At 73.3% G+C, this 57,671-nt stretch carries 40 protein-coding genes and 1 tRNA gene (1 of these 41 running past the window's edge); 20 read left to right on the forward strand and 21 right to left on the reverse strand.

Annotated elements, in window-relative coordinates; translation table 11 throughout:
* Window positions 1-69: 69 nt before the first annotated feature.
* A complete protein-coding gene (locus ACLZOT_RS43225; RefSeq protein ID WP_416974718.1) occupies window positions 70-1,566 on the forward strand; it encodes a PucR family transcriptional regulator in 1,497 nt (498 codons plus the stop codon).
* Between the two features lie 29 nt (window positions 1,567-1,595).
* On the forward strand, window positions 1,596-2,456 hold the full coding sequence (gene fabD / locus ACLZOT_RS43230) for an ACP S-malonyltransferase (RefSeq protein WP_416974719.1): 861 nt from the start codon (window positions 1,596-1,598) through the stop codon (window positions 2,454-2,456).
* Here fabD and ACLZOT_RS43235 read toward each other — a convergent pair.
* Window positions 2,444-5,146 carry a BTAD domain-containing putative transcriptional regulator gene (locus ACLZOT_RS43235; RefSeq protein WP_416974720.1) on the reverse strand — a complete coding sequence of 901 codons (2,703 nt, stop codon included), beginning with the start codon at window positions 5,144-5,146 and terminating at the stop codon, window positions 2,444-2,446. The two genes, fabD and ACLZOT_RS43235, sit on opposite strands and share 13 nt — an antisense overlap.
* Before the next feature lie 218 nt (window positions 5,147-5,364).
* Window positions 5,365-8,121 carry a LuxR C-terminal-related transcriptional regulator gene (locus ACLZOT_RS43240; protein ID WP_416974721.1) on the reverse strand — a complete coding sequence of 919 codons (2,757 nt, stop codon included), beginning with the start codon at window positions 8,119-8,121 and terminating at the stop codon, window positions 5,365-5,367.
* 240 nt (window positions 8,122-8,361) lie between these two features.
* On the opposite strand from ACLZOT_RS43240, the gene metK reads away from it, so the two are divergent.
* The 5 genes from metK to ACLZOT_RS43265 all read left to right on the forward strand — a co-directional run bounded on the left by metK (window position 8,362) and on the right by ACLZOT_RS43265 (window position 17,096).
* On the forward strand, window positions 8,362-9,576 hold the full coding sequence (metK, locus tag ACLZOT_RS43245; protein WP_416974722.1) for a methionine adenosyltransferase: 1,215 nt from the start codon (window positions 8,362-8,364) through the stop codon (window positions 9,574-9,576).
* 75 nt (window positions 9,577-9,651) lie between these two features.
* Window positions 9,652-12,840, forward strand: a complete 3,189-nt coding sequence (locus ACLZOT_RS43250; protein WP_416974723.1) for a type I polyketide synthase — start codon at window positions 9,652-9,654, stop codon at window positions 12,838-12,840.
* Entirely contained in the window at window positions 12,837-15,587 is a 2,751-nt protein-coding gene (locus ACLZOT_RS43255; RefSeq protein ID WP_416974724.1) for a MupA/Atu3671 family FMN-dependent luciferase-like monooxygenase, read from the forward strand. Before ACLZOT_RS43250 ends, ACLZOT_RS43255 begins: the two co-directional genes overlap by 4 nt.
* 43 nt (window positions 15,588-15,630) lie before the next feature.
* Window positions 15,631-15,873: an acyl carrier protein gene (locus ACLZOT_RS43260; RefSeq protein WP_416974725.1), complete on the forward strand. Its 243-nt coding sequence runs from the start codon at window positions 15,631-15,633 to the stop codon at window positions 15,871-15,873.
* Entirely contained in the window at window positions 15,870-17,096 is a 1,227-nt protein-coding gene (locus tag ACLZOT_RS43265) for a beta-ketoacyl-[acyl-carrier-protein] synthase family protein (protein ID WP_416974726.1), read from the forward strand. Before ACLZOT_RS43260 ends, ACLZOT_RS43265 begins: the two co-directional genes overlap by 4 nt.
* A 64-nt stretch (window positions 17,097-17,160) precedes the next feature.
* On the opposite strand, the gene ACLZOT_RS43270 is transcribed toward ACLZOT_RS43265, so the two are convergent.
* From ACLZOT_RS43270 to ACLZOT_RS43330, 13 genes are all read right to left on the reverse strand, one after another.
* Window positions 17,161-17,976 (reverse strand): ABC transporter permease, encoded by an 816-nt coding sequence (locus tag ACLZOT_RS43270; RefSeq protein WP_416974727.1) that lies wholly within the window; start codon window positions 17,974-17,976, stop codon window positions 17,161-17,163.
* Complete coding sequence (locus ACLZOT_RS43275) at window positions 17,976-18,746, reverse strand: ABC transporter permease (protein WP_416974728.1); 771 nt, start codon at window positions 18,744-18,746, stop codon at window positions 17,976-17,978. The genes ACLZOT_RS43270 and ACLZOT_RS43275 overlap by 1 nt, the downstream gene beginning before the upstream one ends.
* Complete coding sequence (locus ACLZOT_RS43280) at window positions 18,743-19,717, reverse strand: ABC transporter ATP-binding protein (protein WP_416974729.1); 975 nt, start codon at window positions 19,715-19,717, stop codon at window positions 18,743-18,745. The genes ACLZOT_RS43275 and ACLZOT_RS43280 overlap by 4 nt, the downstream gene beginning before the upstream one ends.
* Window positions 19,714-20,814 (reverse strand): hypothetical protein, encoded by a 1,101-nt coding sequence (locus ACLZOT_RS43285; protein ID WP_416974730.1) that lies wholly within the window; start codon window positions 20,812-20,814, stop codon window positions 19,714-19,716. Before ACLZOT_RS43285 ends, ACLZOT_RS43280 begins: the two co-directional genes overlap by 4 nt.
* On the reverse strand, window positions 20,811-21,608 hold the full coding sequence (locus ACLZOT_RS43290) for a hypothetical protein (RefSeq protein ID WP_416974731.1): 798 nt from the start codon (window positions 21,606-21,608) through the stop codon (window positions 20,811-20,813). Before ACLZOT_RS43290 ends, ACLZOT_RS43285 begins: the two co-directional genes overlap by 4 nt.
* Window positions 21,605-22,834, reverse strand: a complete 1,230-nt coding sequence (locus tag ACLZOT_RS43295; RefSeq protein ID WP_416974732.1) for a M16 family metallopeptidase — start codon at window positions 22,832-22,834, stop codon at window positions 21,605-21,607. Before ACLZOT_RS43295 ends, ACLZOT_RS43290 begins: the two co-directional genes overlap by 4 nt.
* Window positions 22,835-23,173: 339 nt before the next feature.
* Window positions 23,174-23,824, reverse strand: coding sequence for a 2OG-Fe(II) oxygenase (locus ACLZOT_RS43300; RefSeq protein ID WP_416974733.1), 651 nt, complete (start codon window positions 23,822-23,824; stop codon window positions 23,174-23,176).
* Window positions 23,825-23,853: 29 nt separating this feature from the next.
* Window positions 23,854-24,672, reverse strand: a complete 819-nt coding sequence (locus ACLZOT_RS43305) for a helix-turn-helix domain-containing protein (RefSeq protein ID WP_416974734.1) — start codon at window positions 24,670-24,672, stop codon at window positions 23,854-23,856.
* A gap of 299 nt (window positions 24,673-24,971) precedes the next feature.
* Window positions 24,972-26,033, reverse strand: coding sequence for a tRNA pseudouridine(13) synthase TruD (gene truD / locus ACLZOT_RS43310; RefSeq protein ID WP_416974735.1), 1,062 nt, complete (start codon window positions 26,031-26,033; stop codon window positions 24,972-24,974).
* A 221-nt stretch (window positions 26,034-26,254) separates the two neighbouring features.
* Window positions 26,255-26,878, reverse strand: coding sequence for a 2OG-Fe(II) oxygenase (locus ACLZOT_RS43315; protein ID WP_416974736.1), 624 nt, complete (start codon window positions 26,876-26,878; stop codon window positions 26,255-26,257).
* Window positions 26,875-27,525 (reverse strand): hypothetical protein, encoded by a 651-nt coding sequence (locus ACLZOT_RS43320; protein ID WP_416974737.1) that lies wholly within the window; start codon window positions 27,523-27,525, stop codon window positions 26,875-26,877. The genes ACLZOT_RS43315 and ACLZOT_RS43320 overlap by 4 nt, the downstream gene beginning before the upstream one ends.
* A complete protein-coding gene (locus ACLZOT_RS43325) occupies window positions 27,522-28,763 on the reverse strand; it encodes an aminotransferase class I/II-fold pyridoxal phosphate-dependent enzyme (protein ID WP_416974738.1) in 1,242 nt (413 codons plus the stop codon). The genes ACLZOT_RS43320 and ACLZOT_RS43325 overlap by 4 nt, the downstream gene beginning before the upstream one ends.
* Window positions 28,750-30,078, reverse strand: a complete 1,329-nt coding sequence (locus tag ACLZOT_RS43330) for a B12-binding domain-containing radical SAM protein (RefSeq protein WP_416974739.1) — start codon at window positions 30,076-30,078, stop codon at window positions 28,750-28,752. The genes ACLZOT_RS43325 and ACLZOT_RS43330 overlap by 14 nt, the downstream gene beginning before the upstream one ends.
* A 205-nt stretch (window positions 30,079-30,283) precedes the next feature.
* Between ACLZOT_RS43330 and ACLZOT_RS43335 the strand changes: the two genes are divergently transcribed.
* The 3 genes from ACLZOT_RS43335 (at window position 30,284) to ACLZOT_RS43345 (ending at window position 33,740) form a co-directional block, all read left to right on the forward strand.
* Window positions 30,284-31,663 carry a hypothetical protein gene (locus ACLZOT_RS43335; RefSeq protein ID WP_416974740.1) on the forward strand — a complete coding sequence of 460 codons (1,380 nt, stop codon included), beginning with the start codon at window positions 30,284-30,286 and terminating at the stop codon, window positions 31,661-31,663.
* A gap of 131 nt (window positions 31,664-31,794) precedes the next feature.
* Entirely contained in the window at window positions 31,795-33,009 is a 1,215-nt protein-coding gene (locus ACLZOT_RS43340; protein ID WP_416974741.1) for a hypothetical protein, read from the forward strand.
* Window positions 33,003-33,740, forward strand: a complete 738-nt coding sequence (locus ACLZOT_RS43345) for a tyrosine-protein phosphatase (RefSeq protein ID WP_416974742.1) — start codon at window positions 33,003-33,005, stop codon at window positions 33,738-33,740. The genes ACLZOT_RS43340 and ACLZOT_RS43345 overlap by 7 nt, the downstream gene beginning before the upstream one ends.
* Window positions 33,741-33,800: 60 nt before the next feature.
* Here ACLZOT_RS43345 and ACLZOT_RS43350 read toward each other — a convergent pair whose 3' ends face one another.
* The 4 genes from ACLZOT_RS43350 to ACLZOT_RS43365 form a co-directional block, all read right to left on the reverse strand.
* Window positions 33,801-34,898: an NmrA family NAD(P)-binding protein gene (locus ACLZOT_RS43350; protein WP_416974743.1), complete on the reverse strand. Its 1,098-nt coding sequence runs from the start codon at window positions 34,896-34,898 to the stop codon at window positions 33,801-33,803.
* 52 nt (window positions 34,899-34,950) lie between these two features.
* Window positions 34,951-35,796 (reverse strand): alpha/beta fold hydrolase, encoded by an 846-nt coding sequence (locus tag ACLZOT_RS43355; protein WP_416974744.1) that lies wholly within the window; start codon window positions 35,794-35,796, stop codon window positions 34,951-34,953.
* Between the two features lie 259 nt (window positions 35,797-36,055).
* Window positions 36,056-36,349, reverse strand: coding sequence for a putative quinol monooxygenase (locus tag ACLZOT_RS43360; RefSeq protein ID WP_416974745.1), 294 nt, complete (start codon window positions 36,347-36,349; stop codon window positions 36,056-36,058).
* A 244-nt stretch (window positions 36,350-36,593) separates the two neighbouring features.
* Window positions 36,594-37,556, reverse strand: a complete 963-nt coding sequence (locus ACLZOT_RS43365; RefSeq protein ID WP_416974804.1) for a carbohydrate kinase family protein — start codon at window positions 37,554-37,556, stop codon at window positions 36,594-36,596.
* 236 nt (window positions 37,557-37,792) lie between these two features.
* Between ACLZOT_RS43365 and ACLZOT_RS43370 the strand changes: the two genes are divergently transcribed.
* From ACLZOT_RS43370 to ACLZOT_RS43385, 4 genes are all read left to right on the forward strand, one after another.
* Complete coding sequence (locus ACLZOT_RS43370; RefSeq protein ID WP_416974746.1) at window positions 37,793-38,809, forward strand: substrate-binding domain-containing protein; 1,017 nt, start codon at window positions 37,793-37,795, stop codon at window positions 38,807-38,809.
* 116 nt (window positions 38,810-38,925) lie between these two features.
* Window positions 38,926-39,939 carry an ABC transporter permease gene (locus ACLZOT_RS43375; RefSeq protein ID WP_416974747.1) on the forward strand — a complete coding sequence of 338 codons (1,014 nt, stop codon included), beginning with the start codon at window positions 38,926-38,928 and terminating at the stop codon, window positions 39,937-39,939.
* Window positions 39,936-40,772 (forward strand): ATP-binding cassette domain-containing protein, encoded by an 837-nt coding sequence (locus ACLZOT_RS43380; protein ID WP_416974748.1) that lies wholly within the window; start codon window positions 39,936-39,938, stop codon window positions 40,770-40,772. The genes ACLZOT_RS43375 and ACLZOT_RS43380 overlap by 4 nt, the downstream gene beginning before the upstream one ends.
* Window positions 40,773-40,848: 76 nt before the next feature.
* On the forward strand, window positions 40,849-41,880 hold the full coding sequence (locus ACLZOT_RS43385) for a LacI family DNA-binding transcriptional regulator (protein ID WP_416974749.1): 1,032 nt from the start codon (window positions 40,849-40,851) through the stop codon (window positions 41,878-41,880).
* Between the two features lie 150 nt (window positions 41,881-42,030).
* On the opposite strand, the gene ACLZOT_RS43390 is transcribed toward ACLZOT_RS43385, so the two are convergent.
* Window positions 42,031-42,104: transfer RNA gene (locus ACLZOT_RS43390), tRNA-Pro, on the reverse strand.
* Window positions 42,105-42,149: 45 nt separating this feature from the next.
* Entirely contained in the window at window positions 42,150-43,571 is a 1,422-nt protein-coding gene (locus tag ACLZOT_RS43395) for an MFS transporter (protein ID WP_416974750.1), read from the reverse strand.
* 142 nt (window positions 43,572-43,713) lie between these two features.
* Here ACLZOT_RS43395 and ACLZOT_RS43400 point away from each other — a divergent pair, with 142 nt between their 5' ends.
* From ACLZOT_RS43400 to ACLZOT_RS43425, 6 genes are all read left to right on the forward strand, one after another.
* A complete protein-coding gene (locus ACLZOT_RS43400; protein WP_416974751.1) occupies window positions 43,714-44,292 on the forward strand; it encodes a TetR/AcrR family transcriptional regulator in 579 nt (192 codons plus the stop codon).
* A 455-nt stretch (window positions 44,293-44,747) separates the two neighbouring features.
* Window positions 44,748-51,398: an SDR family oxidoreductase gene (locus ACLZOT_RS43405; protein ID WP_416974752.1), complete on the forward strand. Its 6,651-nt coding sequence runs from the start codon at window positions 44,748-44,750 to the stop codon at window positions 51,396-51,398.
* A gap of 37 nt (window positions 51,399-51,435) precedes the next feature.
* A complete protein-coding gene (locus tag ACLZOT_RS43410; RefSeq protein ID WP_416974805.1) occupies window positions 51,436-56,046 on the forward strand; it encodes a beta-ketoacyl synthase N-terminal-like domain-containing protein in 4,611 nt (1,536 codons plus the stop codon).
* Window positions 56,043-56,336 carry an acyl carrier protein gene (locus ACLZOT_RS43415; RefSeq protein ID WP_416974753.1) on the forward strand — a complete coding sequence of 98 codons (294 nt, stop codon included), beginning with the start codon at window positions 56,043-56,045 and terminating at the stop codon, window positions 56,334-56,336. Before ACLZOT_RS43410 ends, ACLZOT_RS43415 begins: the two co-directional genes overlap by 4 nt.
* Before the next feature lie 3 nt (window positions 56,337-56,339).
* Window positions 56,340-57,149 carry an alpha/beta fold hydrolase gene (locus ACLZOT_RS43420; protein WP_416974754.1) on the forward strand — a complete coding sequence of 270 codons (810 nt, stop codon included), beginning with the start codon at window positions 56,340-56,342 and terminating at the stop codon, window positions 57,147-57,149.
* Window positions 57,146-57,671 carry the beginning of a glycosyltransferase gene (locus ACLZOT_RS43425; protein WP_416974755.1) on the forward strand. The gene runs 662 nt beyond the window's last position, so the window shows 526 of its 1,188 coding nt (coding positions 1-526); its start codon is at window positions 57,146-57,148; its stop codon lies beyond the right edge, outside the window. Before ACLZOT_RS43420 ends, ACLZOT_RS43425 begins: the two co-directional genes overlap by 4 nt.

A 57,671-nucleotide genomic window follows, 5' to 3' on the forward strand; every position in this document is an offset into this window, starting at 1 on the left:
CCGATGAGCGGACCAATCGAGGTGGGCCGCCGGGTCCAGGCACCGGACGACGGCCGAGGAGGGACACCGATGAGCGGACCAATCGAGGTGGGCCGCCGGGTCCAGGCACCGGACGACGGCCGAGGAGGGACACCGATGAGCGGGCCGACCGGGGTGGGCCGCCGGGTCCAGGCGCCGTCGGACCCGTACGGCGGGATCCGTCACGGGCTGCGCCGTCCGGCCACCGGCCCCGTCCGCGCACCGCTGGACCCGGGCAACTCGTGGATCCTCCAGCTGCGCCCGCGCTCGCCCGGGGCGCTCCGGGACGCGGTCGGTGACCAGGCGCTGGTCCGGGAGGCCCGGCTGCTGGTCGGGGACGGGGCCGTGGGGTGGGCGGTGGAGGTGGCCGCGCGGATGGCCTCGGCGGGGAGCGCCGTCCGGCAGCCGGACGGCCTCGCCGCCGGTGTCCCGCCGCGTGCCCTCGACGAGCTGGGGGCACGCGGCGCGGAGGCGCTCGCCCTGTACGTCCTCACCTCCCTCGCCGGGTACGCCGGCGAGGGCGTCCCGGAGATCGTCGGCGTGCCCGTGCGCGAGTCCGTGCGCCGGGGTCTGCCCGTGAGCGGGACGTTCGACGTCCTCAAGCACCAACTCGACTGTCTGGTGCGGGAGTTGTTCGACGCCTGTGCGGATCTGCTCGACCCGGCGCAGGCCGCCGAGGTGACCCGCGCGCTCTCCGGGGCCCTGGTGGCCGAGGTGCAGCACATCCTGCTGACGCTGGCCGAGCAGGCGGAGCGGGAGCGGCGCGGCTGGTCCGGCAGCGCCGCAGCGCACCACCAGGAGCTGGTCCTCGACATCCTCGACGGCGCGGACGTCGACGCCCCGCAGGCGTTCCTGCGGCTCGGCTACGACCTCAGCCGCACCCACCTCGCACTCGTCGTCTGGCGCGACGACTGGGACGCCCACGGCACCGCCGACCTCGCCTCCGCCGCGACGGCCCTGCTGCGCGGCGCCGGGTGCTCCTCGCTGCTGACCGTGCCCGTCGGGGGGGCGTCGCTGTGGGCGTGGGGCGCGCGCACGCGGGGGCACCCGCAGTCGCCGCGCCGGCTGCGCGACGCCGAGTGGTCGCACCGGCAGGCGCCGGGCGTCCATATCGCCGCCGGTCTGCCGGGCGAGGGCATCGAGGGGTTCAGGACCAGTCACCGGCAGGCCGCGGAGACCGCCGGGATCGTCCGCGCGGCCGGGCCCGGCGCCGGGGGCCTGCGGCCGCCGTACGACTACGCCGACCTCGAACTGGCCGTCCTGCTGCGCTCCCGGCCCGACCTCAGCGCCGGGTTCGTCCGCCGGGAACTCGGGCCGTTGGCCGGCGACGACATGGCGGAGCTGCGGGCCACCGTCAAGTCCTACCTGGACCTGGAGCGCAGCATGTCCGCCGTCGCCGAACGGCTCCACATCGCCAAGAGCAGCGTCGCCTACCGGATCAGGAAGGCGGAACGGCTCCTGGGCCGTCCGGTCCAGGAGGACCGGCTGCGGCTGCACAGCGCGCTGCTGCTGTTCGACATCCTGGGCCGCGCCGCCCTGGACACCTGACCCGCCGACACCCCGTACCGGGAGACACCATGCCGTTCGCAGTCCTCTTCCCCGGCCAAGGGTCGCAGTTCCGGGGTATGGGCACCGGCCTCTTCGACCGCTACCCCGCCCTCACCGAGTTCGCCTGTGACCTGCTGGGCTACGACCTCGCCGCGGTCTGCCGCGACAACCCCGACGACCTCCTCGCCCGCACCGAGTGCACCCAGCCCGCCCTGTTCGTCGTCAACGCCCTGCACACCTTCGAGCGCGAGCGCCGCGAGGAGCGCCGCGCCGACTACTACCTCGGCCACAGCCTGGGCGAGTACAACGCCCTCCTCGCGGCGGGCGCCTTCGACTTCCGCACGGGCCTGCGCCTGGTCAAGAAGCGCGGCGAGCTCATGGCGGCGGCGTCCGACGGGGGCATGACGGCGGTGATGGGCGTGCGGCCCGAGGAGCTGCTCGGCGTCCTGCGGGAGGAGGGCATCGAGTCGGTCGACCTGGCGGGCCTCAACTCCGACACCCAGCTGGTGATCGCCGGCCCGTTCCCCGGCCTGCGCGCCACCCACGCGGCCCTGACCCGGCGCGCGATCCGCTTCGTGCCCCTGCGGGTCGGCGGCCCCTTCCACTCCCGCTACATGGACCCGGCCCGGGTCCTCTTCGAGAAGTACCTGAAGGACGTCACCTTCGAGACCCCCCACACCCCGGTCGTCTCCAACGTCACCGCTCTCCCCCACGACCCCACCGACCTCCCCCGCACCCTGGGCGCCCAGCTCATCCACCCCGTCCGCTGGACGGACAGCGTCCGCTGGCTGCGCGCGCACGACACCCCGCTGGAGTGCGTGGAGCTGGGCGGCACGTCCCTGCTGGGCATGCTGAAGAGGATCGGCGCCCCGGCCGCTCAACAGCCGTGACACAGCAGGCCGTCCACCTCGCCGGCGCCGCCCCCGACCACCGCGGGCGTCCACCGGGCGCGGGCCGGCGTCGTGCGGGAGGCGGACGCGATCCGCTGCCGGAGCCGGTGGCGCTCCTGCTGGCCGAGCCCGTCGGCGAGGGTCTCCCGGACGGCCTCGGACACGAACCGGACCTGGTCGGGGTGGCGGGGGTCCTCGCGCAGCACCTCGGCGCGCAGCAACCGGTCCAGCACCGCGTCGACCGGTTCGTCACCGGCGACGAGCCGCAGCAGACCGGGGTCGACGCGGTCGCCGGCGACCGCGCACAGGTGCACGACCCCGCGCTCCCGCTCCGACATCCGCGCGAGCACGGCCCGCAGGCTCTCCAGTGCCCGTGCCCGCCCCTGCGCGCAGCACCTTCCCTCGCCGCGCCCGTCCCGGTCCCGCTCGGCCCCGCACCACATCAGCATGCGGTGGGCGAAGTAGGGGTTGCCCCGGCTCTCCTGGTACACCCGCTCGACGTGCTCCTCCCGCGTCCTGGGTCCGAGCCGCGCCCGCACCAGTTCGGCGACGGCCTGCCGGGGCAGCTCGCCGAGGCGCAGCACCCCGGCCCTGGGCCCCCGTAGGATGTCGCCGAGGACCCGCCGCAGCCGGCCGTCGACGGTGATCTTCCAGTCCCACACGGACAGGACGACCCCGATCCGCCATCCTCCGCGCCGCCGGGCGAGCATCTCCAGGAGGCCCAGCGACGCGGGGTCGGCCCAGTGCAGGTCGTCCACGCACAGCAGCAGGGCCCGCTGCGCGGCCAGCGCGCGCAGCACCTCGCACACCGCGTCCTGGGTGAGGAACCGCGTCCGCTCGCCCTCGGCACCCGCGCCCGTGCCCTGCTCCCCGGCGAGCAGGGGCGCGAGCAGCGCCTCGTACGGCGCCACCGCGTCGTGGAACGCCCCCGCGCGGGTCACCGAGAGCCGCCGCAGCACCTGGGTCCACAGCCAGTGCGGCGGCACCCCCTGGTCCCGCAGGGCGTGCACCCCGACGACCTCCAGCTGCGGGTGCGCCGCCCCCATGCGCGCGGTGAACTCCGTGAGCAGGTGTGTCTTGCCGATCCCGAGCGGCCCGGTCACACAGCTCACCTGATCGTGTCCGCCGAGCGCGCCGACCGCCTCGGCCTCCAGCCGCCCGAGCTCCGCGGCCCGCCCGATGAAGGACGAGGCGGACGCGGCGGGCGGGGGCACCGGCGCGGCGGCGGAAGCGTGGGCCGCTCCGGTGCCGGGCACCGGGGCCATCGGGCCTGCCGGGGTCGTCGGGCCTGCCGGGATCGTCGGGGCCACAGAGCCCACCATGCCTGTCGGCCCCACTGAGCCCGCCAGGGCCGCCGGGGCCGCCGGGGCCACCGGGGGGAGCGTCGGGATGGCGGAAGCCTGCGCTTGGCCGGCGTCCGGCGCCGGAGCCACGGAGGCCGCCTGGCCCACCGCGCCCACCGGGTCCGGGCCTGACGGCGGCGTCCCCACCGGCCTCCCCCACTCCCGCAGAACCTCGCCCGCCTCCGCGGGACCGGGGCCGCCGCCCGGCCCGTTCACCGCCACCGGCACTCCCAGCCGGACCCCGCCCGCGTCCGAGGGACCAGCGCCGCCCCCTGGCCCGTCCGGCGCCACCGGCACCCCCGGCCGGACCCCGCCCGCGTCCGAGGGACCGCCGCCACCTCCCGGCCCGTTCACCGCCACCGGCACCCCCGGCCGGACCCCACCCGCACCCGAGAGACCAGCACCGCCCCCCGGCCCATTCACCGCCACCGACTCCCCCAGCCAGACCCCACCCGCACCCGAGAGACCAGCACCCCCTCCCGGCCCATTCACCGCCACCGACTCCCCCGACCAGACCCCGCCCGCACCCGAGAGACCAGCACCCCCTCCCGGCCCGTCCGGCGCCGCCGGCTCCCCCGGCCGGACCGCCCCCCGCATCCCCACCTCCTGCCGCAGGATCGCCAGGTGCACCCGGCGCAGCTCGCTCCCGGTCTCCACCCCCAGTTCCTCCGCCAGGTACCGCCGGGTACGTTCGTGCACCGCGAGCGCCTCCGCCTGCCGCCCGAGTGTGAACAGCGCGGTCATCAGATGCCCCACCAGCCGCTCGCGCGCGGGGTGCCGCCGGGCCTCGGCGTCCAGCTCGAACACCACCTGTTCCGCGTCCCCGAGCCGTAGCCGCGCGTCGGCGCGGTGCTCCAGCGCGGTGAGCCGGAGCTGTTCGAGCCGGGCGACTTCGTGGGCGAGCGACAGGGAGGAGTCGAACTCGGTGTAGGGCGCCCCGCGCCACAGCGCCAGCGCCTGGGTGAGGCTCGTGCACGCGCCGCCCGCGTCCCCGTCCTTCAGCCGGAGCTGCCCGGCCCGGACCAGTTCCTCGAAGCGGTGGACGTCGATCTCTCCCGGCGGCAGCCGCAGGACGTAGCCGGGCGCCCGGTGCCGCAGCGCCGACCCGTCGCCGCGGGCGCCCGGCGGGTCGAGCAGACCGCGCAGCTGCGAGACGTGGCTCTGCAGCGTGGCGAGCGCCTTCTTCGGCGGCCGGCCCGTCCACATCTCCTCGATGAGCAGTTCGGTGGGGACGACCTGCCCTCGTCCGACGACCAGCAGAGCCAGCAGGAGCCGGCGCAGGGGTGGGCCGACGGACAGCTCACGGCCTTCGGCCCGGACCGCCATGGGCCCGAGGACACGCAGCATGGGAGGTGTGTCGATTCGCATTTTCATGACCACCCGGGTGAATTCGGGAACTCCGATGGGGCAGATTCGTTCCACCCTATCGACCGTAATTGCCGCCCTTGTCCACAGTCACCCCCTAGGCCACCCCACCCACCCCCTGAAGTGGGGTGTGACCTGCGACCGGCATGAAAAAACAAGGTGCCGCCCAGGTTTATGGACGGCACCTTGAGAAAAGCCCGCTAGTCGAGCGTTTCGTCCAGTGGCGGAGAATACGCGGCGAGTTCTTCACGGTGTTTGACCTTGAGCTTGCGGTAGATACGGGTGAGATGCTGTTCGACCGTACTCACGGTAACGAATAGTTTGGCGGCTATTTCACGGTTGCTGTACCCGACACCGACCAGCCAGGCGACCCGCCGTTCGGCCGGACTGAGCCGGGCGGCCCCGGCCCCGGTGCCGGCCCCGGCCCCGTCCTCGGGTACCGGCTCCGGAGCGCCGTCCTCCTCCAGCCACCGCTGGAGCACGTCCTCGAACCCGGCCCCGCGGGCGACGCGGGCGGCCCGCTGGACGAGCGAGCGGGCGATCCGCGCGTTGCCGAGCGCGTAGTGCGTCCGCCCCAGTTCGACCATGCACGCGGCGAGTTCGGTCCGGTCCCCGGCGTCCTCCAGCAGGCTCATCGCCTCCCGCAGCAGCGCCCCGCGCCCCTCGACGGGCCGGGCCAGCGCGAGGACCCGCAGCGCGACGGCCCTGGCGGGTCCCGACCCGCTGTCGGCGGCCTCGCGGGCGAGCCGTACGGCCTCGTCGCGCTGCCCGAGCCGCAGGTGCGCCTCGGCGGCGTGGACCTGCCACAGGCAGGCCGGGGTGGGTTCGAACCCGCCCTGCCGCTCGGCCTCCCCGCAGCCGAGGAAGTCGCTGAGGGCGACGCCGTAGCTCTCGGCGGCGAGGTGGTGCTGTCCCCGGGCGTCGAGGTGGAGCAGCCCGAAGTACGACGTGAACAGCGCGGCCGGCACCGGGGTGTGCAGCGCCTCGGCCGCCTCCTCGGCCTTGCCGCGCCGGGCCAGCGCGATGACGAGGACGCTCAGCGGCAGCCCGACGGCCACCCCCCAGGCCCGGGGCCGTACGAGCGCGGCCCGCGCGGCCTTCTCGGCGCGCGGCAGGTCGCCCCGGGAGAGGGCGCTGACGGCCTGGAGGCAGTGCAGGAGCGACTGGTGGAAAGGGGAGAGCCGTTCGGCGGCCGTCGCGGACACGGCGTCGATCCGCGGCAGCGCCGCCCGGTCCGCGCCGGCCCGGCGCAGCAGCCTCAGGTGCCAGTGGACGATGTCGGTGCTCCGCGCCTCGGGGTCGCCGGGCGTGGACAGGGCCTGCTGGGTGAGGCCGACGAGGGCGAGGAGGGAGTTGTCCGCGCCGGTGCGCCCGAGGGCGGGTGAGGAGAGGAGCGCTTCGCGCCAGGGCGGGACGTCCAGCGGTGGCCGGGGCCGCGTTTCGCGCCGGTAGCGGGTGAAGACGAGGCTCAGCATCGCGTCGAGCAGGCCCAGTTCGACGGCCGCCTGTTCGTCGTCCGCGGCCCGTGCCCGCAGCAGCGCGAGCACGGCGTCGACCTCGTCGAGGCGTCCGTGCCAGGCCAGCAGCTGGGCGACGAGGGTGAGTTCACGCGCCGGCAGGCGGCCCTCGTGCCCCAGGGCCACGAGGTCGGCGAGGTGCCGGGAGGCCGTGTAGGGGTCCAGTTGCCAGCGGGCGAGGACCAGTTGGACGAGCAGGCCGGGACCGTCGTCCGTCTCGCCCCGGCAGCTCCGGGCGAGTTCCAGCAGGTCGACGGCCTCCTCCCAGGCCCCCTCGGACTGTGCCTGCCGGGCCGCTTCGCGCAGCGCCGACACCTCCCAGGCGGCGCCGATCCCCCCGGCGGCCGTCAGACACCGGGCGACCCTGAGCGGGGCGGCGCCGGCCCGGTACAGCAGCCGGGCCGCGCCGCGGCTCAGCTCGGCCCGCCCGGTGAAGGCGCTGTCCGCGAGGACGGCCGCCCGCGCCGCCGGATGCCTGAACCGGCCCTCGGCGACCAGCCCGGCCGCCTCCAGCAGGCCGAGGCAGGCCGTGGCCCGGACCGGGTCCACGCCGGCCAGCCGGGCGACCAGGCCGGGCGAGCGGGCGTCACCGAGGACGGCGAGGGCGCGGGCGACCTTCTCGACGGTCTCGGAGCGCTGCGCGGACACCGTGAGCGCGACCGCCTTGCAGAACGCCGTCCCCGGCACGGGCGCCCACCGCGCGGCCGGCGCGTCCTGGAACGCGTACCGCGTGTCCCGCGCGAGCGCGCACAGCAGCCGGGGGTTCCCGGCGGTCACCTCCAGCACGTCGCGTACGTACGCCGGTGTCGGCGGGTGTCCCAGCACCTCGCGCACCAGCCGTGCGGTGTCCTGCGGGTCGAGCGGGGCGAGTTCGGCGACGCACAGGCGGGTGCTGCGCAGCAGGGCGGCCTGGAAGGCGCGGTACTCGCCGCCGGGGTCCGGCCCGTCGGCGAGCACCCCGTCGGCGAGCACGAGGAAGAGCCGCAGGCGTACGAGGCGTTTGGCCAGGAATCGCAGGACCCGGGTGGAGGCGGTGTCGGTGTGGTGCGCGTCGTCCACGACGGCCACCACCGAGCCCCGTCCGGCGAGGTCGCGCAGGGCGCTCTCGACCAGCGTCCGCGTGCGCAGCAACAGCTGCTCGGCGTCCCGGGTGTCGCCGCTCAGGACGGCCGCGCGGTACGCCTGGACGGCGGCGGTCAGCCGGGGTGGCGCCTCGGCGCCGCCGTGCGCGTCGGCGAACCACTGCTCGACGACCCCGAGCGGCACGCTCTGCTCGTCCGTGCTGCCGGTGGCGTACAGGGTCACCGTCCCGGACGCGCGGGTCCGTTCGGCGAACCGGCCCAGCAGTGTCGTCTTCCCGGAGCCGGGAAATCCCTTGAGGACGGCCGCCCCACCGCCGTGCCGGCGCGTTTTCTGAATGTTCTCCCAGAGCTTCGTCATTACTCTTTCGCGGCTGTCGAGCACTGTCCGACGCTCCCCTCGATCACCCCTCCTGCATTCCACGGAACGTGTTCTCCCGGGACTTCGTCAACAGACGTTCCGTCAGACGGGACGCCGCCCCACCCCCTGTTCACCCCTAGATCCGGACCGCCTCATCAGGGGTTGGCCGCTCTCCGCCCGCCCGGTTCAATTCCAGGGGACCGATGTCCCGGAAACCGAAGGAGACAAGAGGTAGATGAAATGACCGGTACCCATTCGGCCGGAAACGGCGTTCGCCGTCTGTTCACCTCGGAGTCCGTGACCGAAGGTCACCCCGACAAGATCGCCGACCAGATCAGCGACACGATTCTCGACGCGCTGCTGCGCGAGGACCCCACGTCCCGCGTCGCCGTCGAGACGCTGATCACCACCGGCCTGGTGCATGTCGCCGGTGAGGTCACCACCCAGGCGTACGCGCCGATCCCGCAGCTGGTGCGGGAGAAGATCCTGGAGATCGGCTACGACTCGTCGAAGAAGGGCTTCGACGGCGCGTCCTGCGGCGTCTCGGTATCGATCGGCGCCCAGTCCCCGGACATCGCGCAGGGCGTCGACGCCGACGCCGAAGACGTTCTGGCCACCCAGGGTGCCGGTGACCAGGGTCTGATGTTCGGCTACGCGTCCGACGAGACGCCGACGCTGATGCCGCTGCCGATCTTCCTCGCGCACCGCCTCTCGAAGCGTCTGTCGGACGTCCGCAAGAACGGGACCATCCCCTACCTGCGCCCCGACGGGAAGACCCAGGTCACCATCGAGTACGACGGCGACAAGGCCGTCCGCCTCGACACGGTCGTGGTCTCCTCGCAGCACGCCTCCGACATCGACCTGGAGTCCCTCCTCGCGCCCGACATCCGCGAGTTCGTCGTGGAGGTCGAGCTGAAGGCGCTGCTCGACGAGGGCATCAAGCTCGACACGGAGAACTACCGTCTGCTGGTCAACCCGACCGGGCGTTTCGAGATCGGCGGCCCGATGGGCGACGCGGGTCTGACCGGCCGGAAGATCATCATCGACACGTACGGCGGGTTCGCCCGTCACGGCGGCGGCGCCTTCTCGGGCAAGGACCCGTCCAAGGTCGACCGCTCGGCGGCGTACGCGATGCGGTGGGTCGCGAAGAACGTCGTGGCGGCGGGGCTCGCCTCGCGCTGCGAGGTCCAGGTCGCGTACGCGATCGGCAAGGCCGAGCCGGTGGGTCTGTTCGTGGAGACGTTCGGTACGCACAAGGTCGACACCGACCGGATCGAGAAGGCCATCGACGAGGTCTTCGACCTGCGTCCGGCCGCGATCATCCGTGACCTCGACCTGCTGCGGCCGATCTACGCGCAGACCGCGGCGTACGGTCACTTCGGCCGGGAGCTGCCCGACTTCACGTGGGAGCGGACGGACCGGGTGGAGGCGCTGAAGAAGGCCGCGGGCCTGTAGCCGGCACCATGGTCCCTTGTTTCGCGGCGTGAAACCTTCGTTGGTGCCGGGAATCCGGAGTCCTAATGTCGAGCCATGCCGGACCTGGATGACGAATCACCCGAGAAACGTGTCGCGATCATCGGAATGGCGTTCCGATTTCCGGGCGCCGATTCCGAGGACGAATTCTGGCGGCTGATCCTCTCCGGACGCTCGGCCGTACGCCGGTTCACGGAAGAGGAACTGGACGCGGCCGGTGTCCCGAAAGAGGAGCGGGAGTCCAAGGAATTCGTCGCCGCGGCGGGAGCCCTGGGCGACGTGTCCGGCTTCGACGCCGCCTTCTTCACCGTCAACGGCCGGGCCGCCGCGGCGATGGACCCCCAGCAGCGCCTGTTCCTGGAGTGCGCCCACCACGCCCTGGAGAACGCCGGCTACGGCGCTCCGGGCCCCGGTGACCGGATCGGCGTGTTCGCCGCCGCCGGGTACCAACTCCAGCCGCTCAGCACCTACCTGCTGAACAACCTCGCCCCGGAGGGCTGGGACCCGCGGGACTGGGCCTCGGCGGCGCGGCCGGCGCTCGGCACGTCGGCCGACTTCCTCGCCACCCGCGTCGCGTATCTGCTGGACCTGACGGGACCGGCGGTCACGGTGCAGACGGCGTGCTCCAGCGGCCTGGTGGCGGTGCACCAGGCGAGCCAGGCCGTCCTGTCCGGGGACGCGGACCTGGCCCTCGCCGGAGCCGCCGCGATCGCCGTACCGCAGATCTCCGGATACCGGAGGGTCCACGGCTCGGTGCTCTCGGGCAGCGGCACCTGCCGGGCCTTCGACGCGGGCGCCGACGGCACCGTGGGCGGCAGCGGGGTGGCCGCCGTGCTGCTCAAGCGCCTCGACCGCGCGCTCGCCGACGGCGACCACATCCACGCGGTCGTGCGCGGCGTCGGGATCACCAACGACGGTGCCCGCAAGGACAGTTACCTGGCGCCGAGCGCCGACGGCCAGCGGGACGCGGTGCTGCGCGCGCTGGAGACGGCCGGGGTCGGCGCGGACAGCGTCGGCTACCTGGAGGCGCACGGCACCGGCACCTTCAAGGGCGACCCGATCGAGTTCGACGGCCTGTCCTCGGCGTTCCGCCGGCACACGGACCGGACGGGGTTCTGCGCGCTCGGCGCCGTGAAGTCCACCATCGGCCACCTGGACGTGTGCGCGGGCCTGGCCGGACTCGTGAAGGCCGTCCTGGTCCTCAGGCACGGGGTCGTCCCGCCCCTGGCCGGCTTCACCCGCGCCAACCCCCTGCTGGACGTCGCGGCCAGCCCGTTCCTGCTGCCCGACCGCGCCCGGCCCTGGCCTGCGGGCGCCCACCCCCGGCGGGCGGGTGTCCACGCGCTCGCCGTCGGCGGCACCAACGTGCACATCGTCCTGGAAGAGGCACCCCGCCCGGCGCCCCGGCCGCCGTCCGTACCGCCGCCGGGACTGCTGACCGTGTCCGCGCGCACGGGCGAGGCCCTGGCGAAGTACGCGCGGTCCTGGCGCGACCGGCTGCGGTCCGGCGAGCCGGCGCACCTGGCGGACGTGGTCACCACCGCCGTCGCCGGACGCCGCCACCTGCGCCACCGCCTGGTGGCGCTCGGCGACAGCCCGCAGGAGCTCGCCGACTCCCTGGACGCCTTCCTCCGCCGGGCGGACGGCGCCTACGCCACCGGCGAGGCCCGCCGCGCACCGGGCACCCTCGCCCTCCTCTTCGGCGGGCAGGGCACCGGATACCCCGGCATGGCCCGTGCCCTGTACGACCGCTTCCCCGTCGTCCGCGACCACCTCGACACCTGCGAGCAGGCCCACCGGGACGCGGGCGGCAACTCCCTGCTCGGGCCGCTGCTCGGTACGGACCCGGGCCCGCCGGACGGGATCTGGCCGACCGGGACGGCGCAACCGGCCCTGTTCGCCTGGCAGACGGCGCTGGCCGGGCTGTGGGAGCACTTCGGCGTCACCCCCGCCGTGACGGCGGGACACAGCGTCGGCGAGTACGCGGCCCTGTGCGCCGCGGGCGCCCTCTCCCCGGCCGACGGCGTACGGCTGGCCTCGCTGCGGGGCGAGGTGATGCAGCGGCGTATGCGCCCGGGCGGCATGCTGGCGCTGACGGCCGGCCGCGACCGCGCCGACGAGTTGCTCGCGGCCGTACCCGGGCTCGAACTCGCCGCCGTCAACGGCGCCCGCAACCACGTGCTGGCCGGTTCGCCGGACGTCGTCGACGCGGCGGAGCGGCTGGCGCGGGAGCGCGGGTACGGCGTGCGCCGCCTCGCCGTGGACCGCGCCTTCCACACGAGCGCCGTCGACCCGGCCCTGGCCGAACTGCGCGAGGCGCTGGAGAGCGTGGCCTTCACCCCGGTGCGGACCGCGTTCGTGAGCAGTGTCGACGGTGTCCTGCGCCCCGCGGGCTGGTCGCCTGACGTCGGTTACCTGCTGCGTGAGGCCCGCGAGCCGGTCAGGTTCGACGCCGTGGCCGACCGCCTGGGACAGCTGGCGGACCCCCTCGTGCTGGAGGCCGGCCCGGGCGGCGCGCTGAGCGGACTGGTGCGCGGCGCGCTGCCGGACGTCGGGACGGTGGTGACCCAGCGCCGGGGCCGGGAGCTGCGGACCCTGTGGGCCGCGGTCGCGGCGCTGCACTGCGCGGGGCTTCCCGTCGACTGGGCGCGCGTGCGGGCGGGCACCGGGGGCCGCCGCATCCCCCTCCCCGTCTACCCGTTCCAGCGCGTCAGGTACTGGACGGGCCCCGGCCCTGCGGTGCCGCTCCCGTACGACCCCCTGGGTGACGTCCCTGGCGACAGCACCGGACCGAAGAAGGAACGAAGGAAAGAAGACGACATGCGCGACACGGCGGAATCCCTGCTGAACCGGGTCACCGAGCTGACCGCCCGCCATCTGGGCTGCGCGGCGGCGGAGGTGGCGCCCGACCGGGAGTTCGTGGAACTGGGCGCGGACTCCTTCCAGATGGTGGGCCTGCTGCGTGATCTGGAGGAGCAGCTCGGCGCCCGGGTCTCGATGCGCGAGCTGTTCGAGGAGGCACCGACGCCCGCCTCGCTGGCGGCCCTGCTGGCCGGGCCGGCCGCGCCCGCCGCTGTGCGGCCCGCCCCGTTCCCGGCTCCCGAACCCGCTCCGCCGCGCTTCCCCCAGGAGACCGCGGACCTGCTCGCCCAGCGGATCGAGGTGATCGCCGAGGGGCAGTTGCGCATCCTCGAACAGCTCGCCCGGCTGGAGCGGCGCGTCGACCGGACGGGAGTGGCGGCATGACCGAACCGGCCCGCACCCTCCCGGCGGCGGGCGGCACGGCCGTCGACCGGCTCGCCCGCCGACTGGACCTCGCGGCGCCCGGACAGCGCCCGCACCCCTCGGTCGAACCCGCACCCGGACAACGCCCCCACCTCTCGACCGAACCCGCACCCGGACAACGCCCCCACCGCACGGCCGAACACGTACCCGTACCCGCACCGGCCCGCTCCGGGCGCCGCACCCCGGACTTCAGCCTCTCCTTCTTCGGCGACTACCCCGAAGACGACCACCCCGGCCACGCCGACCACGCCGACCACGCCGACCGCTACGGGCTGCTCGTGGAGGCCGCCCGGTACGCCGACACCCACGGATTCCACGGCGTGTGGCTGCCCGAACGGCACTTCCACTCCTTCGGCGGCCTCTTCCCGAACCCCGTCGTCCTGGCCGCCGCCCTGGCCCGCGAGACGGAGCGGATCCGCATCAACACCGGTTCGGTGGTGCTGCCGCTGCACGACCCCGTCCGGGTCGCCGAGGAGTGGTCGATGGCGGACAACCTGTCCGGGGGCCGGGTCGGGATCGGCTGCGCGAGCGGCTGGAACCCGCGGGACTTCGTCCTCGCCCCGGACGCGTTCGCCCGCCGCAAGGAGCTGACCGCCGAACGCCTCGGCCAGATCAGGACCCTGTGGCGCGGCGAACCGCTGCGCAGGCGCTCCGGTGACGGCGGCGAGGCCGAGGTACGGCTCTTCCCTCGGCCCGTCCAGCAGGACCCGCCGATGTTCCTGGCGGTCGTCGGCCGCAGGGCGGGCTACGAGGAGGCGGCCCGCAGCAACCTGGGCGTCCTCACGAACATGATGTACCAGTCGGTGGAGCAGTTCGCCGAGAACGTCGCGCACTACCGGGCGACGCGCGAGCGGCACGGGCTCGACCCGGACACCGGCCGGGTCGTGGTGATGCTGCACACCTACCTCGGCACCGACCTCGCCACCGTGCGCGGCGAGGCCCTCGAACCGTTCTGCCGGTACACGCGCTCGTCGCTGTCCCTGGCCGGACAGGTGGTGGACACCCTCGGGCTCGGCGTCGACGTCTCCGAGCTCGGCGAGGAGGATCTCGACTACCTGCTGCGGCGTGCCTATCGCGGCTACTGCGACGAACGCGCCCTGATCGGCACCCCCGACAGCTGTGCCGGCGTCGTGGACGCCCTCGCCGGGGCGGGCGCCGACGAACTCGCCGCGCTCGTCGACTTCGGCGTACCGCCCGGCCTGCTGCGCACCGGCCTGACCCACCTGGACGCCCTCCGCCGCCGCTACCACGAGGAGGCTCCCGCCGCGCCGGCGCGCGAGATCCTGTACGCCGGCCGGGCCCGCCCGGTGCCGTGCTCGGCTCAGCCCCCGGACGGCCTCACCCTGCGGCCGGGCGTCCCGAGGTCGCTCACCCCGGTCTCCACCGGCCTCGTCCCGCGACACGACACCGCGCTCTACGGCGAGACCACACCCCGCGCCCTGGCCGAGCACCCGCTCCAGGTGCCCACCGCTGTCGCCGGCGACCTGCCGGCCCCGAGCCGTACCCCCGCCGACACCCCCGTGACCCTGTTCTGTCTGCCGCACGCGGGCGGTTCGCCGCTGGCCTTCCGGTCCTTGCTGGCCGCGCTGTCCCCGCGGATCGACGCCGTACCGCTCGACCGGCGCGGCGACGGGCCGGGGAGGACCTTCGACGAGGCCGTCGCCGGCCTGGCCGGCCGGATCGCGGACCGGGCCGGTGAGGGGCCGTACGCGCTGTACGGCCACAGTCTGGGCGGCCTGTTCGCCTACGAGGTCGCCCGGCGGCTCGTCCGCGACGGGCACGAGCCGCCCCGGCACCTGTTCGTCTCCGCCTGCCGGCCCCCGCAGCGCCGGGGCGAGAGCGACGACAGGGCGCTCGTCCACACCTATCCCGACCAGGCGTTCCTGGGTGCCCTGGCGTCGACCGGCGGGGTGCCCGAGGAGATCCTGCGGGATCCGGACGCCGTCGCGTACTTCGCCTCCCGGATCCGCCCCGAGTACGCGTCGCTCGCCGGGTACCGCCATGCCGGCCCCGAGCCCCGGCTCACGTGCCCGGTCACGGTCGTCACCGGCGACGAGGACCCCGCGACCTCGCCCCGGGATCTCGATCTGTGGGCCGGACTCACCACGGGCCCGGTCACGCACCTCGAACTCGCCGGCGCGGGCCACTTCTTCCTGGACAGCCACGCGGAGGCGGTCGCCGCGCGGATCGACCGCACCCTGCGCGCGAAGCCACGGACCCGGCAGGCCGCCCCGTTGCCCCCGGAGCCGTTCCGGGAGGCCATGGCGCGGCTCGCGGCGCCCGTCACCGTGGTGACCGCCTGGGACGCCGAGGGGCGGGCCCGCGCCTTCACCGCGAGCGCGGTGTGCAGCCTCTCCGCCGACCCGCCGCTGCTCCTGGTCTGCGTCGACCGGTCCTCCCGCGCCCACGAGGTGTTCACCGGGGCCGACCGTTTCCTCGTCAACGTCCTCGGCCACGAACAGGCCGCCGCCGCCCGGGAGTTCGCCGGCCGCGACCGTACGGCCGCCGAGGCGTCGCTCGTCCCGCTGGAGCTCGGGCTGCCCGGGCTGCCCGAGGCGTCGGCGCGGTTCGCCTGCACCGGCCGCCAGGTGCTGCCGGGCGGCGACCACAGCATCCTCACCGGCCGCCTGGAGGCCGTCGCGGTCTCCGACACGCCGCCGCTGATCCATCACCGGCGCGGCTGGCACCGGCCTACCCCCCTGTCCTGACAGCCCTCACCCCGACCCACTCCCACTCACTCACGGAGCAGCCATGACCACGTACACCGCCCTCGCGAAGATCCTCGTCGACGAGATCAAGGTCCCCGCCGACCTAGTCTCCCCGGACGCCTCCTTCCAGGAGCTGGAACTCGACTCCCTGGCCCTGGTGGAGCTGAGTGTCCTCATCGAACGCGAACTGGGGGTGGAGATCCCCGAGGACGAGTTGCAGGACGTCTCCTCCCTCTCCGGCCTGACGCGCCTGGTGGAGCGGCGGACGGCCGGGATCCAGGCGTGAGGGACCGTTTCGACACGGCCGTCACCGGTCTCGGCCTGGTCACCCCGGCCGGGATCGGTGTCGAGCGGAACTGGGCCGCCGTCCGGGCGGCGGCGGGCACCGCCGCCGCCCCCGATCCCGGGCTGGCGGACCTGCCGGTGGCGATCTCCTGCCGGGTGCCGGGCTTCGACGCGGAGGCTCTGCTCGGCGCCCGGCGGGCCCACCGCCTCGACCCCTTCGTCCGGTTCGCCCTGGTGGCGGCGTACGAGGCGGTGGCGGACGCCGGGCTCGACCCCGGCACCTGGGACGGCGCACGCGTCGGGGTGGTGCTGGGCAACGCCTCGGGCGGTACCCGGACCTTCGAACGGGAGCACCGGGTCCTGCTGGAGGAGAGACCGCAGCGGGTGACGCCGTTGCTGCACGCCCTGTACCTGCCGAACATGCTCGCCGGGCAGGTGGCGATCGAACTGGGGGTCACCGGCCCCAACCTGGTCGTGGCCACCGCTTGCGCGTCCGGTGCCACGGCCGTCGCGACCGCCCGTGACCTGCTCGCCCTGGACCGCTGCGACATCGTCCTGACCGGCGGCAGCGAGGCCCTGCTCACCCCGCTGGTCATGGCCGGGTTCGCCCGGATGGGCGCGCTGTCGCGGCGCTGCGACGACCCGGCGGGCGCGTCCCGTCCCTTCGACGCCGGCCGGGACGGCTTCGTCGCCGGGGAGGGCGCCGGCCTGCTCGTCCTGGAGCGGACGGCCGACGCCAGGGCCCGCGGCGCCCGGGTCCGCGCCCGGATCACCGGGTCCGGCACGACCGCCGACGCCCACCATGTGACCGCGCCGCACCCCGGCGGGGCGGGTCTGGAGCAGGCCGTCCGGCTGGCCCTCGCCGAGGCCGGTGCCGGCGCGCGCGACGTCGGGTACGTCAACGCGCACGGCACCTCGACGCCGCTCAACGACCGTGTCGAGGCCCGGACGCTGCGCCGGGTCCTGCCTTACGCGCCGCCGGTCAGCTCGACCAAGGGGGTCACCGGCCATCTGCTGGGCGCCGCCGGCGCCGTCGAGGCCGCCTACACGGTCCTCGCCGTGCAGTACGGCGTCGTCCCGCCCACCGCCAACCTCGTCACCCCGGACCCGGAGATCGACCTCCGGCTGCCGACCGCGCAGACGTCCGGCGCCATCGGGCTGGCGCTGAGCACGTCCATGGGGTTCGGCGGGCAGAACACCGTGCTGGCGGTGGCCCCCGGGTGATCCGAGAGAGGGACGGCCGGTTCGCGTGTCGTGCGAGCCGGCCGTCCCTCTCGGGTGTGCGGTGTCAGGCCGCGTAGTCGAAGGACCCTGTCCTCCTCCCCCGTGCCTGGACCACTCGGATCGCCAGCGACGCGAGGTACAGCCACAGGGCTCCGGTCAGGAGGGCGAGGGCGAGGGGGCGGGCGACGGAGGCCGCGGAGTGGCCGGCGATGATCTCGCGGATGGCGGCGAGGGAGTGGGTGAGGGGGAGCAGTCCGGCGGCCCACTGGACCCAGGCGGGCCAGAAGGTGACGGGGACCTGGACGCCGCAGACGGCCATCATGAGGAGGTAGGTGGTGTTGGAGACGACGTTGCGGGCGCCGGGCACGCCGATGACGACGGCGGAGAGAAAGAGGCCGACGCCGTAGGTGGTGAGGGCGGTGACGAGGACGAGGAGGATCAGCGCGGGGACCTGGGACCAGGTGGGGCGGACCCCGAAGGCGGGGGCCAGGGCGAAGAGGGTGACGAGGGCCGTGACGGCGCCGCTGACGGGTTGCTGGAGGCCGCGGCCGAACAGGACGGTGCCGAGGGAGGCGGGGGAGGCGGCCAGGAGGGGGAACGTGCCCTCCTGGCGTTCGCGGACGCCGTTCGTCGTGACCGTCATCGTCTCGATGACGCAGGCCATGACCGCGTTGCCGACGACGAGGTAGCGCGTGTGCTCGGGGGAGCCGATCAGGACGCCGATCAGGGCGAAGAACGTGACCTGGGAGAGCATGCGGCCGAGCCAGCCGATGGTCCAGGAGCGCCAGGTGTAGGTCTGGCGGAACTCGGCCGCCGAGGTGACGGCCGCGTACCGCACGACGTGCAGGTGGCCGGCGAGGTTTCGGGTCAGGGTACTCATCACACCTCGGAGAGGGTTCCGGCGGCGCGGGCCTGCCGCAGCGCGCGGTTGACGGCGAGCAGTCCGGCGAGGGTGCCGGCCAGTCCCAGGAGGGCGATGACGGCGAGGCTGAGCGCGGCGTCCGGGACGGGGGCCGGGGACAGGGACTGGCGCAGGAGTTCGGCGCTCCAGGAGAGGAAGACGGCCGAGGACAGCGGGCGCAGCCACTCCGGCAGCATCGAGACCGGCACCAGGACGCCGGCCAGCAGGTAGAAGGGGTAGGTGAGGGTGTTCTGCATGAGGCGGGCGCTGGGGGCGAGGACGAACAGCGCGGACATGAGGGTCGCGGTGCCGGCCATGGCGAGCCCGGAGGCGAGGACGCAGAGCACGAAGACGGTGCCGTGGACGACGGTCAGGTGGATCCCGAAGCCGTAGCGGGCCACCAGCCAGGCTTCGGCGAAGGAGACCATGCTGATCGTGGTGACGGCCCCGATCCGGCCGAGGACGACGAGGAAGAACCGGGCGGGCGTGGCGACGAGCGCCTCCAGGGTGCCCCAGGACCGCTCCCGGTTGATGACCTCGCCGGCGATGAGCAGGGTCATGTCCCACAGGGCCATGAGGACGGGTGCCAGGACCACGCCGGCGGCGAGGTCGCGCCGGCCGGAGTACTCGCTGATGGACAGCAGGACCATCGTCATCAGGGGCGCCCGGACGAGGATCAGCAGGACGTCGGGGCTGGTGCGGGCGATGGCGAGCTGGAAGCGGACGGCCCCCCACAGGGTGGTGATCACGCCGATACCCGCATCTTCCGGCCGCCGACGACCCTCAGGTACAGCTCCTCCAGGCCGGGCGGCCCGGTGCGGACGCTGCCGACGCCCGCGTCGACCAGCAGGGCGAGGACGAGGCGGGTGGCCTCGGCGCTCGCGGTGTCGACGCGGAGGTGTCCGCCGCGGGCGGGGCGTACGACGCTCACCTCGGGCAGGGCCTCGATCTCGGCGGCGAGCCTCGGGGGCACGGCGTCGGCCTCGACGCGCTGGCCGGTGAAGAGGCGGCGGGCCAGGTCGCGGGGGTCGCCGGTGGTGAGGACGCGGCCGTGGTCGATGAGGGTGACCTCGTCGCAGATCGCCTCGGCCTGGGCCATGTCGTGGGTGGTGATCAGGACGGTGCGGCCCTCGGCGCGCAGGGCGCGGACGAAGTCGCGGAAGTCGTCGGCGGCGACCGGGTCCATGCCGGTGGTCGGCTCGTCGAGGAGCAGTACCTGAGCGTCGCCGATCAGGCCCCGGGCCAGGTGGAGGCGTTGTTTCATGCCGCGGGAGAAGCCGTTGACCCGTTCGTCGGCGCGGTCGGTCAGGCCGACGCGGTCGAGGAGGTCGGCCATGCGGGTGCGCAGTTCCCGGCCGTGCAACCCGTGCAGGGCGCCCCACAGTTCGAGGTTCTGCCGGGAGGTCAGACGGCCGTACAGTCCCCGGTCGCCGCCGAGGACGAGGCCGATGCGGCGGCGGATCTCGCGGGGCCGGTCGGTGACGCCGAAGCCGAGGACGCGGGCGGTGCCGGAGGTCGGCAGCAGGGTGGTGGAGAGGATCTTGCACAGGGTGCTCTTGCCGGCGCCGTTGGGGCCGAGGAGGCCGTGGACAGTGCCGGGGGCGATCGTCAGGTCCAGGCCGTCCAGGGCCGTCAGGGTGCGCGCGCCCGCACCCCGTCCGACGGTGAACTCCCGGCGCAGGCCGACGGCTTCGACGGCGGGCGGGCTGGTCGTGGTCACCGGGTGGCCTCCAGGCGGTCGAGGGCGGCGAGCGCCGTGGCGTGGTCGGCCCGGCTGACGACCTCGCCGCACACGAGGAGGAAGTCGCCGAGCGGGGTACGCAGGAGACCGACGCCGTCGGTGTCGTGGCGGACGGCTCGGTCCACGGGGCTCTGGCGCCGGTTCAGGCGCAGGCCGGCCACGGGGATTCCGGCGTCCAGGCGGCCGTCGACGGTCGTCGTGTCGTGCGGCCCGGCCGGGCGCGGGGTGGCTTTCCTGCGGGCGAGTTCGGCCGCGGCCGGGGCGCTCAGGGGGGTGCGGTAGCTGTCCAGGGGGGCCTGGGCGCCGTCCTGGACGTAGGTGAGGAGTTCCAGGAGTTCGGGGGCGAGGAGGTGGGCTTCGGCGGCCTCGGCGAGGGTGGCAGGGTCGGGCGGGCGGTGGGTGAGGATCATCAGGACGTCCACCGCGTCCTTGGCGTGGAAGGGGCGCTGGAAGCGTTCCTCGGCCAGGGAGAGGAGGTCGGCGAGGGTCTGGTCGGCGGGGAGGGCGAAGCGTGGGGGGACGGTGCCGTCGAGGTCGCCGGGGAAGGCGACCGTGCTCAGCTCGACGCTGTACGGCCGGTCCAGGAGGGCGTCCTCGGCCGGCCACTTCAGCCCGAGGGTGACGTCGGTGCGGCCCTCGTACCGGGTCAGGGCCAGGTCGACGTCCTCGACCGGGGCCCGGTCGGCCACCGTCCGCGCCGCCCGCCACAGCTCGTCCTCGGTCTCCAGGCCGAGGTCCAGGTCGCCGACGGGGCGCAGCAGGTCCGGCGGGTACCAGCGGGCGACCGAGGGGCCCTTGGCGATCCGGACGCCGGGTACGGCGGCCCGTACCGCGTCGTACAGGTCCGCGTACGTCTCGGCCCGGGTCCGGGCCCGGCTCAGTTCGTCCCGGGTGCCGGTGCCCAGCGGTACGCCTTCCCTGGCCGCCGCCGAGATGAGCAGCTGGGGCAGCCGGGGGGAGACGAGCCGGCCCCGCCGGATCAGTTCCCGGCCGCTCTCGTGGTCCTGGAGGCCGAGCAGCCGGTACAGCATCTCCAGGGTGACGTCGGGGAGGGTGTCCGTGCGGGGTCCGGTCATGGCTGGGTCTCCGGTCGCGGGGCGGGGGCCCACCAGTAGGCGTGGTCGATGCTCCAGCCGGTCTCCAGGAGCCTGGTGACGATGCGCCAGGTGTCCTTGCCGGTCCCCTCGGGGCCGTTCGTCGCGGTGTGGACGACGTTGCCGATGAGCGGGCGGCCGAGGGCGTGGGCGTGGGCGGCGGCGGCCCGGGTCAGCGCGGCCGTCGCGAGCCGGCCGTCGGGGGCGCCGTCCACGAGGATGTCGACGAGTTCGACGAACGCCTCCCCGGTGGTCTCGTCCTCCTGTTCGGTCAGCAGCGTCGCGTGGCCCACGGTCCGGCCCGCGTGCCGGGCCAGCAGGGAGACCCGGCCGGGCAGGGCGTACAGGTTCGCGGCCTCGGTGCGGGCCACGTCCTCGGACACCGGGCGCCGCATGTCCGTGCCGGCGGCGGTGAACGCCTGCGCGAGCCAGAGCCGGACGAGTTCGCCGTCGGTGTCCCCGTCCGCGAGGCCCACCTCGGGTCCGCCCGGCACCGGGGGGAGTTCGCCCGCGCAGCGTACGTACGTCAGGTGGCGGCGCCAGGGCGCGGCGGGTTCCACCGCGGGCGGGGTCCGCAGCAACGTGCTCTCGGCGCCGGGGTGTTCGCGGTGCAGGGCGGCGCACAGGGTCTCCAGGAGCGCGGGGTCCTTGAGGACCCGTTCGCCGGCGTCCTGGATCAGGATGTGCCGCTCGCCGGTGACGGGGTCGGTGTAGGGGCCCGCGGTGACCTCGGCGAGGAGTTCCCCGGTGTCGGCCGGCCCCTCTTCCGTGTTCACGCCGCCTCCGGGCGGACGGCGACGGCGAGGTCGCCGCGGAGGGTGGCGGCGGCGCGGGCGACCTGGGCCGGGGTCACCGCGCGCAGAGCGGCGCGGGCCTGGTCGAGGGACCAGTCGGCGGTGCCGCCGCGGATGCCGAGGGCGGTGAGGCGGGCGCGTTCGATGGGGGTCTCGCCCTGGGTGACGAGGCGCATCTCGGCCTTGCGCCGGGCCACCGCGAACTCCTCGTCGGGTACGCGTCCTTCGGCCAGGTCCGCGAGGAGGCCGTCGACGATCTCCACCAGTCGGCCCACCGCCTCGGGCTCGACGCCGACGAGCAGCCGCCAGACGCCGGCCTCGGTGTAGAAGCGGCTCCAGGACTCGAAGGCGTACGACAGGGCCTCCTCCACGCGCAGTTTCCGGTAGAGGAGGGAGGAGGGGCTGGAGCCGAGCAGCATCGACAGGACGGTGTACGCCTCCTTGCCGGCGCCGTCGAGGGCCGGGGAGCGGCCGGCGAAGCAGGTCCAGGCGAAGTCGGGTCCGGGGGTGCCCGGCGGGGTGAGGTCGGGGGCGGGGAGGGGGAGCGTGGGCGCGAAGGGGGAGGCGGTGCCGGGGTCGGGGAAGGTGGCGAGGAGGTCGTCGATGCCGTCGACGGGCCGCGGGCCCACGACGACGAGGGCCATCGGCCCGGTCAGGAAGCGGGTCCGGTACTCCTCCTCGACGTCGGCGGAGGTGAGGGCCCGCAGTTCGTCGATCCGGCCGCCGATCGGGCGGCCGATGGGGTGGCCGGGGAACAGCTTCTCGAAGACGACGTCCTGGACGAGGTCGGCGGGGTCGGCGGCGGCGGTCACCATCTCCTTGACGACGACCTCGCGCTCCAGGTCGAAGACCTGCTCGTCGAAGACGGGGTCCAGGACGGAGTCGAGCATCATCGCCGTGGTCTCCCGCGCGTCCTCGGCGGCGACCTGGGCGTGGAAGAGCATGGTCTCCAGGCCGGTTTCGGCGTTGGTGGTGCCGCCGCGGCGTTCGACCCATTCGGCGAAGGAGGGGCGGCCCGCCTTCGGCAGCGAGAAGAGCAGGTGTTCCAGGAGGTGGGCGACGCCGCAGCGGCCCTGGGGGTCGAGCCGGGCGCCGTAGCCGACGGACAGGCAGACGCTGGTGGTCTCCAGGTTCGGGTCGAGCAGGCTGACCACCTGAGGGCGGACGCGCTCCGCGGTGGTCGGCGGTTTCTCTCCGGCGGTGAGCATCCGGATTCCTTCCTCTCGAGTATCTCGAATATGTCGAAAAAAGAGGGCCATAAAAACCAAGCGGTGCCGCCACGGTTACCTCGTGGCGGCACCGCTAGCCCCTAGGGGCTGTCAGGCCGTGGTTCAGGCCTTCTTCGTGACGACCTTCTCCAGGCGGGGGGAGACGAGGGTGACGGCGTTGCGAGTCATGTTTTTCTTCCTTTCATCGTTGGTTTTCGTCGCCGGGGTTTTCGGTTTTTCCTCCGCCCCGTTGCGGCGACAAGTAATTTCTATCAGCGTCCGGAGAGCCCCCTCAAGGGACAAGGCCCGAACATTCCATGGCACGGAACGAATTCGTTCTCAGGCGGCCGTGAGGTGCAGGAGAAGTACCTTTCGGTCCTCTTTTGCGGCCTCGGAGACGGGCGTGACGGAGTGCCAGGAGTTCTCCGAGGGGCACAGGACGATGGACTCGCCGGCCAGGGGAAGGATCCGCCGGGTGACGTCGTCGGGGGCGGCGGAGCCGAGGACCTGGAACTGGCCCTGGTTCGCCACGGGCCAGTCGGCGTTGAAGTACCAGGTCTGGGTGACGAGTTTGTCGGCGCGGTCGGTGTGGGGGTCGATCCAGGCGCCCGTCGAGTAGCGCACGGCCCTGATCTCCAGCCGGGCGCGGGAGACGTCCTTGCCGATCAGTTCGCCGAGGGTCCTGCGGTAGTCGGCGGACATGAGGGTGCGGACGAGGTCCCGCCACAGGGGTGTGAGCTGCCGGAACCCCTCTTCGACGGCCTCGTCCTCGTCGACGAGGGTGAGGTTGTCCGTGCGGTACCCCTTCTCCCCCGGCCGGCCTGCGGTGCGTTCGGTGCGGGTGAAGCCGGTGTCGGGGAACTCCTCGACGAGCCGGCCGAGGGCGGGCTGGGGCAGCGTGCCGTGCACGGTGCCCCAGACGAAGGGCGAGGAGTGGAGGGTGGCGCCGCGCAGGGCGTCCAGGTCGACGGGTGGGGCCGGGGTGTTCATGGGGGGATGTCCTTTCGGTTCCGGTGGTTCTAGGCGGCGCCGCTGACGCCCGCGGGGGCGGTGCGGAAGTCCGGCAGGGCCGCGATCTGTGCCGCCAGTTCCTGCGCCGTACGGTGCAGTTCACGGGCGAGGAGGGTCCGGTTGCCCTGGTCGGCGGCGCTCAGCGCGGACAGTGCGAGGACCACCCCCGCGCCGGGCAGCCGTACGGGGCAGGCGAGTGCGGCGCAGGCGTGGACGGCGTCGTCGAGCCGCATGACGGGGCCGGCGGCGGGCGGAGTGCCCGCCGGGCCGAGCGCCCGGAGGGCGGGGTTCTCGGGAGCGGCGGCGGGCCCTTGGCCGAGGGGGTGGGCGAGCACTCTGCGGGCGCTGAGGTCGACGATCTTCTCCCGTCCGTCGGACGCCCTGGAGGTGCCCACGCGCAGCAGATGGACGATGTCGCGGCCCCGGGCGACGGAGAGGCAGACCAGGGAGGTTCCGGTGACGCGGCGCAGGTTCTGCAGGTGGGGCTGGGCCAGGACGCGGATCTTCTGGTCGCGCTGGAGCCTGCCGCCGAGGACGAACATCTGCCGGCCCAGGACCAGCCCGCGCTGGCCTCGTTCGAGGAAGCCGGAGTCCAGCAGTTCGGCGATGAGCCGGTGGGCGGTGGGTTTGGGCAGGCCGACGCGGCGGGCGATCTCGGCGAGCGTGAGTTCCACGTCGTTCGCGCCGAACGCGCTGAGGATGGCGAGCCCCCGCGTCAGCATGGAGTCGCGTTTGCGGTGGCCCCGCAGTCCGTGCGCCCGGTCGAGCAGTACGGTCCGCTCGGGCTCGGAGCCGGTCACCGCCCGCTCACCTCTCGCCCTGCCCATGCGGGCGAAGAAAAGTGATGAAGCGCGATATGTGCCGAGGTGGGGCGGCCGTTTTCTGGCATGGGGGGACTCCTGGAATTCGGCGGAGTTGAAGGAAGAGCGAGCACCGGTGCGGGCGGTGCGGGAGACGTCCGGTCTGCCGGGGCGTCTCGTTCCCTTTCGAGTCTGCCGTCGGCGAAGGCCCGCCCGGAAGGCCGCTGGAACGGCGGAACCGGCCTGGCCGTTTCCGGCCGGGACAACCGAAAGCGGCCCCTTTCCTCCCGTACTTCGGGGGGAAAGGGGCCGCGGCCCGGCGGAGTTCAGCTCGCGGTGAGCACGGCCCGCTGCGCGTGGGCGAGGCGGAGCAGGAACTGCGAGACGGCGTTGGTGGCGTAGGCGCCCGAGGGGAGCATGAAGGAGACCGCGCACTTCCACAGCCCGCCGAACATGTCGTCGGGTTCGACGTCCCGCACGGTGACGACCGTCTGCAGGACCGTCGGCCGGCGCGAGACCGTGCGGCGCAGCGCGCCGTCGGACCAGCGCCACTTGTCGTACTCCAGCTCGGGCAGTTCGTCGAGCAGGCCGAGCAGGGGCCGGGCGGTGGTGGGGTAGGTGTAGCCGAGCCCTTCGCGTTCGGTCCGCACGACCTCGGGGCCGTGCTGTTCGAGGAGCCGGCCGAGCCGGTGGTTCCACAGGTACGAGGAGTGCGCCGTCCGGTAGAAGGCGGCCACCCGCTGGTCGAGCCCGGCGAAGAACTCCTCGGCGGAGCCGGTGTGTTCGAGCGCGAGGCCGCCCTCGTGGGACTCGGAGGTGCGCAGCAGTTCGAGGGCGAGCTCCGGGTCGCCGTCGAGGAGGGCCTGACCGATGAGGTGGGTGACCTTGGGGCCGCCCGCGACGCCGAAGCGCTGGGTGTCGTAGTGGTTGGCGAACAGGAGGGGTGCCTCGCCGCGCGGCACCGCCTTGAGCCGGTCCGCCTCGTCGGCCTCCAGACCGCGCAGCGTCAGCAGGAAGGCGTTGCCCAGGAGTTCGCCGATGCCCAGGCGCCGGGCGCCGACTCCGGCGTGGCCCAGGGCGAGCCAGCGGCCCGTGCCGGGGGTCCAGCGCCGGTTGAACGCGTCGAGGAGCGCGGACGGCACCTCGGCCGCGACGGACAGGGTCTGCTCGGTGACGCCGTCCTCGTCCTTGAGGCCGGCGGCGGAGACCGCGTCGGCGGGGAGGGCGAGGTGGCGGGCGATCAGGTCCATCGCCTCGAAGGTGGTGAAGCCCTTCTTGCGCAGGTTCAGATAGGTGTGGCCGGGGTCTGCCGAGGTCCGTTGCGGAAGGGCCATGACCTCCCGCACGACGAAATCCTCGGGCACTGCTTTCACGACAGGGTTTCCCATGGAGATTCCTGGAGTTCGAGGCGGGACCGGGGGAAAACGGACCGGCGAGACCGGTAAGCCGCGGAACCTGGGCGCGCAGCGTTCCCGCGCTCGTTCCGAGGGCAGGGAATAAGGGGTGTTCACGCCGGTTCCGGGCGGCTTTCCGATCTCGCCGGTGTCTTCGACGTTACCGTCGCCCGTATCGGCGCGGCAGCGGCGGTTTCGTACGGTGGAACGGGATATCACTCGGGGCGGTGGAAAATCACCTGGGCGGAGAGCCGTACCGCGTCGGGGTTTCCGGGGCGGGCTTTCTCCACGGCGTGCCAGGACGTCTCGCCGCGCACCAGGACGACGCTGGAGTTGTGGACCGGGGTGATACGCCGGACCACGTCGCCCTCGTCCTGCGAGCCGAGGAGCAGCAGGCTGCCGCCCCAGGACGCGGACCAGGGCTCGTTGAAGTAGAAGACGTGGGTGACGAGCTTGCCCGGCTTGTCGACGTGCGGGTCGAGCCAGCAGTCCGGCGGGTAGCGCCAGAGGTTGACCTCGACGGGGCAGGACTCCACGGGCAGCCCGGTCAGCGCGGCGAGGCCGGCCCGGTAGCGGGCGCCGGTCACCTCGCGGACGAACTCCCGCCAGGGCTGCGGGAGTTCACCGGCCGGCTCCGGGTGCAGGGGACGCGTCCACATCGTGTACGTCTTGTCCGGGTCCTGTCCGGCGACCCGGGTGAACCCGGTGCGCGGGAACGTCTCGCGCAGCCGTGCGGCCGTCTCGGCCGGGAACGTCTCGGGCAGGTGGTGGTAGGGGAAGGGCACGGTCTCACTGCGGGCGTAGGCCAGCAGCACCGGGTCGTGGGTCAGCGGTGTCATCGGTCCTCCTGGGGGCGGGAGGCGGCGGGCCCGTCCGGGCCGCCGCAGGTGCACGGGGTCTGCTCCGGCAGCGGCCCGGCGGCGCCGGGGTGGGCCCGCAGCAGGGCGGTCAGCTCGCGCTGCGCCGTACGTGCCGCGCGCCGCGACCGGCAGACGACGACCCGGCCGTCGAACGCGGCCAGCAGCCGCCGCAGTTCGACGAGTTCGCGGCGCCGGAAGCCCAGGACCTTGCGCAGCAGCGCGGGCAGGTCCCGCACGGGCGGGTCGGCCGCGTGCAGGCCGCGGGGCAGGTACTCGCCGTCGGCGCCGTGGTGGCGGCGCAGGCGGCGGCTGCGCCGTACGACCTGCCAGGCGCAGACGAGGACCGGCAGGTCGAGCAGGACGACGATCTCGGCGCGGGCGAGCCGCTCGGGGACGGTGTCGAGGTGGTTGCCGTCCACGATCCACCGGTCGCCGCTCGCCACCCCGGCGACCGTGCGCCGCCACTCCTCGGGCAGAGGGCGGCGCCAGCCGGCCCGCCAGTACAGGTCGTCGAGGTGGAAGACGGGGATCCCGGCGGCGGCCAGGCCGTGGCAGAACGTCGACTTGCCGCTGCCGGGGCTGCCGAGGACGGCGACCCGGCCGGCCGGCGGCGCCGGCTGCTTCATCGCGCACCCCGTCCGTCGAGCACGTCGACGACCCGGCGCATGACGGGCCGGTCGGCCAGCGAGATCCGCAGGCACTCCCCGAGGCCGGGCAGTCCGGTGAACGCGCGGGTCCTGAACCCGGCGTCCAGCAGGGCCCGTTCGGCGCGCGCGGGCTCGGTGGCGGAGCCGGTGTGGAAGGTGACGAAGTTCCCGCCGGGTTCGAGCCGCCGCCAGCCGGACCTGACCTCCTCGACGGCGCCGGCGAACTCGTCGCGGATGGCGCGTACGTCGTCCCACACCTCGGCGAACTCCGCCGTGCGCTCCAGGAGCCGGGACAGCAGGGCGAGCGCGGGTCCTGAGACCGTGCTGTCCGGGCGGTAGGCGGTGAGGTGGCCCGCGATGTCCTCGCCCGCGAGGACGGCGGCGATGCGGGCGCCGGCCAGGGCGTGGGACTTGGAGTGGGAGCGGACGACGACGAGGTGGGGATGGCCGGCGAGCAGCGGGGCGTGCGTCACGCCCGCGTAGGCGCCGTAGCACTCGTCGATCACCAGCAGATGCCCGTACCGCTCGCACGTCTCGGCGAGGAGGGCGACCTCGGCGGGCGCCAGCGGCAGCCCCGACAGGCCGGCCGGGTTGGTGAGCGCGACGACGGACGGCGGGTGGGTGCGGACGGCGTCGAACAACTCGGCGTTGTCCAGCCGGGGAGGCCGCCCCCGCAGCTGGCGTACGGCGGTCACCGGCACGCCGCGCAGCCGGGCGTAGTGCTCCCACGCCTCGAACGCCGGCTGCGGCACGATCAGCCGCCCCGCGGGCACCGCGAACGCGTCGACCAGCATGCCGATCGCGCTGTCGGAGCCCGCGGTGAGGACGACCTGCCCGGCGTCGACCCCGTACCGGGCACCCACCTGGGCCCGCACCCGGGTGAGGACGGGGTACGACCGCGCGTCGGCCGGGGTGAGCGCCCTCGACGCCTCGGCGACCAGCCGGTCGGCCAGCGGGTGCTGAAGCTCGCAGCTCTTCAGATTGACCCCGGCGAAGCGCTGCCGGGGCGGATGACCGAGGGTCAGGGCACGGGCGTGGACGGGGAAGCGGGGGACGAGGGGGGTGGCGGGGGCAGCGTCCGCGAGGCCGGCCGGCGCGGGCGTCGCCCCGACCGTCCCGACCGTCCCGGCTGCCCCGGCCGTCCTGGCGGCCCCGACTGCCCTGCCCGGCCCGGCCACCCCGGCCGCCCTCGCCGTCACCGTCTCACGCCGCGTCATGGGCCGTGTGCTGCGGGACGGCCTCGTACACCGTCGTCAGCCGGTCCTCGTGGCCGAACATGTACCCGTACCACTCGCGTGCCAGCGGGTCGCCGGGTTCGGCGAGGAGCTGGCGGTTGTAGCGGCTGATCTGCAAGGGGGTCAGGTCGGCGGGGATGCCGTGGTACGGGGTGTACATGGTGGGGCGTACGCGGGCCCCGGTGCGCCGGGCGACGTCGAGGGTGCGGGCGACTCCGGCGGGGGTGGTGCCGGGGAGGCCGACGATGACGAAGGCGTTCAGCTCGATGCCGGCGCGCTCGCACCAGCCGGCGAGCGTGCGGAACTTCTCGTCCTCGATCTGCTTGGCCCGCGGCAGGGTGCCCTGGCTGTCGGGTTCGAGGGTCTCCAGGCCGACCGAGATCCGGACGCAGCCCGAGGCGCCCATCAGCGTGACGAGTTCCTCGTTGAGGTGGTGGATGGTGGTGGCGCATTTCCAGCGCGGTTTCAGTTCGCTCTGCTGGAAGCGGGCGCACAGTTCCTTCACCCAGCGGCGGTCCAGGGTGAACGTGGGCGCGTAGAAGGCGACGTACTCGAAGGGGTGGCGGGCGAAAGCGTCCTCGATGTACTGGACGGTCCTCTCCACCGACAGGCGGCGTTCCTTGAGCCCGAATATCGAGGGCACTTCGCAGAAGTCGCAGCCGATGGGGCAGCCGCGCGCGGCCGGCACGACCAGTTCGCGGCGGAAGGGGATGCCGCAGAACTTGTGGTCGTCGCGGGCGTAGAGCCGGTCGTAGGCGGCGTAGGGGATCTCGTCGACGTCCGGCAAAGTCCACTCCTCGGCCGGCAGCGTCCCGCCGGGCAGGTGCGGGTCGTGCCACTGCCCGGCCGCCCGCACGGCGACGCCCGGCAGCGGTCCCTGGGGCCAGTTCTCCCGCGCGACGGCGTCGACGACCTGGGCGACCCCGCACTCGTAGTCGCCGGACCGGACGATGGCGTCCAGGTCGTAGCGCTTGAAGTAGCCGGGGTTCATGCTGCTCAGGCGGCCGAACGTGACCAGGCGGCTGCGCGGCGACAGCTCCCTCGCGTAGGCGATGAACCGCTCCAGACCGTCGACCGCGTCGAAGTCGTTCATCACGGCGACGACGTCGTAGTCGCCCTGGAAGAGCAGATCGCCGACCGCCTTCCAGTTCATGTTCAGCACCCCGGCGTCGCGCACGTCCACGCGGGTCACCCGGGGATCGCGCCGCAGGTGGCCCGCGGTCATGAACGCGGGCGTGTGATGACCGGCGTTGAAGTAGCTGGGGACATGAGGCGGCCAGATGACCAGTACCTTCATGGATTCACTCCTGCCTCGTACCTTTCCCAGGATGCTGGTGCGGATCGGGGCCGTACGGAATCCGGGGTTTCTCCCGGCGGAACGCCTTGTGCCGCGCTTTCGGGAAAGCGCGTTCCACCGCGCGAAACCCGTTCCGTCCGTAAATGCGCGTGCGCCCTAGGGTTCCCAGGACTCCGGCATCCCCCCGTAGGAAAGGACCCCTTTCATGCGCACTGCAGCGCCTGTGATCACGGCCCCGCGTACGGCCGAGGCCGCGCCCGACAGCTGGGAGCTCTCCCGGACGCGGACCCCGTCCTCGGTGCGCGTGGGCGTCTCCGGGTTCAAGCACCTCCTCGTCCCGGCCCTCGCCGCCGCCTGCCTCGCGGACCGGCCCTGGGTGATCTCCAACGTGCCCGACATCGCCGACACCCGGGTCCTGACCGCGCTGCTCGGCGGGGCGGGGGCCGCCGTCACGCACGACCGGCGGGCGGGCACGGTCCGCGTCCTCGCCGGGGAGCTGAGCGGGCACCGCATCCCGGACGAGCTGTCCGCGCAGGTGCACGGCGGGGTCTACCTGCTGCCCGCGCTGCTCGCCGCGACCGGCAGGGTCGTGTCGGGCCGGCACGGCGGCTGCCGGATCGGCGCAGGCTCGGCGGGCGCGCGCCCGCTGTCCCACATCGCCGCCGTGATGGAACGCTTCGGCGCCCGCACCGACCTGTCGGACGGCGCCTTCAGCGCGACCGCGCCGCTGTCCGGGCTGCGCGGCACCGTCGTCGACCTCGCCGACTTCGCCGTACGGGAGCCGGTGACCGGCACCCTCACCGGGCCGTACTACTCGGGGGCGACGAAGACGGCGCTGCTGCTCGGCGCCGTCGCGTCCGGCACGACCGTGCTGCGCGAGCCGTACCCGAAGGCCGATGTGCTGGAGCTGGCGCGGGCGCTCGGCTCGGCCGGGGTGCCGGTGCGGATCGGGGCGGACGAGATCGAGATCGAGGGGCGGGGCGGACCGGTCGGCGGCACTGAACTGCGGCTGCCGTCCGACCTGATGGAAGTGGTCACGATGATCGCCCTGTCGGTCTGCCTCGACACCGGGTCACAGGTGCGGCTCGACCGCCCCGACGCGGTGCGCGCCGGGCTCGCGCCCGAGCTGGCGGTCCTGGCGGCCATGGGCATCCCGATGGCCTGGGAAGGGGACACGCTGCACGTCGGGCGGGTGCGGCGGATCGAGCCCGTCGAGGTGGTCGCCGCCTCGCACCTCGTCTACAGCGACGCCCTCGCCCTGCTGGTGCCGGTGCTGCTGCGGGCGTCGGGGACGTCCGTGCTGACCGACCTCGTGTGGGGCTCGCGGTTCGGGTACGCCGAGGGCCTGCGCGCGCTCGGCGCCGACCTCACCGTCTCCGGGTCCCGGCTGACCGTGCGGCCCAGCACGCTGAGCCTCGCGGCCGGGGATCTGCGCGGGGGTGACCTGCGGGCCGTGATGGCGCTGGTGATCGGCGCGCTGACGGCCGGCGGGCGCCATGTGGTGCACGGGGTGGGGCATCTGGCGCGCGGCTACGAGAACCTGCCGGCCAAGCTGCGGGCGTTCGGGGCGGACGTGCGGGGATGAGCCCGGTCCGTGTTCCGGGCTGTGGAACGCCCCCTGCCCGCGGCGGACCCGGTGCCCAGGATGAAACGTGGCCGCTTCGGGCCGGGCGGCGGGCGTCCGGCCGTGCGAGAACCGCGAAAGGAAGGCCCCTTGTGACGGGAAACCCGCGCACCACCCTGCTCGACGAACCGGCCGTGTCCCCACCGGGTGAGGTCTTCACCCTGTCGCGGTGGTTCGCCCGGCTGTCCGTCGCGAGCGAGCTGCCGGAACTGAACGCGTTCCTCACGGCGCTGCTCGGACCGTACTTCGTGCCGACCGCCGGCGCGGATCCCGGCGCGGTCACCGTATCGGTGCGCTGCTCGCCGGAGCTGCCCGTCGCCCGCGGCGACCTGGACGCCGTGCCGCGCAGCCCGCAGCTGTGGCTCGACGAGGACGGGCCCCGCATGGTCGTCCTGGAGCATCTGAGCGACACGATGGTGACGCTGCGGGACATGGAGGAGGACAGCGATCCGGTCCTGATCAGCGTCAACCGCGGCGAGCGGGCCGTGCGCCTCGACATCGCCGAGGACACGCCCAGGTCGCGGCGGGCCGTCGTACGGCTGGTGGCGTTCCTGCTCAGCGCGCAGCTGCACTCCGGCGGGGTGCCGGTGCTGCACGGGTCCGCCGTCGCGCGCGGCGGACAGGCCGTCGCCGTGTTCGGGAACAGCGGTTCCGGCAAGTCGACGCTCGCGTTCCTCGCGTCGACGCTGGCCGGCTGGGACTTCGTCTCCGACGACACCCTGCTCGCCTGGGACGAGGGGCCCGGCGGACCGCTCGCGGTGAGCGGGGCACCGCGCCGGCTCGGGATCGGGGTCGGCGCGCTCGCCGGGCATCCGGCGCGGGAGGGGTTCGAGACGCATCCGCTGCGGCGCTACGGCGACGCTCCCGTGGGGCCGCTGCCGATGCCCTCGGCGAACTCGTGGTCGCGCGAGGGGCGGGTGCGGCTGTACTGCGACATCGACGAGTTCACCGCGATCACCGGGACGCGGTGCGCGCAGCACGCCGAGCCGGCCGGGATCGTCCTGCCCGTCGCCGATCCGCACATGAGCGGGTGGACGGTGGCGGCGGACACCTCCGGCGATCCGGTGCCCGAGCTGGAGCCGACCAGCGGGCGTGCCCTGCGGTACTTCGTCGACTACCTCGGCATCCTCGCGCCCCGGCCCTTCGACGCGCGGGCGCGGGCCCGGGTCCTCGACGGGCTGGGCCGGCTGCCCCGGGTCCGCGTGCGGTACGGGCCCGACGTCAACGCCGACTTCCCGCGGTTCTGGGCGGAGGTGACGGAGGCTCTGGGGCTGGCCTCCGCTTCCGGGGAGAGGCGGCCATGCTGATCTGGAACGTGGAGTCCGAGGCCGTCGGCGTCAACTTCCGGGAGGTCCGCGCGCGGGGGCTGCGGCCCGGCCGGCTGTTCCGCTGCGGGTACGTCAGCGCGTGCACCCCCGAGGACGCGGCCGTCCTGCGGGACCGCTACGGCATCCGTACGGTCATCGACCTGCGCAGCGCCCGCGAGACCGCCGCGTACGGGCCCCCGCAGTCCCTCATCGACGCCGGCCTCGACTGGGTCCAGGCCCCCCTGACCGGCTACTCCGGCGCCGCGGTGGCCGCACCCCGCCCGACCACCGCGGACGTCGTCCGCTACTACCACGGCATCCTCACGGACGCGTACGACGCCTGCTGGCCCGGCCTGTTCACGGCGCTGGCCCTGGCGGCCCCGGAGCCGTTCCTCGTCTGCTGCCACTTCGGCAAGGACCGCACCGGGCTCGCCGTCGCCTCCGTCCTCGACCTCCTCGGCTGTCCCCGCGACGACATCGCCCGCGACTACGCCGAGAGCGCCCGCGACCTCGTCGCCCAGGTCGACCGCTTCCAGGACAAGTGGCTGCGCCGGGGTCACACCCGCGACGACTACCTCCACCGGATGCAGGTCCGCGACGAGACGATGCACACGCTGCTCTCCGAGGTACGCGAACGGCACGGGGGCCTCGTGCCGTTCCTCAGCCGCCGAGGCGTGTCACCGACGGCCCTGGCGACGGTGCGCGCCGAACTGTCGGCGCCGGGGGCCTGACCGGAAGCCCCCGGCACCACGACCGGCCGGCTCGCGACTCCCGCGAGCCGGCCGGTCCGTCTACAGCTTGCCCGTCCTGAAGTCCGCGCTGCTCTTGAGGACCGCGGAGTCCATGGTCCAGCTCTCCGGCTGGACCCTTTCCCAGAGGCTCCCCTTGCCGGATTCCCTGCCCGACCGGTCCTCCCTCCGGAACCATTCTTCAGCGGTCCTGATCCTGTCGGGGTGGATCTCGTCGAGCAGGGCGTAGTCCCGGGTGATGATTCCGTGCTTCCACACGTTCCAGAATCCGGTGAAATTGTCCCGGAAGCTCATGGTGCTCTTGTCGTCGGGGTCGGCGTTGTATCCGGCGGGATGATCAGCGATTCCCGTCAGGTCCGGATGGCTCCAATAGGTGTCCAGATCGGTGTCGATGTACCGTGCCGGGTGCCCGGTGACCTTCTCGAAAGCCGCGGCCATATCGGCATAGGTCATGTGCTCGATGGCGACTTCCAGGTCCATGCCGTTGGCCCGTTCCGGGTGGTCGAAGAGCCAGCGGACATAGAATCCGCAGTCCTCAAGAGACACGTGCGGGACGGCCCCCTCACCGAGCGGGACCCGCCAGGTGACGACCCCGTCCTCGACCGAGGGCGTCATGGGCGTGAGCGGCGAGATCACCATCTCGATGTAGGGGCCGGAGGTGAAGACCGCCGCTCCCATCCGGTCCCTGTTCTTCTCGTTCTGGAACAGCACCCATTCGGCCATGCGACCCTTTCCGTCGTAGTGGCCGGTGCGGAACCTGGAGTCGTAGCCCGACTTCTTGAGGGCGTAGTCGAGGTTTCCGTAGACGAAGAACTTGATGCCTTCCTCGATCGCGATCTCATATGTACGGATGGCCCAGTAGGTCTCCGTCTTCTCTCCGGTGTTGAACCCGTCGATGTTGACGAACACCCCGTCACAGCCGCGGAACCCTTCGCGCAGTACGTCCTCGTCGGCGAATGTCCCTTCGAGGAGGGACACATTGCCGAGCGCGAGGAGCTCCTGGGCCCGGGGCGAACCGGCGTCCCGGGTGAGGACCTTGACGGAGTATTTCTTGTCGGCGACGAGAGCGCGGACGATGGGGATCCCTTGTGCCCCGGTTCCGCCGATGACGAAGATGGTGGAAGTGGCATGCGAGGACATGTTCATCGACTCCTGGATTGTCTGTACGAGTTTCAGGACCGTTCGGTCTCTGTCAGGCCACCGCGTTCAGCAGGTCGGCCACCACGGTCGGCCGCTCCAGCGAGATGAAGTGGTCCGCTCCCGGCACCTGCGTGAATTCGGCGGCGGGAAGCAGCCTCTTGTTGGCCTCCCGGTCCGCTGCGCGCGACCAGTCGTTCTCGCCGTAGACGAGGTGGACGGGGGCCTTGACCTGGGGGTAGCGCGAGCGGGCCGCGATGAGGCTGGGCATGTTCCGGTACAGGGCGCGTGCGACGGCCGGGAAGCCGGGACGTCTGCCCGAGCGGAGAAGCTCGTCCAGATAGTCGTCCCGGAAAGCGGCCTTGTCGCCGACGCCGCCCTGAAGGATCCTGCGCAGGACGGGCCTGGGCTCCTGCTCGGCGATCAACCTGCCCACTCCCGGAGCGATGATCCCGCCGATCACCACGCGCGCGAGGACACTGGACCGGGCGATTCCGTCCCGGTAGTCGTACGGGTTCACCGAGACCACGCGCCGTACCCGCTCCGGCATGTCGGCCGCGGCGGTCAGCGCGAGCACTCCGCCGAGGGATTCTCCGGCCAACGTCACATCGCGCAGGTCGAGTTCGGTCAGCAGCCGCTCGACGCCCGTACGCAGCGCCGGCTCTTCGTACGACGCCCCGGGCACGATCTCGGAGTACCCCATCCCCGGCAGGTCGAGGGCGTACACGGTGTACCGCTCCGCGACCAGCGGGATGAGGAGCCGGAAGTGCTCGGCCTGCGTGCGCAGAGTGTGCAGCAGGACCAGGGGGGCACCGGTCCCCGCCTTGAGGTAGCGCAGGGTTCCCTCGCGGGCGTTGCGTGGGGCGAGGGTGTGGGTGGTGGTGCCGGGGATGTGAATCATGGGCCATGGCTCCTGGTCGGGCGGCGGAGGCGGGGCGACGAAGACGTCGGCACCTTCAAAGCGGTCACGGCCCCACAGGGCGGAAACCGATCGGTTTCCACCACCGTAAACCGATCAGTTTCCAAGCGCAAGCCCATGCCGGAGCCCGGTGTTGCCCGCCGACCGCTCAGGCCCCCAGGAACGACCGAGGGCCGGTTTCGGATGCTTCCGAAACCGGCCCTGAACTGCGACTCGTACGAGGTCCCGGGACGGAGAGGCGTCAGGTGACCGCGTCCAGGAAGGTCAGCACCGAGGCGTCCTCCTCGATCAGCGAGGCGAGAGCGGCGTTGAACGGGCCGCCGTACGGAGCCTTCAGGTGCGCCTGGAAGGCGTCCTCGTCCCGGTACACCTCGAAGATCCAGTAGGCGCGCGGGTGGGACGCCTTGGTGTAGACGTCGAAGACGAGGTTGCCCTCTTCCTCGCGCACCTTCTCGGCGTACTCCAGGATCAGGCGGGTGACCTCGTCCTCCGCTCCCTCGCGGGCGGTGAACTCGGCGAGCAGGGTCTTCTTCACGGGCTGTGTCCTTCGGTCGGGGTCAGTCTCGGTAGGAGTCGAGGTGCCGGACGCGGGCCTGGCCGAGCTTCACCGAGCCGTTGTCGATGACGGGGTCGCCCGGGCACTCGGTCCGGAGAACGCCCTCGGTCGTTCATCCGGTCCTTCTCCGGCGTGAAGGGGAACTGGGGCCGCTGATGGGGGAGATCCGGCCGGTGCGTCAACGGTCCGGCCGCGATGCCCTGTTGAGCAGCCCACCCGCCCGTCAGGCGCCGTCGGCCGCGGCGAACGGCCCCAACTGGTGCTGCCACGGCGGGTTGGGGCCGGCGACCGAGCAGGTCAGGGCCGCCACGCGGGCACCGAAGCGGCAGGCTTCCTCGACGTCGTCCAGGCGGAGTTCCGTCAGCCGGCCGCCCAGCAGCCCGCGAGCGCCGAGGTGGTGCAGCAGCCCGGCGGTGAAGGAGTCCCCCGCACCCACCGTGTCGACGACGCGCGTCGCCACGGCCGGCACCTGGACCTGTTCACCGTCGAGCGAAGCCAGGGCGCCCCCGGCACCGCGCGTGATCACGACGAGCCGCGCCCCGGCCGCATGCCAGATGCCGCACGCCCGCTCGGGCGAGGTGCCCGGCAGCAGCAGTTCCAGATCGTCCTCGCTCAGCCGCAGCACATCGGCGAGGTCGCACCAGCGCGCCAGACGGGCGCGATAGACGGCGGGGTCCACCAGCAGCGGCCGGACATTGGGGTCGATGCTGACGGTCGCCCGGGGAGCGGCCGCCGCCAGGAAGTCCTCCACCGCCGCCGCGCCGGGCTGCCGGACCAGGGCCAGGGATCCGGTGTGCACACAGGCGGCCCCGGAGAGGTCGACCCGTGCCAGCTCCTCGGCCGTCCACTGCCAGTCGGCGGTGTTCTGCGCGTGGAAGGAGAACGCGGCCTGCCCCTGGTCGTCCAGCTCCGCCACGGCCAGGGTGCTGGGCTCCGCGGCCGCGACGGCGTACGACAGGTCCACCCCGGACGCCTCCAGGTGGGCCCGGAACAGGCGCCCGAACACGTCGCCGGACAGTCGTGCGAGGAAGCGGGCGGGGGTGCCGAGGCGGGCCAGGGACACCGCCGTGTTCGCGGGTCCGCCGCCCGGCAGTACGCGCAGGGCGAGTTCGTTCGAGGCGCTCGCGGGCTCGGCGAAGGCGTCCGCGACGCACTCCCCCAGGACGGTGATCTGACGCGGGTTCACGGGCTGCTCTTCTCTGCGGACGACGAGGCGGACGACGAGGCGGAAGCGGGCGCGGACCGGGCGGGCCGCGGGGGCGTTACGGACTTGTGTCCCGCGCAAGGCATTGACGTTGCCGGGAGGCGGAGTCCATCATCCTGGCCAGGCAGTGTCAACGATGACATAAGTCAACGATGACACCCCGGGCGGCGTGCTCCGAACCGAACGCCGTGCCGCTCGCGATCTCACAGGAGTCGATCATGCCCCGTACCACTCGCCTGCCCTCCTCCCTCCTCGGAGTCGCCGCTGTCACGGGCGTCGCGGCCCTCACCCTGACGGCCTGCGGTTCCGGCTCCGGAGCGGGCTCGTCCAGCTCCGGGTCGGGCGGCGTCAAGGTCGGTCTGATCACCAAGACCGACACCAACCCGTTCTTCGTGAAGATGAAGGAGGGCGCGGAGAAGGCCGCCAAGGAGAACGGCGCCGAACTGGTCACCGCCGCGGGCAAGTTCGACGGCGACAACGCCGGTCAGATCACCGCCGTCGAGAACATGGTCGCCTCCGGCGTGAAGGGCATCCTGATCACTCCGAGCGACTCCAAGGCCATCGTGCCCGCGATCGAGAAGGCCAAGGCCAAGGGCGTCCTGGTCATCGCCCTGGACACCCCGACCGAGCCTCAGAGCGCGGTCGACGCCCTCTTCGCCACCGACAACGTCAAGGCCGGTGAGCTGATCGGCGCGTACGCCAAGGCCGCCATGAAGGGCAAGGCGGCGAAGATAGCCGCCCTCGACCTCGCGCCGGGCGTCTCCGTCGGCGTCCAGCGGCACGACGGCTTCCTGAAGGGCTTCGGCGCCACCGACAAGGACGTCGCCTGCGCCCAGGACACTGGCGGCGACCAGGCCAAGGGCCAGACGGCGATGGAGAACTGTCTCCAGAAGGAGCCGGACATCAACGTCGTCTACACCATCAACGAGCCCGCCGCCCTGGGCGCGTACACCGCGCTCAAGGCCAAGGGGCGGGAGAAGGACGTACTGATCGTCTCCGTCGACGGCGGCTGCACCGGCACCCAGGCGGTCAAGGACGGCAAGATCGCCGCGACGTCCCAGCAGTACCCGCTGAAGATGGCCGCCGAAGGGGTCAAAGCCGTCGTGGCGTACGCCAAGGACGGCAAGAAGGCGTCCGGTTACACCGACACGGGCGTCACGCTGATCACCGACAAGGCGCAGGCCGGGGTCACGTCCAAGGACACCGTCTACGGCCTGGAGAACTGCTGGGGCTGAGCCGCCCCCTCCCTTCTCCCGCAACCCCTCAGACGGGGCGGCCGGCCCCTCCTCCCCGACCGTGGGGAAGGCCGCCCCTCGTTCCCAGGGACTCTGTCTTCCGACAAGGACTTCGCATGACCGCCACGTCCACGCCTCCGAGCGCGTCCTCGCCGTACGCCGGACTCACAGCGCCGAGCACGGCCCGCAGGCTGCTCACGGCGCCCACCACCGGCCCACTGGCAGCCCTCCTCCTGGCCTGCGCCTTCTTCTCCTTCTCGACCGAGCAGTTCCTCACGGGCGGCAACTTCTCGCTGATCGTGCAGCAGGTCATGGTCGTCGGCACCCTCGCCATCGGCCAGACCCTGATCATCCTGACGGCGGGCATCGACCTGTCGTGCGGTGCCGTCATGGCCTTCGGCAGCATCATGATCGCCAAGATGGCCGCCGAGGGCTCCTTGCCCCCGCTCGCCGCCATCGCCCTGGGTCTGGTCGTCTGCGGCGGCTTCGGGCTGCTGAACGGGCTGCTGGTGCAGAAGATCCCGCTGCCGCCGTTCATCGTCACCCTCGGCATGCTCAACGTGGCGTTCGCGCTGACCCACATCTACTCCGAGGAGCAGACGGTCACCAACCTGCCGGGCCCGCTGACCGCGCTCGGCGAGACCTTCCCGCTGGGCCACACCGACATCACGTACGGCTCGCTGGTCACCATCGGCCTGTTCCTCGCCTTCGCCTACGCGCTGAGCAACACCGGCTGGGGCCGGCACGTCTACGCGCTGGGCAACAGCCAGGAAGCGGCCCGGCTGAACGGCATCCGCACGGGCCGGCTCACCATCGGCATCTACACCGTCGCCGGCGTCCTCTACGGCATCGCGGCCCTGCTGCTGATCTCCCGCACCGGAGTCGGCGACCCGCAGGCCGGGCAGACCGACAACCTCGACAGCATCACGGCCGTGGTCCTCGGCGGCACCAGCCTCTTCGGCGGACGCGGCTCGGTCCTGGGCACCTTCATCGGCGTCCTCATCGTCGGTGTCTTCCGCAACGGGCTCCAGTTGATGGGCGTCGCCTCCATCTACCAGACCCTGATCACCGGTGTTCTCGTGATCCTCGCGGTGACCGTCGACCAGATCTCCCGGAAGAAGGCCCGATGAGCACCACCTCCTCCCCCACACCCGTGCTCCAGGCGCGCGGGCTGGTCAAGCGCTACGGCCATGTCACCGCCATCGACGGCGCCGACTTCGACCTGATGCCCGGCGAGGTCCTCGCGGTCATCGGCGACAACGGCGCCGGGAAGACCAGCCTGATCAAGGCGCTCACCGGCGCGGTGGCCCCCGACGAGGGCGAGATACGCCTCAACGGGAGGCCCATCACCTTCTCCGGTCCGCAGAGCGCCCGCACCCACGGCATCGAAACGGTCTATCAGGACCTCGCCGTGGCCGCCTCCATGGACATCGCCTCGAACATGTTCCTCGGGCGCGAACTGCGCCGCCCCGGCGTCCTCGGCAGCGTCTTCCGCATGCTGGACAAGAAGCGCATGCGCCAGGAGGCCGCCGAGCACATGGCTGATCTGAAGATCGGGCTGCGCTCGCTGACGCAGTCGGTCGAGACACTCTCCGGCGGCCAGCGCCAGGCGGTCGCGGTCGCCCGTTCCGTGGCCTGGGCGCGCAGCGTCGTCGTCATGGACGAGCCCACCGCCGCGCTCGGCGTCAAGGAGTCGGGGCAGGTCCTGGATCTCATCCGCCGCGTCCGGGACAAGGGCATGCCGGTCGTCCTGATCAGCCACAACATGCCGCACGTCTTCGAGATCGCCGACCGGATCCACGTCCACCGGCTCGGCAAGCGCGCCGCCGTGATCAAGCCGTCCGACTACTCCATGGCGGAGGTGGTCGCCATCATGACCGGCGCGCTCACCGTCGACGCGGCCGGAGCTACTGTCGTAGCGGACTCGGAGGCCGCGAAGGCCGCCGGAGTACAGGCCACCTGACAGCACGATCCCGCTCTCACCGTTTCCGGCCGAGGCCGCGGCCGGAACCGAGAGCCCACAGGAGACGGTTTCCTCCATGGCAGCCAGCCGCCGCCCCACCCTGGCCGATGTCGCCCGAGAGGTGGGCGTCAGCGCGAAGACGGTCTCCCGCGTCCTCAACGAGGACGGCCCCGTCTCGGCTCGAACCCGCGAGCAGGTGCTCGCGGCAGTGGCCAAGCTCGGCTTCCAGCCGAACCTCATGGCACGCAACATCCGCGTCGGCGGACCCGACACCACCATCGGGCTGGTCATCCCCGACCTCGCCAACCCGTTCTTCGGAGCCGTGGCGCGAGCGATCGAGGACACCGTGCGAGAACGCGGACTGACGCTGCTCATGGGTTCCTCCGCCGACGACCCCGACCGTGAACGCGCCCTGACGGACAAGTTCCTCGCCCGGCGCGTCAGCATCCTGTTCGTCGTGCCCTCCGTGGGCGCCGACCACGCCCACCTCAAGTCCCACCGCACGGCGGGACTGCCCGTGATCTTCCTCGACCGCCCCGGAGCCGGACTCGCCGCGGACAGCATCGTCAGCTCCAACCGTGCGGGAGCCCACGACGGCGTCGCCCACCTCGTCGCCCACGGTCACCGGCGCATCGGCTTCGTCGGCGACCTGCCGCTGAGGCTGTACACCCGTCGTGAACGTCTGGCCGGCTACCGCTCGGCGCTCCAGGAAGCCGGTATCCCCTACGACCGCTCGCTCGTCACCAACGCCCACGACCAGCGCGGGGCCGAGGCCGCGGCCTCCCGGCTGCTCGACCTGGCCGATCCCCCCACAGCGCTGTTCGCCGGCAACAACATCGTCGCGCTGGGCGTGGTCGCCGAACTGGCCCGCAGCAAGCGCAAGCACGTGGCCGTCGTCGCCTTCGACGACGTGTCCCTGGCCGAGGCGCTTGAGCCGGCCCTGACCGTCGTCGCCCAGGACCCCGAGGAAATCGGCAGAACGGCGGCGACGACCGCCCTGAGCCGCCTCGACAGCGACCGCTCGCGTGCCCGCACCATCACCGTGCCCACCCGGCTGATCGTGCGGGGCTCGGGCGAGCAGCCGGCGCCCGGCACGCGGGAGAGCTGAACGGGACGCGTCGGTACGAGCCTGGCGTACGCGGTGCCGGCACAGCGCGACGACCCACAGCTGCGCCGGTCCCCGAGCGGTCCCCGGGAATGATCGAGGGGCTGCTTCAGATGTCCTCTGAAGCAGCCCCTGACCTGCGACTTCGTAAAGTCGGGACGACAGGATTTGAACCTGCGACCCCTTGACCCCCAGTCAAGTGCGCTACCAAGCTGCGCCACGTCCCGGTGCGGTCCGCGCGGTCGGTGACCGCGTGAACACGCAGGTAAACCTTACCCCACGGGAGCGGGTGTCTTCGCCGGGGCGGGGTGGGTGGAGGGGCGGCCGGGGCGGGTCGCGGGGACGAGGAGGGCCGCGAGGGCGGCGGCGAGGCAGAGCGCGGCGAGGAGCGTGAAGCCGTGGGTGTAGCCGCTGCCGTAGGGGAGGCCGGAGGGCTGGAGGTGCCCGGTGACCAGGACGCTGGTGACGGCCGCGCCGATGGACCCGCCGATCGTACGGATGTTGGCGTTCATGCCGGTGGCCGCGCCGGTCTGGGCGGGCGGGACGCTCGCGACGACGATGTTCGCCATGGAGGCGAAGGCGAGGCCGATGCCGAGCCCGAACACGCCCGCGACGAGGGCGACTTGCCACTGCGCGTCGTGCCACAGCGCGAGGAAGCCGAGGGCGAGCGCGCCGAGCCCGGAGCCGGTGACGAGGAGGGCCTTGGAGCCGACGCGTGGGGCGAGCCGTCCGCTGAGGAGGCCGGAGACGAACATGGCGAGCAGCATCGGCAGCATGAGGAGGCCAGAGGCGGTGACGCTGGCGCCGAAGCCGTACCCGGCGCTGGAGGGGGTCTGGACGAAGCCGGGCAGGAAGGACCAGATCGCGTACATGCCCGCGCCGAACAGGAGCGCGGCGAGGTTCGTCGTCCACACGGCGGGCAGCCGCATGACCTTGAGGTCGATGAGGGGGCTGGTGGAGTGCGCCTCGGCGTAGAGCCAGGCGGCGGCGAGGACGGCGGCGAGGCCGAGGAGTCCGAGGACGCGGGCGGAGCCCCAGCCCCATACGCCGGCCTGGCTGAGCGGCAGGAGGAGGGCGACGAGCCACCCGGACAGCAGCACCGCGCCTAGCCAACTGACCTTGCCTGAGGCCCTGTTGGGTGATTCGGGGACGTACCGCACGGCGATCAGCGCGGCGCCCGCGACGATCGCGACCGGTATCCAGAACAGCCAGCGGAAGTCGAGCGCGGAGACGATGGGCCCGGCGGCGACCATGCCGACGCCGCCGCCCGCGGCGATGACGGCGGACAGGGCGCTGATGCGGCCGGGCACGGCGTCCGGCGCGAACTCGTCGCGGATGATGCCGAAGGAGAGCGGGAAGAGCGCGCCGCCGGCGCCCTGGATGACGCGGGCGACGATGAGGACGCCGATGCTCGGGGCGAGCGCGGCGAGCAGACAGCCCACGAGGACGGCGGCCAGGACGGCGACGAGGGTGCGCTTGCGGCCGACGAGGTCGCCGACGCGGCCGAGGATCGGGGTGAACACGGACGCGGAGAGCAGGTACGCGGTCATCACCCAGGTCGCCGTGGACTGCGAGGTGTGCAGGGCGTGCTGCACGGTCGGCAGGGCGGGCGCGATGAGCGACTGGAGCATGGAGAACACACCCGCGCCTGTCGCGAGGACCGCGAAGGTGAGGCGGGAGGACGTGCGGGGCATGGAGGACCTCTCGGGCGAGGGAGAGTGGGCCGCCCACTGTTAAAGTGGAGGTACGCCTCCACTCTACCGGAGGCAACCCTCCGCTTCAAGGCGTTCCGGAGATGAACCTCCGCTTTCGCCGAACCGGCCCCGGGAGGCCACCATGACCGCCCACTCGTACCCGATCACCGCGATCGTCGCCGCCCAGCGTCCGCACCGAAAGGACGCGGCCCGCAACTACGACGCCCTGCTCGCCGCCGCGCGCGAGGCGTTCGCGGAGAACGGCGCCGAGGCGTCCCTGGAGGACATCGCGCGCCGGGCGGGCGTCGGCATCGGCACCCTGTACCGCAACTTCCCCACCCGCCGCGCCCTGTTCGAGAGCGTGTACGCGGACGAGGTCAACGTCCTGTGCGAGAAGGCCGAGGAGGTCGCGGACCTTCCGCCGTGGCCCGCGGTCACCACCTGGCTGGAGGCGTTCACCGCGTACATGGTCACCAAGCGCGCGGTCCGCGAGGCACTGGAGGACGAGTCGGAGATCTTCGACGCCTGCCGCGAGTCCCTGTACGCGTCGGGCGGCCCGCTGTTCGTCCGCGCCCAGGAGGCCGGCGAGGCGCGCGCCGACATGGAGTTCTCGGACCTGCTGCGCCTGGTCGCGGGCGTCACCGCGACCCATTTCCCGGACGACGCGCAGCGCGAGCGCGTCCTCGGGATCGCTCTCGACGGAGTCCGCAAGACCCACTGACCCGTTCCTGGTCACCCCAAGATCGCAACACGGAATTTCCCCGCCGGTCATCAACGGCCCTGATTCCGGGGGCCGTTTCGGACATGCGCGGCCATCCGCGCGCATTTCCCGCCGCCACCCGTGTTTCGGCGGCGTGCGCGCGGGGCACGAACGGCGCCCGCCCGTACCACGATTGGCCCGTTTTCCGCCCTGCTGCCCCCTGACCTGCGTCTGACCGAATCGGTTCGACGGCCGATCAGGGGGCTGCGCAGTTATTGACCCGTGAGTAATAACCGCACTACCTTTCCAGGCGTTTCACACACACGCGCGTCGAAAGACAGACCAGTGTTTCCCCGGTGAGCCCTGCCCGAAAGGTGTGGCCTGGGAAGCCGTTGTCCGGCCCTGCCGTTTTCCGCTGCTGTCCCCGCACCCCCCACCGTGCAGTTTCCTCCTCGAAGCGTTGATTCTGGAGAGACATGACGCCCGCTGTGCGCCCCGAGGACATGATCATCGGCATCACGCCTTTCGGCCGCCCCGATGCCTTACTCGCCCTCGCGCTCTCCCGCTCGGGCGCCCTCGGCATCCTCGACCTCGGCGACGGCGGCCGCGCGGCACGGGAGGCCCTGGAGCGGGTACGGCGGGCGCCGGTCGGGGTACGCGTGGGCCCGCGCTGCCGGCTGACCCCGGCGGACCTCCCGGACCGGAAGCTGACGGTCGTCCTCGCGGAAGGCGTCAACTGGCCCGCACGCGACGGTGATCGCGTCCTCGCCGAGGTCACCGGCCTCGCGGCAGCACGCGAGGCCATCGCACGCGGAGCCCACGGCCTCATCGCCCGCGGCTGCGAATCCGGCGGCCCCGTGGGCGAGTTGAGCACGTTCGTGCTCCTCCAGCAGCTCCTGTCCGAGGTCGACGTCCCCGTCTGGGCGTGTGGCGGGATCGGACCGCGTACGGCCGCCGCGGCGCTCGCCGGCGGTGCGGCCGGCGTCGTCCTCGACTCCCAACTCGCCCTGCTGGCCGAGTCGTCGCTCCCCGACCGCCTGGCCTCCCTCGTCCGCACCCTGGACGGCTCCGAGTCGACCGTCACCGACGGCGTCCGCTCCGTGGAACGCCGGGGCCTGCGACTCCCGGTGGGCCAGGACGGCTTCCTCGCCGCCCGGTTCGCCGACCGCTGGGGCGATGTACGGCGCACGGTACGGGAGTTGACCGACGCGATGGCACTCGACGCCGACCTCGTACGGACGCTGGGCCCGGACTCGGCGATGAGCCGGGCGCTCGGGACGCGGCTCCCCGTCGCGCAGGGGCCGATGACGCGGGTGAGCGACCGGGCGGCGTTCGCGGCGGCCGTGGCCGGCGAGGGGGCGCTGCCGTTCCTCGCGCTGGCTCTGGCGAACGGCGAGCGATCACGGGCGATGCTCGCGCAGGCCCGGGAGGCGGTGGGCCAACAGCCCTGGGGCGTGGGCGTGTTGGGCTTCGCGCCGGAGGAGCTGCGCGCCGCCCAGCTGGAGGCGGTACGGCTGTCCCGGCCGACCCACGCCATCATCGCGGGCGGACGCCCGTCCCAGGCGCGGGCGTTGGAGGAGGCCGGCATCCGGACCTTCCTGCACGTGCCGTCGCCGGAGCTGCTGCGGCAGTTCCTCGACGCGGGCGCCCGGCGGTTCGTGTTCGAGGGCGCGGAGTGCGGCGGCCATGTCGGTCCGCGTGCCGCGTTCCCTTTGTGGGAAGCCCAGTTGGCGGTCCTTGAGGACTTCGGGGACGTCTCCGGTGTGGAGGTGTTCTTCGCCGGCGGCGTCCACGACGAGCGGTCGGCGGCGATGGTCGCGGCGCTCGCGGGCCCGTTGACGGCCAGGGGTGCGGCGGCCGGCGTCCTGATGGGCACGGCGTACCTCTTCACGGAGGAGGCCGTCGGCCAGGGCGCGATCCAACCCCTGTTCCAGGAGCGGGTGTTGGCCGCCGGGTCGACGACCCTCCTGGAGTCGGCGCCGGGGCACGCCACCCGGTGCGTGCCGAGCCCGTTCGCGGACGGCTACCGCGAGGAGGCGGCCCGGCTGCGGGCGCGGGGCCTGCCCGAGCGGCAGGTGTGGGAGGAGCTGGAGCGGCTCAACGTGGGGCGGCTGCGCATCGCCAGCAAGGGCGTGGAGCGCGACGCGGACGGGGCGCTGGCGTCCGTGGACGAGCAACGGCAGCTCGCCGAGGGGATGTTCATGGCCGGGGAGGTGGCCGTGCTGCGCTCCCGCACGACGACGATCGCCGCTCTGCACGCCTCCGTGACGACCGGCGCGATGGCCTTCCTCGCCGAACGGACCTCTCCGCACACGGTGGTTCAGCCGGAGGCACCGGCCCCGCTGGACGTCGCGATCGTCGGCATGGCCTGCATGTTCGCCGGATCACCGGACCTGCCCTCCTTCTGGGCGAACGTCGTCGCGGGCGTCGACGCGGTCACCGAAGTCCCCCCGGAGCGCTGGGATCCCGCCGTCCACCACGGCACCCACACCGACTCGAAGTGGGGCGGCTTCCTGCCCCGGATCCCCTTCGACCCGCTGCGCTACGGCATCCCGCCGAACTCCCTCGGCAGTGTCGAGCCGGTCCAGCTGCTGTCCCTGGAGGCCGCCCGGCGTGCCCTCGACGACGCCGGATACGGCGACGGGGGGCGGGAGTTCGACCGCTCGCGCACCTCGGTGGTGTTCGGCGCGGAGGCGGGCAGCGACCTGTCGAACGCGGCGACCCTGCGCTCCGTCCTGCCCTCGTACTACGGCGAGGTCCCGCAGGCGCTGGAGGGCCAACTCCCGCGTCTGACCGAGGACTCGTTCCCCGGCATGCTCGCGAACGTCATCTCGGGCCGCATCGCCAACCGCCTCGACCTCGGCGGCGCCAACTACACCGTGGACGCGGCCTGCGCGTCCTCGCTCGCGGCGGTCGACGTCGCCTGCAAGGAACTCCTGTCGGGGACGAGCGACGTCGTGCTGTGCGGCGGCGCCGACCTGCACAACGGCATCAACGACTACGCCCTGTTCTCCTCCGTCCACGCCCTCTCCCCCACCGGCCGCTCCCGCGCCTTCGACTCGACGGCCGACGGCATCGCGCTCGGCGAGGGCGTCGCCTGCGTCGTCCTCAAGCGCCTCGCCGACGCCGAGCGCGACGGCGACCGGATCTACGGCGTCGTCAAGGGGCTCGGCTCCTCCAGCGACGGCCGCTCGCTGGGCCTGACCGCTCCCAGGCCGGAGGGCCAACGGGCCGCGCTGGAACGGGCGTACCGCAGCGCGGGGGTCTCGCCGGCCGAGGTCGGGATCGTGGAGGCGCACGGTACGGGCACGGTCGTCGGGGACCGCACCGAACTGTCCATCCTCACCGAAGTGTTCGCCAACGCGGGCGCCGAGCCCGGGAGTTGCGTGCTCGGGTCGGTCAAGTCGCAGATCGGGCACACCAAGTGCGCGGCCGGGCTCGCGGGGCTCATCAAGACGACGCTGGCCCTGTACACGGGGATCAGGCCGCCGACGCTGCACGTGCGGACGCCCAACCCGGCCTGGAAGGAGGGCGAGAGCCCCTTCGCGCTCTCCACCGAGGCCCGGCCCTGGGACGGTCCGGCGGGTCAACGCCTCGGCGGGGTCAGCGCGTTCGGATTCGGCGGGACCAACTTCCATGTGGTGCTCGCCGCTCACGACAAAGGGGTGCGAGGCGTCGAGGAGTGGCCCGCCGAGCTGTTCCTCTTCCGGGGTCGCGATGTGGCGTCCGCGCGGCGGGGCGTGGAGGAACTGCTCCGGGCGGCCGAGGGGCCGTGGCGGCTGCGGGACCTGGCGCTCAGCGCGGCGCGGCGGGCGGACGCCAGCGAGGAGCCGGTGCGGTTCGCGGTGGTGGCGTCGGATGCGGGGGAGTTGGCGCGGGGGCTGCGGGAGGCGCTGGAGGAGGAGGCGCGTCCGGCGGAAGTGAACGCGTCGCGGGTGGATAGCGCGGTGCACGCGCCGAGCGGCGATGGCACCCCGCCTGACGGCAAGGTCGCCTTCCTCTTCCCCGGCCAGGGCAGCCAGCGCCCCGGCATGCTCGCGGACCTCTTCATCGCCTTCCCCGAACTCCGCCACTACCTGGACCTGGGCCGCGCCCACGCCCCGGCGATGTACCCGCCGACCGCCTTCGACGACGCCGGCCGCGACCGGCAGACCGCCGCGCTCACCGACACCCGCGTCGCCCAACCCGCCCTGGGAATCGCCGGGTTGGCCGCGTACGCGTTCCTCACGGCCGCCGGGGTCCACCCCGACATGGCGGCCGGGCACAGCTACGGCGAACTGGTCGCCCTCTCCGCCGCCGGGGTCATCTCCCCCGAAACGCTGCTGGAGTTGAGCGCCGAGCGGGCCTCGGCGATCCTGGCCGCCGCCGGGGACGACCCGGGCACGATGGCGGCGGTGCCGGCCGACGCGGCGTCGGTCGCCCAACTCCTCGGCGAGAACGGCGAGGTGGTGCTCGCCAACCTCAACTCCCCGGACCAGACGGTGATCTCCGGCCCCACGGACGCCGTGGCCGAAGCCGTACGCGTGCTGCGCGCCGCCGGGCTCACCGCGCGCCGTATCCCGGTCGCCTGCGCCTTCCACAGCCCCGTGGTCGCCGACGCGGGCCCCAGATTCGCCACCGCCCTGGCCCAACACCCCCTCCACGAACCAGAGTTCCCGGTCTGGGCCAACCGCACGGCGGCCCCCTACGACGGCACTCCCGACGCCGTCCGCGCCGAACTCGCCGCGCAGATCGGCTCCCCCGTCCGGTTCGCCGAGCAGATCGAGGCCATGTACGAGGCCGGCGCCCGGGTCTTCGTCGAGGCGGGGCCGGGGTCGGTGCTGACGCGGCTGGTCGGGAAGGTGCTCGGGGACCGGCCGCACCGGACGGTCGCCTGCGAGCCGCGCCCCGGCAGCGGACTGCGGGGCTGGCTCGACGCGCTCGCCCGACTCGCCCTGGCCGGGGTGCCGGTGCGCGCCGGGTGGCTTCTGCGGGGGCGCGGGGCGGTGGACGCGGTGCGAACTCCCGTGCCGAAGCGGGCCGGTTGGACGGTGGACGGGCAGCTCGTGCGGACCGCCGACGGCGAACCGGTGGCCGGCGGCCTGACACCGGCCCGGCGTGTGTCACAGCCGCTGGGCTCCCCGACTTCCCCCCTGCCCGTGGATTCCTTGGAGGCGAACGTGACGACCAACCCCCATCAGGGTCAGGACGCCCTCATCGCGGAGTTCCTGCGGACCAGCCGGGAGATGATCGCGGCCCAACGGGACGTGCTGCTCACGTACTTCGGGGCGAGTGCCGGGGAGAGACCGGCGGCGCCGCCGATGCCGGTCCTGGAGGTGACCCCGGTGCCTCAGGCGCCGGTCGAGGTGGCGCCCGCGCAGCCCGCCCCACCCGTCGACGCCCCGGCGCCGGAGGCGGTCGACGTCCGCCAGGTCGTCCTGGACATCATCAGCGAACGCACCGGCTACCCCGTCGACATGATCGAGCCCGACCTCGACCTGGAGGCCGACCTCAGTATCGACTCCATCAAACGCGCCGAGATCGCGGGCGAGTTGGCCCGCCGCCTCGGCGGCTCGACCGACCTCGCGGCCCTCGCGGACGACGAGCTGGAGGAGCTGACGAAGGCGCGTACGGCCGCCGCCGTGACCGACTGGCTGACCTCGCGCCTGTCGGGACCGCCGGCCGCCGAGGAACCGGCGCAGGCGGAGGAGCCGGTCACCGGCCAGGCACCCAAGCGGTTCGTCCTGCGCCCCGTCCTGCTCGACACCGGCAACCATCCGCCGTCCCATCTCGCGGGCACACGCTGGGTGTTGCTCGGCGACGGAGGTTCCGACATCGCCGAGCGGCTCACCGCGCACGGCGCCGAGGTCGTCGTTCGGGACATGGAACACCTTCTGGCCGAGGCGGACGGGCCGGTGGACGGGGTGGTCTATCTGGGGGCGGTCGACGGGGTGCCGGTGCTGCCGGACGCCTTCGCGGTGCTGAAGGCGGCGTTGGCGCGGGAGCCCCGGTGGCTGGTGGCGGTGCGGCCGGTCGACGGGGACGCGGTGGGGCTGCGCGGGCTGTTCCGGAGTGTGGCGCGGGAGTTCCCGGAGACGGTGGCGCGGGTGGTGGACGTCGACGAGGACGTGGCGGACACGGTGATCGGCGAGATCCTGGCCGACGACTCGTCACCCGCCGTGCTGTGCAGGTCAGTTGGGCGGCACGGGTTCGAGCTGGCCGAGGCGCCGCTCGGGGCGCTCGCGAGCACCGGGGCCGGCCCCGCCGGGGACGGGGTCGCGGAGGCCGCCGCGCTGGGGCTCGGCCAGGACGCCGTCGTGCTGCTGGCGGGCGGGGCGCGCGGGATCGCCGCGCAGTGTGCCGTGGCGCTGGCGCGGGCCTCGCGGTGCCGGCTCGAACTGCTGGGCCGTACGCCCGTGCCGGACGGGCCCGAGGAGGAGGCGACGGCCGCCGCGCGTACCCCGGCCGAGCTGCGTGCCGTGCTGGCCGCGCGGGGCGGGGGGTCTCTCGCGGAGATCAACCGGGAGGCGGAACTCCTGCTGGCGCAGCGGGAGATCAGGGCGACGCTGGCCGAACTGACCGGGCTGGGCAGCGCTGTTCGGTACCGGAGTGTCGATTTCCGGGAGTCCGAGGCCGTGTTGCAGGCGGTGAAGGAGATCCACGCCGAGCACGGGCGGCTGGACGGTGTGGTGTACGCGGCCGGGGTGATCGAGGACCGGCTGATCGCCGAGAAGAGCGCCGAGTCGTTCCGGCGGGTGTACGCGACGAAGGCTTCCGGCGCGCACGCGCTGCTGACGGCGCTGGAGGAATTGCCGGGCGGGCCGTCGTTCACGGTGCTGTTCGGGAGCATCTCGGCGGTGCTGGGCAACCGGGGGCAGGCCGACTACGCGGCCGCCAACGACGCGCTGGAGGCGCTGGGTTCGGCGTGGGCGCAGCGTACGGGGCTGCGGGCGCTGACCGTGCACTGGGGGCCGTGGGCGCCGGACGCCTCCCACGGGGGCATGGTGGGGCCGGAGTTGGCGCGGGAGTACGCGCGGCGCGGGGTCGGGCTGATCGACCCCGAGGAGGGAACGGCCGCGCTGCTGCGGGAGTTGGCGTGGGGCGATCCGTCGGTGACGGCGGTCGTGCACACGGCGTCGGGCTGGTGACGGGGTGGATCTCAGAGGCCCCGAGGACATCGGCGGCCTGACGAGCCGTCAACTCGCCGGTGCCGTCGGCCGCCAGGTCCCGGTCGCCGTCGTCGGGATGTCCGTCCTGTTCCCCGGCGCCCCCGATCTCGACACCTACTGGAGGAATCTGCGCGACGGCGTCGACGCCGTCGGGGAGGTGCCCGACGGCCGTTGGGACGCCGCCTACTACCGTCCAGGCACCGCCGCCGAACCGGCCGCCGCGGACCGGGTGTACTGCCGGCGCGGCGGGTTCGTGGACGAGTTCGCCGAGGTGGAGGTGACCCGGTTCGGGGTCATGCCGGCGTCGGTGAGCGGCACGGAACCGGACCAGTTGATCGCGTTGCGGGTGGCCGCCGCCGCGCTGGACGACGCGGGCGGGGCCGGGCGGCTGCCCGACCGGCAGCGGGTCGGGGTCGTGCTGGGCCGGGGCGGATACCTCACGCCCGGACTGGTCCGGCTCGATCAGCGGGTCCGGACGGCGGGCCAACTCGTGCGCACGCTGGGCGAGTTGCTGCCCGAGCTGTCCGCCGCCCAACTGGACCAGGTCCGCGAGGCGTTCACGGAGCGGCTCGGGCCCGACAGTCCGGAGGCGGCGATCGGCCTGGTGCCCAACCTCGCCGCGTCCCGGGTCGCGAGCCGCCTCGACCTGCGCGGACCGGCGTACACGGTGGACGCGGCGTGCGCGTCCTCGCTGGTCGCCGTCGACCAGGCGATGGGCGAACTGGCGTCCGGGCGCTGTGACTTGATGCTGGCCGGGGGTGTCCACCACTGCCACGACATCACGTTGTGGAGTGTGTTCTCCCAACTCCGCGCCCTCTCCCCCACCGAGCGCATCCGCCCCTTCCACCGCGACGCCGACGGCATCCTCATCGGCGAGGGCACGGGGGTCGTCGTCCTCAAGCGGCTGGCCGACGCCGAGCGCGACGGCGACCGCGTGTACGCCGTGCTCCGGGGCACCGGCGTCTCCAGCGACGGGCGGGCGTCGGGCCTGGTCAACCCCGACCCGGGCGGGCAGGCGCGGGCCGTGCGTCAGGCATGGCGGGCCGCCGGGCTCGATCCGTCGGCGCCCGGATCGCTGGGCCTCCTCGAAGCGCACGGCACGGCGACACCCGCCGGTGACGGGGCCGAACTCGCCACGCTGGCCGAGGTGTTCGGCGGGCCCCTCGCGGACGGGGGCGCGGTCATCGGGTCGGTGAAGTCGATGATCGGGCACACGATGCCGGCCGCCGGGGTCGCGGGGCTGGTCAAGGCGGCGCTGGCCGTCCATCACGGGGTGCTGCTGCCGACGCTGCACTGCGACGATCCGCATCCCGCGCTCGCGCGGACCCGGTTCAGGCCGCTGGAGAAGGCCGAGCCGTGGGAGGGGGAGGTGCGGCGGGCGGCGGTGAACGCGTTCGGGTTCGGGGGGATCAACGCGCATGTGGTGCTGGAGGCACCAACTCACCTGCGCACACGAGGTGTTGCCGGGTCCCCGCTCGTCCCGGACATGAAAGGCGCCGCCGACGCCCCGGACATGGAGGCCGTCGCCGACGCCCCGCTCGTCCCCAACACAAAGGGCGCCGCCGAGGCCCCGAACGTGAAGGGCATTGCCGCCACGTCGGTCAAGGTCGTCGAGAGCGAGCACATCCTCCTCCTCGCCGCCGACTCCCCCGCCGCCCTCGCCGCACTCCTCGACACGGACGACGCCACGGTCCGCGCCGCCGGTCTCGACCCCACCCTGCCCCACCCCAGCGCGGGCTCGGCCCGCCTGGCGATCGTGGACCCCACGGCGAAACGCCTCGCCCTCGCCCGCCGAGCCGCCGCCAAGTCCCGCCCCTGGAACGGCCGCAGCGATGTGTGGCTCCGCCCCACTCCTCTGCTCGACAAGGGCCAGGGCAAGGTGGCGTTCCTCTTCCCCGGCCTGGAGGTCGACTTCGCCCCCCGCGTCGACGACGTCGCCGCCCACTTCGGCCTCCCTCCGCTCCCCGCCCCCGGCGAACAGGTCGACGACGTCGGCCGGCACGGCCTGGACGTGGTGGCCGTGGGCCGGCTCCTGGACACGGCCCTGCGCCGCAGCGGCATCGCCCCCGACGCGGTCGCCGGGCACAGTGTCGGCGAGTGGACGGCGATGGTCGCCTCGGGCCTGTACGGCGGGGACGAAGTCGACGCGTTCATGGCCGAGTTCGACCCCGCCTCACTGACCGTGCCGGGGCTGGCGTTCGGGGCGATCGGCGCACCGGCGGAGCAAGTCCTCGACGCCATAGCCGAATTGGGCGGCGGCGACATCGTCCTCTCGCACGACAACGCGCCCGGCCAGTCGATGGTGTGCGGCCCCGACGCGGCGGTCGAGGAGTTCGTCCGCGCCTTCCGTGCCCAGGGTGTCATCAGCCAGGTCCTGCCGTTCCGTTCGGGCTTCCACACGCCCATGCTCCGCCCCCACCTCGCCCCCATCGAGCAGGCCGCGAACCGCTTCCGCCTGCACCGCCCGACGGTCCCCCTCTGGTCGGGCACCACCGCCTCACCCTTCCCCGAAGACCCCGCCGCGATCCGCGCGTTGTTCGTCCGCCACCTCCTGGAGCCGGTCCGCTTCCGCCAGTTGACCCAGGCGCTGTACGACGCCGGCCACCGCGTCTTCGTCCAGGTCGGCCCCGGCCGCCTCGGCTCCCTGGTGGACGACACCCTCGGCTCCCGGGACCACCTCACGGTCGCCGCCAACTCGCCCCACCGCGACGGAATCCCCCAACTCCGGCGCGTGGCAGCGGCGTTGTGGACGGCGGGAGCGGCGGTGTCCCCGGCCCTGCCGACCCGACAGTCCCGACACCCGTCGGTACGGCTGGACTTGGGCAGCGCGCTGGTGTCCCTGCCCCCGGAGTCACGCCCTGCCCTGCGCCCGGCGCTCACCTCCACCCCCCTCACCACCCCCCAGGTCACACCCGACTCCGACCCCCTGGCCGCCCTCGCCACACAGCCGATCGCCGCCGAACTCAGCGCGCTCCTGCGGGAGACGGCCGACACGGCGACCGCCCTGATGACAGCGCGCACGGCCGCACACCCCACCCCCAGCCGCGCCACCCCGCAGCCCAGCCCCACCCCTGCTCCCACCCCAGCCACTCACACAGTCCGCGTCTCCCCCGACACCATGCCCTACCTCCTGGACCACTGCTTCTTCCCCCAACGCCCCAACTGGCCCGACATCGCAGACCGTTGGCCGGTAGTCCCCGCCACCACGATCGTCCAGCACATGATGGACACGGCCGCCCGTTCCCGCCCCGGCCTCCTCCCGGTGGCCGTCCACGACGCCCGCTTCGAGGAGTGGCTCACCGCCACCCCCGCCGTGGACGTCCCGGTGACCGTCACCCCGCAGACCACGAACCGCCTGGCGGTCTCCTTCGGCCCCCGCGCCCACGCGACGATCGAACTCGCCCCCACCCACCCGCACCCCACCCCACGCACCACACCCCCCGCCCCGGAGCGCGTCCCCGACCACACGGCGGCCCAACTCTACGAAGAACGCTGGATGTTCCACGGCCCGGCGTTCCAGGGCGTCATGGAACTCACCGCGATCGGCGACCGCCACGTCCGGGGCGTCATCACCACCCCACCGGCCCCCGGCGCCCTCCTGGACAACGTCGGCCAGCTCCTCGGCTACTGGATCATGGCGACCCGCACGGACCGCACGGTCGTCTTCCCGGTCGGCATCAAGGAGATCCGCTTCCACGGCCCGCACCCCGCCCCCGGCACCCAAGTCGCCTGCCTGGTGAGGATCACCGCCCTCACCGACACCCTCCTGGAGGCGGACGTGGACCTCACCGTCGACGGCGTCCCCTGGGCGGAGATCTCCGGCTGGCAGGACCGCCGCTTCGACAACGACCCGCGCACCCGCCCCGTGGAGCGCTTCCCCGAACGCCACACGCTCTCCGAACTCCGCCCCGGCGGCTGGACGTTGCTGCACGAGCGCTGGCCCGACCTCGCCTCGCGGGAACTGATCATGCGCAACTCCCTGGGCGGCGTGGAACGTTCGCGCTATGCCGAGCACGCGCCGCGCGGCCGGCGGCAGTGGCTGCTGGGCCGGATCGCCGTGAAGGACGCGGTGCGCGGGTGGCTGTGGGAGCACGGCGAGGGCCCGGTGTTCCCGGCGGAGCTGCGCGTGGAGAACGACGGCCTGGGACGGCCGTACGTCGTGGGCGTGCACGGGCGTGAACTGCCCGCGCTGGACGTGTCGTTGGCGCACTGCGCGGAGGCCGGGGTCGCGATCGTCCGGGCGCACCGGCCGGGGCCGGGGCCGGGCATCGACATCGAGGAGGTCACCGGCCGCACCCCGGAGACGGAGGCCGCCGCCCTGGCGCCGGCCGAACTGCGGCTGCTGGACGGGCTGGAGGGCTCGCGGGCGCTGTGGTTCACCCGGTTCTGGGCGGCGAAGGAGGCGGTCGCCAAGGCCGAGGGCACCGGATTCGGCGGCAGACCAAGGGAGTTCACGATCCTGGACGCCTCCCCTGACGGCGACCTGCTGACCGTCTCCGGGCGCCTGGAGCGCGCCTACCCGGTGCACTGCGCACCGGCCGCCAACCCGCCGGGCCTGCCGGCGCGGGAGTACGTCGTGGCCTGGACGACGGGACACGCGAACGAAGAGGAGTACGAGGCCCGATGAACGAGGAAACCGTTCTCGCCGACGTGTCCGGCATGCTCGCCCGCCTCATGGAGGACGAGTACGGCGTCGACGACGCCGAGATAGGCATGGAGACGTCCTTCAACCGGGACCTGGAGCTGGAGAGCATCGACCTCGTGACGCTGGCCGGACTCCTCCAGGAGCGGTACGGCGAGCGGGTCAACTTCGCCGAGTTCCTGGCCGGGATGGAGTTCGAGGAGATCATCGAGCTCACCGTCGGACGGCTCGTCGAGTACGTCGTGCTGGGGCTGAAGGCGGCGGAGGCGGGCTGACCCATGTCGATGGTCGACACCGGCGCGCTCCGGTTGCACGTCCAGCGCATCGGCCCCCGGGGCAGCCGCAGTTCGCGGGCCACCGTCGTACTGGTCCACGGGCTGCTCACCGACAGTCTCGCCAGTTACTACTTCACGGTGGCGCCCTCGTTCGCGGCGGCGGGGCTCGATGTGATCATGTACGACCTGCGGGGGCACGGCCGCAGCGACCGGCCTGCGGTCGGCTACTCCCTCGACCACAACATCGGTGATCTGGAAGCCCTGTTGGAGCGGCTGAAGGTGACCGGCCCCGTCCATCTGGTGGGCAACTCCTACGGCGGGACGATCGCGTTCGGGTACGCCGTGCGGCATCCCGGGCGGGTGGCGAGCCTGAGCCTGATCGAGTCCGAACCGGCCACGCCCGCCTGGGCGTCGAAGCTGCGGGGCATCCTGGGGCGGGTCGTGCACGAGCTGGCGCACAACGAGTCCGACACGATCACCTGGATCGCCTCCCACCGGGGCCACAACATGGCCCGCCTCGCGAGAGGCGCCGCCCGCCTGGCCCGTGAGACCTCCCTCGGCCAGGACATCCCCGCCAGCCGGATTCTGACGGATCATCAGATCGCGTCGGTGTCCTGCCCGGTCCTCGCGCTGTACGGCGGCGAGTCGGACGTCGCCGAACTCGCCCCCCGGCTCGCCGAGTTGCTGCCGGACTGCCGGACGGTGATCCTCCCGGGCCACGAGCACTCGATCCTCGTCGAGGCCCCGGCCACGGTCGGCGACCACGTCCAGGCCCTCATCGCCGAGACCTGTGCGGCGGTGACGGCCCGGTGAGCGGTTTCCTGTTCGTCGTGCCGCCCCTCACGGGCCACGTCAACCCGACGGTCGGTGTCGCCGCGCGCCTCGCGGCCCGGGGGCACCGGGTGGCGTGGGTGTGTCCCGACCCGGAGTTGGTGCGCAGGCTCGCGGGGGTGGACGCGGTGGTGTTCTCGTGCGGGGACGAGGTGTCCCGCATCATGCGTGCCTCCACCGCCCTCTCCCATCGCCCGCCGGAGATCCGTGGCCCGGAGGCGCTCCGGTTCCTGTGGGAGCGCTTCCTGTTGCCGCTCGCGGAGGCGATGGCGCCCGGAGTGCGGCGGGCCGTCGATGTGTTCCGGCCCGATGTGGTCGTCGCGGACCAACAGGCGTTCGCGGGCGCCCTGGTGGCGGAGCGGGCCGGGGTCGTGTGGGCGACGTCCGCGACGACCACCGCCGAGTTCATGGACCCGCTGGCGGCGCTGCCGAAGGTGCGGGAGTGGATCGACGCCCGGCTGGGCGAACTCCGCAAGGCCGTCGGGGACCCGTCCAAGGCCACCG

This window comes from Streptomyces sp. 4F14 (assembly GCF_048159485.1).
Classification (GTDB): domain Bacteria; phylum Actinomycetota; class Actinomycetes; order Streptomycetales; family Streptomycetaceae; genus Streptomyces.

Coding starts and splice junctions, on each gene's coding strand:
- ACLZOT_RS43420 (WP_416974754.1), top strand. CDS start 56,340: ATGTCGATGGTCGACACCGGCGCGCTCCGGTTGCACGTCCAGCGCATC.
- ACLZOT_RS43325 (WP_416974738.1), bottom strand. CDS start 28,763: ATGACGCGGCGTGAGACGGTGACGGCGAGGGCGGCCGGGGTGGCCGGG.
- ACLZOT_RS43315 (WP_416974736.1), bottom strand. CDS start 26,878: ATGACACCGCTGACCCACGACCCGGTGCTGCTGGCCTACGCCCGCAGT.
- ACLZOT_RS43295 (WP_416974732.1), bottom strand. CDS start 22,834: ATGCTCACCGCCGGAGAGAAACCGCCGACCACCGCGGAGCGCGTCCGC.
- ACLZOT_RS43405 (WP_416974752.1), top strand. CDS start 44,748: ATGACGCCCGCTGTGCGCCCCGAGGACATGATCATCGGCATCACGCCT.
- ACLZOT_RS43235 (WP_416974720.1), bottom strand. CDS start 5,146: ATGCTGCGTGTCCTCGGGCCCATGGCGGTCCGGGCCGAAGGCCGTGAG.
- truD (WP_416974735.1), bottom strand. CDS start 26,033: ATGGGAAACCCTGTCGTGAAAGCAGTGCCCGAGGATTTCGTCGTGCGG.
- ACLZOT_RS43225 (WP_416974718.1), top strand. CDS start 70: ATGAGCGGACCAATCGAGGTGGGCCGCCGGGTCCAGGCACCGGACGAC.
- ACLZOT_RS43415 (WP_416974753.1), top strand. CDS start 56,043: ATGAACGAGGAAACCGTTCTCGCCGACGTGTCCGGCATGCTCGCCCGC.
- ACLZOT_RS43330 (WP_416974739.1), bottom strand. CDS start 30,078: ATGAAGGTACTGGTCATCTGGCCGCCTCATGTCCCCAGCTACTTCAAC.
- ACLZOT_RS43335 (WP_416974740.1), top strand. CDS start 30,284: ATGCGCACTGCAGCGCCTGTGATCACGGCCCCGCGTACGGCCGAGGCC.
- ACLZOT_RS43270 (WP_416974727.1), bottom strand. CDS start 17,976: ATGAGTACCCTGACCCGAAACCTCGCCGGCCACCTGCACGTCGTGCGG.
- ACLZOT_RS43285 (WP_416974730.1), bottom strand. CDS start 20,814: ATGACCGGACCCCGCACGGACACCCTCCCCGACGTCACCCTGGAGATG.
- ACLZOT_RS43370 (WP_416974746.1), top strand. CDS start 37,793: ATGCCCCGTACCACTCGCCTGCCCTCCTCCCTCCTCGGAGTCGCCGCT.
- ACLZOT_RS43345 (WP_416974742.1), top strand. CDS start 33,003: ATGCTGATCTGGAACGTGGAGTCCGAGGCCGTCGGCGTCAACTTCCGG.
- ACLZOT_RS43305 (WP_416974734.1), bottom strand. CDS start 24,672: ATGGGCAGGGCGAGAGGTGAGCGGGCGGTGACCGGCTCCGAGCCCGAG.
- ACLZOT_RS43385 (WP_416974749.1), top strand. CDS start 40,849: ATGGCAGCCAGCCGCCGCCCCACCCTGGCCGATGTCGCCCGAGAGGTG.
- ACLZOT_RS43320 (WP_416974737.1), bottom strand. CDS start 27,525: ATGAAGCAGCCGGCGCCGCCGGCCGGCCGGGTCGCCGTCCTCGGCAGC.
- ACLZOT_RS43255 (WP_416974724.1), top strand. CDS start 12,837: ATGACCGAACCGGCCCGCACCCTCCCGGCGGCGGGCGGCACGGCCGTC.
- fabD (WP_416974719.1), top strand. CDS start 1,596: ATGCCGTTCGCAGTCCTCTTCCCCGGCCAAGGGTCGCAGTTCCGGGGT.
- ACLZOT_RS43250 (WP_416974723.1), top strand. CDS start 9,652: ATGCCGGACCTGGATGACGAATCACCCGAGAAACGTGTCGCGATCATC.
- ACLZOT_RS43240 (WP_416974721.1), bottom strand. CDS start 8,121: ATGACGAAGCTCTGGGAGAACATTCAGAAAACGCGCCGGCACGGCGGT.
- ACLZOT_RS43355 (WP_416974744.1), bottom strand. CDS start 35,796: ATGATTCACATCCCCGGCACCACCACCCACACCCTCGCCCCACGCAAC.
- ACLZOT_RS43375 (WP_416974747.1), top strand. CDS start 38,926: ATGACCGCCACGTCCACGCCTCCGAGCGCGTCCTCGCCGTACGCCGGA.
- ACLZOT_RS43380 (WP_416974748.1), top strand. CDS start 39,936: ATGAGCACCACCTCCTCCCCCACACCCGTGCTCCAGGCGCGCGGGCTG.
- ACLZOT_RS43350 (WP_416974743.1), bottom strand. CDS start 34,898: ATGTCCTCGCATGCCACTTCCACCATCTTCGTCATCGGCGGAACCGGG.
- ACLZOT_RS43400 (WP_416974751.1), top strand. CDS start 43,714: ATGACCGCCCACTCGTACCCGATCACCGCGATCGTCGCCGCCCAGCGT.
- metK (WP_416974722.1), top strand. CDS start 8,362: ATGACCGGTACCCATTCGGCCGGAAACGGCGTTCGCCGTCTGTTCACC.
- ACLZOT_RS43260 (WP_416974725.1), top strand. CDS start 15,631: ATGACCACGTACACCGCCCTCGCGAAGATCCTCGTCGACGAGATCAAG.
- ACLZOT_RS43395 (WP_416974750.1), bottom strand. CDS start 43,571: ATGCCCCGCACGTCCTCCCGCCTCACCTTCGCGGTCCTCGCGACAGGC.
- ACLZOT_RS43300 (WP_416974733.1), bottom strand. CDS start 23,824: ATGAACACCCCGGCCCCACCCGTCGACCTGGACGCCCTGCGCGGCGCC.